Origin of the sequence: Nannocystis sp. RBIL2 (assembly GCF_026626745.1) — a bacterium.
Taxonomy (GTDB): domain Bacteria; phylum Myxococcota_A; class Polyangia; order Nannocystales; family Nannocystaceae; genus Nannocystis.
This window is the reverse complement of record NZ_JAPNJW010000001.1, coordinates 4,400,627-4,456,935: the sequence shown is the minus strand read 5'-3', so window position 1 is coordinate 4,456,935 and position 56,309 is coordinate 4,400,627. Positions and strand designations below refer to the sequence as shown.

At 71.2% G+C, this 56,309-nt stretch carries 51 protein-coding genes and 1 tRNA gene (1 of these 52 cut by a window edge); 27 read left to right on the top strand and 25 right to left on the bottom strand.

Features of this window, described 5'->3' with window-relative positions; genetic code table 11:
- From OV090_RS17500 to OV090_RS50725, 4 genes are all read right to left on the bottom strand, one after another.
- Positions 1-793 carry the 5' portion of a cyanophycinase gene (locus tag OV090_RS17500; RefSeq protein ID WP_276600643.1) on the bottom strand. It extends 80 nt beyond the left edge of the window, so only the first 793 of its 873 coding nucleotides appear in the window; the start codon lies at positions 791-793; its stop codon lies beyond the left edge, outside the window.
- Complete coding sequence (gene iadA / locus OV090_RS17495; protein WP_267704836.1) at positions 763-1,983, bottom strand: beta-aspartyl-peptidase; 1,221 nt, start codon at positions 1,981-1,983, stop codon at positions 763-765. Before iadA ends, OV090_RS17500 begins: the two co-directional genes overlap by 31 nt.
- A 158-nt stretch (positions 1,984-2,141) precedes the next feature.
- Positions 2,142-2,936 (bottom strand): hypothetical protein, encoded by a 795-nt coding sequence (locus tag OV090_RS17490; protein ID WP_267704835.1) that lies wholly within the window; start codon positions 2,934-2,936, stop codon positions 2,142-2,144.
- 15 nt (positions 2,937-2,951) lie between these two features.
- Positions 2,952-4,562: a HAMP domain-containing sensor histidine kinase gene (locus tag OV090_RS50725; RefSeq protein ID WP_267704834.1), complete on the bottom strand. Its 1,611-nt coding sequence runs from the start codon at positions 4,560-4,562 to the stop codon at positions 2,952-2,954.
- Between the two features lie 171 nt (positions 4,563-4,733).
- Between OV090_RS50725 and OV090_RS17480 the strand changes: the two genes are divergently transcribed.
- Both OV090_RS17480 and OV090_RS17475 read left to right on the top strand, forming a co-directional pair.
- Positions 4,734-5,789 carry a hypothetical protein gene (locus OV090_RS17480; protein ID WP_267704833.1) on the top strand — a complete coding sequence of 352 codons (1,056 nt, stop codon included), beginning with the start codon at positions 4,734-4,736 and terminating at the stop codon, positions 5,787-5,789.
- 468 nt (positions 5,790-6,257) lie between these two features.
- Positions 6,258-7,406 carry an elongation factor Tu gene (locus OV090_RS17475; RefSeq protein WP_267704832.1) on the top strand — a complete coding sequence of 383 codons (1,149 nt, stop codon included), beginning with the start codon at positions 6,258-6,260 and terminating at the stop codon, positions 7,404-7,406.
- Positions 7,407-7,487: 81 nt separating this feature from the next.
- On the opposite strand, the gene OV090_RS17470 is transcribed toward OV090_RS17475, so the two are convergent.
- The 3 genes from OV090_RS17470 to rtcR form a co-directional block, all read right to left on the bottom strand.
- Positions 7,488-8,054 (bottom strand): hypothetical protein, encoded by a 567-nt coding sequence (locus tag OV090_RS17470; protein WP_267704831.1) that lies wholly within the window; start codon positions 8,052-8,054, stop codon positions 7,488-7,490.
- Positions 8,055-8,176: 122 nt separating this feature from the next.
- Complete coding sequence (locus OV090_RS17465; protein WP_267704830.1) at positions 8,177-9,049, bottom strand: hypothetical protein; 873 nt, start codon at positions 9,047-9,049, stop codon at positions 8,177-8,179.
- 432 nt (positions 9,050-9,481) lie between these two features.
- Positions 9,482-11,083, bottom strand: a complete 1,602-nt coding sequence (rtcR, locus tag OV090_RS17460) for an RNA repair transcriptional activator RtcR (protein WP_267704829.1) — start codon at positions 11,081-11,083, stop codon at positions 9,482-9,484.
- A gap of 156 nt (positions 11,084-11,239) precedes the next feature.
- Here rtcR and OV090_RS17455 point away from each other — a divergent pair, with 156 nt between their 5' ends.
- The 4 genes from OV090_RS17455 (at position 11,240) to OV090_RS17440 (ending at position 15,143) form a co-directional block, all read left to right on the top strand.
- The gene (locus OV090_RS17455; protein ID WP_267704828.1) at positions 11,240-12,475 is read left to right on the top strand and encodes an RtcB family protein; all 1,236 of its coding nucleotides are present in this window, start codon (positions 11,240-11,242) and stop codon (positions 12,473-12,475) included.
- Position 12,476: 1 nt separating this feature from the next.
- Positions 12,477-13,514 carry an RNA 3'-terminal phosphate cyclase gene (gene rtcA / locus OV090_RS17450; protein ID WP_267704827.1) on the top strand — a complete coding sequence of 346 codons (1,038 nt, stop codon included), beginning with the start codon at positions 12,477-12,479 and terminating at the stop codon, positions 13,512-13,514.
- A gap of 307 nt (positions 13,515-13,821) precedes the next feature.
- The gene (locus OV090_RS17445; RefSeq protein ID WP_267704826.1) at positions 13,822-14,433 is read left to right on the top strand and encodes a TetR/AcrR family transcriptional regulator; all 612 of its coding nucleotides are present in this window, start codon (positions 13,822-13,824) and stop codon (positions 14,431-14,433) included.
- 113 nt (positions 14,434-14,546) lie between these two features.
- On the top strand, positions 14,547-15,143 hold the full coding sequence (locus OV090_RS17440) for an ADP-ribosylation factor-like protein (protein ID WP_267704825.1): 597 nt from the start codon (positions 14,547-14,549) through the stop codon (positions 15,141-15,143).
- Between the two features lie 27 nt (positions 15,144-15,170).
- Here the strand turns inward: OV090_RS17440 and OV090_RS17435 are convergent, their stop codons facing one another.
- The 4 genes from OV090_RS17435 to OV090_RS50720 all read right to left on the bottom strand — a co-directional run bounded on the left by OV090_RS17435 (position 15,171) and on the right by OV090_RS50720 (position 19,729).
- On the bottom strand, positions 15,171-16,382 hold the full coding sequence (locus OV090_RS17435; protein ID WP_267704824.1) for a hypothetical protein: 1,212 nt from the start codon (positions 16,380-16,382) through the stop codon (positions 15,171-15,173).
- 302 nt (positions 16,383-16,684) lie between these two features.
- On the bottom strand, positions 16,685-17,848 hold the full coding sequence (locus OV090_RS17430; protein ID WP_267704823.1) for a hypothetical protein: 1,164 nt from the start codon (positions 17,846-17,848) through the stop codon (positions 16,685-16,687).
- A 52-nt stretch (positions 17,849-17,900) separates the two neighbouring features.
- Positions 17,901-18,824, bottom strand: a complete 924-nt coding sequence (locus OV090_RS17425; RefSeq protein WP_267704822.1) for an ABC transporter ATP-binding protein — start codon at positions 18,822-18,824, stop codon at positions 17,901-17,903.
- A complete protein-coding gene (locus tag OV090_RS50720; protein WP_267704821.1) occupies positions 18,821-19,729 on the bottom strand; it encodes an ABC transporter permease subunit in 909 nt (302 codons plus the stop codon). The genes OV090_RS17425 and OV090_RS50720 overlap by 4 nt, the downstream gene beginning before the upstream one ends.
- Positions 19,730-20,285: 556 nt before the next feature.
- Between OV090_RS50720 and OV090_RS17415 the strand changes: the two genes are divergently transcribed.
- On the top strand, positions 20,286-23,264 hold the full coding sequence (locus OV090_RS17415) for a carboxypeptidase regulatory-like domain-containing protein (RefSeq protein WP_267704820.1): 2,979 nt from the start codon (positions 20,286-20,288) through the stop codon (positions 23,262-23,264).
- Here the strand turns inward: OV090_RS17415 and OV090_RS17410 are convergent.
- On the bottom strand, positions 23,162-25,699 hold the full coding sequence (locus OV090_RS17410; RefSeq protein WP_267704819.1) for an IgGFc-binding protein: 2,538 nt from the start codon (positions 25,697-25,699) through the stop codon (positions 23,162-23,164). The two genes, OV090_RS17415 and OV090_RS17410, sit on opposite strands and share 103 nt — an antisense overlap.
- Positions 25,700-25,998: 299 nt before the next feature.
- Between OV090_RS17410 and OV090_RS17405 the strand changes: the two genes are divergently transcribed.
- From OV090_RS17405 to OV090_RS17385, 5 genes are all read left to right on the top strand, one after another.
- Positions 25,999-26,898 carry an aldo/keto reductase gene (locus OV090_RS17405; protein WP_267704818.1) on the top strand — a complete coding sequence of 300 codons (900 nt, stop codon included), beginning with the start codon at positions 25,999-26,001 and terminating at the stop codon, positions 26,896-26,898.
- 43 nt (positions 26,899-26,941) lie between these two features.
- The gene (locus tag OV090_RS17400) at positions 26,942-27,745 is read left to right on the top strand and encodes a PAS domain-containing protein (RefSeq protein ID WP_267704817.1); all 804 of its coding nucleotides are present in this window, start codon (positions 26,942-26,944) and stop codon (positions 27,743-27,745) included.
- 70 nt (positions 27,746-27,815) lie between these two features.
- The gene (locus OV090_RS17395; RefSeq protein ID WP_267704816.1) at positions 27,816-29,888 is read left to right on the top strand and encodes a carbon starvation protein A; all 2,073 of its coding nucleotides are present in this window, start codon (positions 27,816-27,818) and stop codon (positions 29,886-29,888) included.
- 37 nt (positions 29,889-29,925) lie between these two features.
- Positions 29,926-30,975: a hypothetical protein gene (locus OV090_RS17390; protein ID WP_267704815.1), complete on the top strand. Its 1,050-nt coding sequence runs from the start codon at positions 29,926-29,928 to the stop codon at positions 30,973-30,975.
- A gap of 222 nt (positions 30,976-31,197) precedes the next feature.
- The gene (locus OV090_RS17385) at positions 31,198-31,569 is read left to right on the top strand and encodes a hypothetical protein (protein WP_267704814.1); all 372 of its coding nucleotides are present in this window, start codon (positions 31,198-31,200) and stop codon (positions 31,567-31,569) included.
- A gap of 45 nt (positions 31,570-31,614) precedes the next feature.
- Here the strand turns inward: OV090_RS17385 and OV090_RS17380 are convergent, their stop codons facing one another.
- The 6 genes from OV090_RS17380 to OV090_RS17355 all read right to left on the bottom strand — a co-directional run bounded on the left by OV090_RS17380 (position 31,615) and on the right by OV090_RS17355 (position 37,782).
- Positions 31,615-31,836: a DUF3820 family protein gene (locus OV090_RS17380; protein ID WP_267704813.1), complete on the bottom strand. Its 222-nt coding sequence runs from the start codon at positions 31,834-31,836 to the stop codon at positions 31,615-31,617.
- Positions 31,837-31,961: 125 nt separating this feature from the next.
- Positions 31,962-33,410, bottom strand: coding sequence for a glycogen synthase GlgA (gene glgA, locus OV090_RS17375; protein WP_267704812.1), 1,449 nt, complete (start codon positions 33,408-33,410; stop codon positions 31,962-31,964).
- A gap of 9 nt (positions 33,411-33,419) precedes the next feature.
- Positions 33,420-34,682 (bottom strand): glucose-1-phosphate adenylyltransferase, encoded by a 1,263-nt coding sequence (glgC, locus tag OV090_RS17370; RefSeq protein WP_267704811.1) that lies wholly within the window; start codon positions 34,680-34,682, stop codon positions 33,420-33,422.
- Between the two features lie 103 nt (positions 34,683-34,785).
- A complete protein-coding gene (gene corA, locus OV090_RS17365) occupies positions 34,786-35,766 on the bottom strand; it encodes a magnesium/cobalt transporter CorA (RefSeq protein ID WP_267704810.1) in 981 nt (326 codons plus the stop codon).
- Positions 35,767-35,796: 30 nt separating this feature from the next.
- Positions 35,797-36,972, bottom strand: coding sequence for an RNA methyltransferase (locus OV090_RS17360; RefSeq protein ID WP_267704809.1), 1,176 nt, complete (start codon positions 36,970-36,972; stop codon positions 35,797-35,799).
- An 87-nt stretch (positions 36,973-37,059) separates the two neighbouring features.
- Entirely contained in the window at positions 37,060-37,782 is a 723-nt protein-coding gene (locus OV090_RS17355; protein ID WP_267704808.1) for a CAP domain-containing protein, read from the bottom strand.
- A gap of 167 nt (positions 37,783-37,949) precedes the next feature.
- Between OV090_RS17355 and OV090_RS17350 the strand changes: the two genes are divergently transcribed.
- From OV090_RS17350 to OV090_RS17325, 6 genes are all read left to right on the top strand, one after another.
- Complete coding sequence (locus OV090_RS17350) at positions 37,950-38,363, top strand: DUF3592 domain-containing protein (RefSeq protein ID WP_267704807.1); 414 nt, start codon at positions 37,950-37,952, stop codon at positions 38,361-38,363.
- Between the two features lie 211 nt (positions 38,364-38,574).
- A complete protein-coding gene (pyk, locus tag OV090_RS17345; RefSeq protein WP_267704806.1) occupies positions 38,575-40,026 on the top strand; it encodes a pyruvate kinase in 1,452 nt (483 codons plus the stop codon).
- 49 nt (positions 40,027-40,075) lie between these two features.
- Positions 40,076-40,160: transfer RNA gene (locus tag OV090_RS17340), tRNA-Leu, on the top strand.
- Between the two features lie 201 nt (positions 40,161-40,361).
- Complete coding sequence (locus OV090_RS17335; RefSeq protein ID WP_267704805.1) at positions 40,362-41,225, top strand: 3-hydroxyacyl-CoA dehydrogenase family protein; 864 nt, start codon at positions 40,362-40,364, stop codon at positions 41,223-41,225.
- A gap of 189 nt (positions 41,226-41,414) precedes the next feature.
- Positions 41,415-42,092, top strand: a complete 678-nt coding sequence (locus OV090_RS17330; protein WP_267704804.1) for a hypothetical protein — start codon at positions 41,415-41,417, stop codon at positions 42,090-42,092.
- The gene (locus tag OV090_RS17325) at positions 42,089-42,487 is read left to right on the top strand and encodes a RidA family protein (RefSeq protein WP_267704803.1); all 399 of its coding nucleotides are present in this window, start codon (positions 42,089-42,091) and stop codon (positions 42,485-42,487) included. Before OV090_RS17330 ends, OV090_RS17325 begins: the two co-directional genes overlap by 4 nt.
- 50 nt (positions 42,488-42,537) lie before the next feature.
- On the opposite strand, the gene OV090_RS17320 is transcribed toward OV090_RS17325, so the two are convergent.
- Entirely contained in the window at positions 42,538-42,690 is a 153-nt protein-coding gene (locus OV090_RS17320; RefSeq protein ID WP_267704802.1) for a hypothetical protein, read from the bottom strand.
- A 271-nt stretch (positions 42,691-42,961) separates the two neighbouring features.
- On the opposite strand from OV090_RS17320, the gene OV090_RS17315 reads away from it, so the two are divergent.
- Together OV090_RS17315 and OV090_RS17310 are read left to right on the top strand one after the other, a co-directional pair.
- Positions 42,962-44,728, top strand: coding sequence for a VCBS repeat-containing protein (locus OV090_RS17315; protein WP_267704801.1), 1,767 nt, complete (start codon positions 42,962-42,964; stop codon positions 44,726-44,728).
- Positions 44,729-44,875: 147 nt separating this feature from the next.
- Entirely contained in the window at positions 44,876-45,292 is a 417-nt protein-coding gene (locus tag OV090_RS17310) for a hypothetical protein (protein ID WP_267704800.1), read from the top strand.
- Between the two features lie 63 nt (positions 45,293-45,355).
- Here OV090_RS17310 and OV090_RS17305 read toward each other — a convergent pair whose 3' ends face one another.
- On the bottom strand, positions 45,356-45,811 hold the full coding sequence (locus tag OV090_RS17305; protein ID WP_267704799.1) for a hypothetical protein: 456 nt from the start codon (positions 45,809-45,811) through the stop codon (positions 45,356-45,358).
- A 423-nt stretch (positions 45,812-46,234) separates the two neighbouring features.
- Here OV090_RS17305 and OV090_RS17300 point away from each other — a divergent pair, with 423 nt between their 5' ends.
- The 7 genes from OV090_RS17300 (at position 46,235) to OV090_RS17270 (ending at position 52,275) form a co-directional block, all read left to right on the top strand.
- On the top strand, positions 46,235-46,591 hold the full coding sequence (locus OV090_RS17300) for a hypothetical protein (protein WP_267704798.1): 357 nt from the start codon (positions 46,235-46,237) through the stop codon (positions 46,589-46,591).
- Between the two features lie 9 nt (positions 46,592-46,600).
- Complete coding sequence (locus OV090_RS17295) at positions 46,601-46,915, top strand: hypothetical protein (RefSeq protein WP_267704797.1); 315 nt, start codon at positions 46,601-46,603, stop codon at positions 46,913-46,915.
- A gap of 275 nt (positions 46,916-47,190) precedes the next feature.
- Positions 47,191-48,651, top strand: a complete 1,461-nt coding sequence (locus OV090_RS17290) for a caspase family protein (protein WP_267704795.1) — start codon at positions 47,191-47,193, stop codon at positions 48,649-48,651.
- Positions 48,652-48,824: 173 nt separating this feature from the next.
- Complete coding sequence (locus OV090_RS17285) at positions 48,825-49,202, top strand: hypothetical protein (protein WP_267704794.1); 378 nt, start codon at positions 48,825-48,827, stop codon at positions 49,200-49,202.
- A gap of 86 nt (positions 49,203-49,288) precedes the next feature.
- Complete coding sequence (locus OV090_RS17280; RefSeq protein ID WP_267704793.1) at positions 49,289-50,215, top strand: LysR family transcriptional regulator; 927 nt, start codon at positions 49,289-49,291, stop codon at positions 50,213-50,215.
- A 161-nt stretch (positions 50,216-50,376) separates the two neighbouring features.
- Complete coding sequence (locus tag OV090_RS17275) at positions 50,377-51,300, top strand: pirin family protein (RefSeq protein WP_267704792.1); 924 nt, start codon at positions 50,377-50,379, stop codon at positions 51,298-51,300.
- 117 nt (positions 51,301-51,417) lie between these two features.
- Positions 51,418-52,275 carry a hypothetical protein gene (locus tag OV090_RS17270; protein WP_267704791.1) on the top strand — a complete coding sequence of 286 codons (858 nt, stop codon included), beginning with the start codon at positions 51,418-51,420 and terminating at the stop codon, positions 52,273-52,275.
- A gap of 25 nt (positions 52,276-52,300) precedes the next feature.
- Here the strand turns inward: OV090_RS17270 and OV090_RS17265 are convergent, their stop codons facing one another.
- The 5 genes from OV090_RS17265 to OV090_RS17245 form a co-directional block, all read right to left on the bottom strand.
- Positions 52,301-53,023, bottom strand: coding sequence for a LytTR family DNA-binding domain-containing protein (locus tag OV090_RS17265; RefSeq protein WP_267704790.1), 723 nt, complete (start codon positions 53,021-53,023; stop codon positions 52,301-52,303).
- Positions 53,024-53,198: 175 nt separating this feature from the next.
- Positions 53,199-54,215: a histidine kinase gene (locus OV090_RS17260; protein WP_267704789.1), complete on the bottom strand. Its 1,017-nt coding sequence runs from the start codon at positions 54,213-54,215 to the stop codon at positions 53,199-53,201.
- Entirely contained in the window at positions 54,206-54,808 is a 603-nt protein-coding gene (locus OV090_RS17255) for a sugar transferase (protein WP_267704788.1), read from the bottom strand. The genes OV090_RS17260 and OV090_RS17255 overlap by 10 nt, the downstream gene beginning before the upstream one ends.
- Positions 54,805-54,930 (bottom strand): hypothetical protein, encoded by a 126-nt coding sequence (locus tag OV090_RS17250; protein WP_267704787.1) that lies wholly within the window; start codon positions 54,928-54,930, stop codon positions 54,805-54,807. The genes OV090_RS17255 and OV090_RS17250 overlap by 4 nt, the downstream gene beginning before the upstream one ends.
- Before the next feature lie 308 nt (positions 54,931-55,238).
- Positions 55,239-56,177 carry a MopE-related protein gene (locus OV090_RS17245; RefSeq protein ID WP_267704786.1) on the bottom strand — a complete coding sequence of 313 codons (939 nt, stop codon included), beginning with the start codon at positions 56,175-56,177 and terminating at the stop codon, positions 55,239-55,241.
- Between the last annotated feature and the right edge of the window lie 132 nt (positions 56,178-56,309).

The following is a 56,309-nucleotide window of genomic DNA, read 5'->3' as shown; positions in this document are numbered from 1 at the left end:
TATGCAGCTTGATGCCGGTCAGACAGATGGGTTGACCGGGTTTCGCGAAGGCCATCGACGAATGCTCGAGGTTGGCGACGTCCACCAGGGTGATGGCGCCGGCGCCGTCGACGTGCATGACGTCGTCCGGGCCGAGGAAGGCGGCGGTGTCTTCGTCGAGGCCGATGCCGACGGCGAAGGGGTTGAAGGCGAGGACCGACAGCAGTCTGCCCAGCCGGTCGCGCTGGCGGAAGTGCTGGTCGATGACGACGCGGTTGGTCAGGCCGAAGCCCGGCGCCAGAGATGCGAGCCCAGCCTTGGGGGTCGCGCCCCCCTGGCCGAAGGCGATCATGTGCTCCGAGAGAATCGCGGCGCCGGCGGACGTGCCGCCGACGGTGACGCCGCGAGCGTTGAGCTTGCGGATCGATTTGGCGACGGGGGTGCCGCCGAGGATCGTGCTGAGCTGGAGCTGGTTGCCGCCGGTGAAGAAGACGCCGGTGGCATGCTCGAGGATGCCGAGCCAGTCCTCGCGCTCGGCGTCGGCGCGGGTCTCGAACGGCAAGGCGCGAGCGCTGTGGGCGCCCAGCTGGCGGAAGATCTTCTCGTAGCGCGCGCCCGTGTCGGGCAGGCGAGAGGCGGTGGGAATGACGGCGATCCGGGCGCCCGCTCCGCCGCTGACCTCGACGAAGCGGCGGAGGATGACCGGGTCCTGCTCCTTCTCTTCAGCGCCGCCGACGGGGACGATCCACCCGCGGCTGTGGTGCTCTTCGATGCGTGCTGGGCTCACGAGGCAGACCTCTCGAAGGGCCCGCATACCACTGTTTGGCCGCCCTGGATCAGCCAACGTCCGCGGGCGATCACGCCGGCGATGTGACCGTGGTCGTCGAGGGCGACGAGGTCCGCGTCGGCCCCCGCGGCGAGCCTGCCCTTGTGCCCGAGGCGCAGGAGGTCGGCGACGTTGGTGGTGAAGATCGGCAGGACGGTCGCCAGCTCCTGCCCGCGCGCCAAAAGCTCGGTCAGGGTGTCGCTGAGGGTGGTCGGCCGCCCGACGTCCATCGCGCAGATGTGCCCGTGAGCGTCGAACACCGGCATGCAGCCGGCCCCGTCAGAAGAGCATGTGAGCCGGCTTACCGGCAGGCCCTGCGCGATCCAGCGGTCGATGGCGTCGGCGGCGTAGAGGCTGTCCCCGGGGTCATCTTCGGGTGGGAAGGCGGTGACGTCGACGCTGCAGCCGCGCGCCACCAGCTCGCCGGCCTCGACGAACAGCCGGCGGTTGCGGTTGACGTGGGTCGGGTGGAACACCCGCGGCGGCAGCTCGCTCACGTCGAGGGCCCGGCGCACCAGATCGAGGCCGCGCAGGCCGTCGCCCATGTGCAGGTGCACGATGCCGGCCTTGCCCGCCATCATGCCGCCGACGTGGGCGTCGGCGGCCACGCGCAGCAGCTCGTCGAGGGTCGGCTGCGAGGAGCGGTGGTCGGACAGGGCGAGCTCGCCGACGCCGATGATCGGGTCGACGAACACGAGGTCGCGACGCACGCTGCCGGTCAGCGTCGGCACCGGGAGCTCGTAGCTGCCGGTGTAGCACCAGGCCGACAGACCCTCGTCGCGCAGGCCGAGGGTGCGCGCCACGAGGTCGGCGACGGTGCGGGTGGTGCCGTCGGTGCCGAGGACGCCGACGACTGTGGTGATGCCGGCGCGCGCGAGCTGGCTGAGGCCGATCGGCGGGACGCGGGTGCTCGGGCCGGCCTCGCCGCCGCCGCCGATCAGGTGGACGTGGGCGTCGAGGAGGCCGGGGATCAGGCGGTGGCCGCCGAGGTCGTGGACGCGGCACAGCTCGGGCGGGAGGGCCGGCAGGTCGCGCCCGATCGCGGCGATCTTGCCGGCCGCGAGCAGGACGTCGCACACGCCGAGCGGCGCCGGGGCGAACACCTCGGCGCCGCGCAGGAGCTGCAGCAACGGGCTGGCTGAAGGGACATGTCCGGAAGCGCCAGGGGGGCCAGCCATCGACCCGCGAGTCTAGCCGAGCTCGGCAGGGCCGGGAAGCGGCGGGCGCGGATGAAATGTCCGGAGGGACATGTCCGAAAGGGCATGCCTCGACCCTGACCGCGGATAGCGCCCGCGGATGCGGGCGCGAGGCTCGGCGCTCGGCCGGAGCTCCGGGGCTACGGGTTCAGGACCGGGGCGGGGACGACGGGGCCGAACTCGGTCTTGTCGGCCGAGGCCACGTCGTCGCAGGCGTCGCCGCCGAGGTCGTCGGTGTAGACCGTCGAGGGGGCGCCCTGCAGGTACATGGTGCCGCAGCCGCCGTTGCCGTAGGCCTTGTCGGGGTCGCAGCGGACGCAGCGCCAGCCGCTGCTGGAGCCGTTGCCGCGGTTGCACACGAACGCGTCGTCGCAGAAGTACGAGCGGCAGTGCTGGTCGAGCACGTCGAAGCCGCGCACCGCGCTGTTGCCGGCGACCGCGGCGACGCCCTTCGGCGCGCACACGCGGACCTCGGTCGCCTCGGGGTTGTCGGCGTCGCCGCTCAGGGTCTCGTAGGTGCGGACCTCGAGGCCCTCGTTGCAGGCGCTGCCGTTGGGCGGGCAGCCGGCGCTGCCGTACAGCTCCTGAGCGCACGAGTAAGCGCCGGTCTCGTCGAGCGCGTCGTTGTAGGCCTTGGCCACCGGGACGCTGTCGTCGTTGGCGTAGGGCGCCGGGTTGCAGCTCACGTCCTCCTTGTCGAGGACGCTGCAGACCTTGTTGTCCTGGCTCTGGGTGAAGCCGCCGCCGCCGCCGCCGGCCGCCGCACAGCGCGACTGCCCGCGCCTGTCGGCCAGCGCGTCCTGCAGCGGGACGTCGCAGTCGTCCGGGTTGTCGCAGCGGAACACGCCGTCGCCGTCGGGGTTCATGATGAAGTTGCAGCCGAGCGAGGCGACCACGGCGAACAGGGCGGAGGCGACGAGCGAGCGGATGGGCATGAGCGGTGTGCGGCCTTAGACGGGTACGCCCGCCGAGGATACGGAGGGGGGCGGAGGAGCGCAAGCCGGGATCTGGACCTCGAAGGCGGTGCCCGTGGGCCCGGTCGAAGCCACGCGGACGCTGCCTTCGTGGTCCTGGACCAACTGCTGGACGATCGACAGCCCGAGGCCGGTGCCCTGCGGCTTGGCCGTGAAGAAGGCCTCGAACACCTTGTCGACGTCGGCGACCGGCAGGCCGGGGCCGTTGTCCTCGACGCTGACGCGCACCACGCCCGCGCCCTGGCGCAGGCGCACGGCGATCTTCGGGGTCCGCGCGAGGTCCGAGGAGAGATCGCCGAGGTCGCTCACGTCGTCGGCGGCCCCGCCGCGATTGCCGACCAGCGCCTCCCGGGCGTTGCGCAGCAGGTTCATGAACAGCTGCCGCAGCTGGCCCGCGTCGCCCAGCACCCACGCGGGCCCGGGAGCGTCGACCTCGACCTCGACGCCGGCGCTGCCCAGCTCCTCGGCCATGAAGTCGAGCAAGCTGTGGAGCTCGGCCGCGAGGTCGGTCGGCACGCGCTCCGGCGGCTTGCGTCGGGCCAGGCCCAGGTAGTCCTCCGTGATCGCGGTGAGGCGATCGATCTCCGCGGTGATCTTGCGCAGGAGTTGTTGCGCCTCGGGGCTGGCCGAGGCGATCTCGTCGTCGAGCAGCTCGACGTTGAGGGCCACGCTCGACAGCGGGTTGCGGATCTCGTGCGTCACCTGGGCCGCCAGCTGGCCCACGGCCGCCAGGCGCTCGCCGCGGATCAGCCGGCGCTCGCGCTCCTGCAGCGCTTCGGCCATGTGGTTGAACTCGAGCGCGAGGCGGCCGACCTCGTCGCCGCGCAGGGCCCCGGGGGCGGCCACCCGCTGGGCCCAGTCACCCTCGCCGAGCTGGCGCACGCTGGCCGCCAGCCGCCGCAGCGGCCGCAGGGTCCAGATCACGCCGAGCGCGGCCAGGAGGGCCATGACTGCGGTGGCGGCGGCCAGCAGGGCGATGGTCCGCTCGGTTTCGCGCTCGCGCTCGCTGACCTGGATCTGGAGGTCGATGATCGCGCGCGAGACCTGCTCGTCGAGGCGGCGGAACAGCTCGGTGATCTCGTTCTCGCTGCGCACGTCGGCCAGCGCCTCGGCCGGCTTCAGATTGGCGGCCGCGGCGGCCAGGTCCTCGAGGCGGCTCAGGACCTCGCGGAACTCGCGGAGCGTGCGGACGGCCTCCTCGCCGCCGAGCCGCTCGGGGTGGGCGATCGCGCTGTCGAGCACCGAGCGGGCCTGCTGGACCTGTTCGGCGCGCGTCTCGAAGGCCTCGGCCAGGGTGGCCTCGAGGCCGCCGCTGAGGCGCTGGGCTTCGCTGCCGCGGCGCTCCCGAGCGTGCGTGGTGATGCGGACCGACTGGCGATAGGCGGTGGTGAGATCCTGGTTGAACTTGACGTAGATGATGGTCAGGAGGTCGAAGCTGACCTTGAGGGCGCGCAGCTCGCGGATGATGAGCAGCGAGGTGACGCCGCTGGTGATGACCACGAGGACCACGAGCGCGGTGATCCGCACGGCGAGGCTGTGGCGCAGGCGCAGAGGCGGAGCTGGCGGTGGGGGGAGCCCGGGCGGCACGCGCGGCGATGATGCCGTGTCGGCGCGGCCGGCAAAACCGGCAAGGTCGCGGTACGGCCCGGGTCGGTGAGAAAAACCGTGCGCGCGCTCCGGCGGTCGCGGCCGTCCGCAGGGGCCTGATGACGCGGGCCTCTTCCCTGGCGGCGCATCCCGTGCGACGTTTGGGCCCCGATGTCGCCCCGCCCGCGCCGACTGTCCCCGCCTGCGACCGCCCTGTCGCTGGCGCTCGCCCTGTCGCTCAGCCTGCCCACGACCGCGGCCGCCGCGCCGGTGGCGGGCAAGGGCTCGGTCCTCACGCTCGAGGGCGACGATCCCGCCAAGGCGGTGGCGCTGACGAAGGCGCTGCAGTCGGAGTTCGCGGCCCGCGGGGTCGGCGGCGGGCGCGACATGTCGCTGTCGGAGCTGAAGCTGACGATGGGCTGCGACGAGCCGCCGTCGCCGAAGTGTCTGGCCGAGGGCGGGCGCACGCTCGGCGTCGACAACATGGTTTACGGGTCGCTGGCGAAGAGCGGCGGGGGGTACGTGGTGCAGCTGCACCTGCTCGACGTCGGCGGGGCGAGCGTGAAGGAGTCGGTGACCGCGGAGTACCCGGCGTCGGCGCTCGAGGCGGGGCAGGTGCAGGCGACCGCGAAGGACCTGGTCGGCCGGGTGCTCGGGGCCGAGAAGACCGCGGAGCCGGTGCCGGCGGAGACGGAGCCGGAGCCGGAGCCGCAGCCGGAGGCGGGCAAGTCGAAGCTGGTGTGGGGCCGCTACAAGGACCAGCCGAAGTGGAAGAAGGCCGGCCTGGCGGCGTCGGCGACCGTCGCGGTGCTGGCGTTCGGCGCGGGCATCGGCCTGTTCATGGCGTGGCGCAAGCCGAACGGGCCGGTCTTCAAGAAGATGCTGCAGCTCGCCGAGGACTCGTACGACAACAAGAGCACCGACGACGACGTGCGCTACGGCGAGGGCGAAGACATCTGTCGCAACGCCCGCGCGCCGCTCGGCGACGGCGTGACCAACGCCGCGGTCGCCAACCAGTGCACCCGCGGCGAGAACATGGCCAAGGCGACCACCGGCATGCTCGTGCTCGGCGGCATCGCCCTCGCCTCGACGATCGCCTTCACCACGTTGATGTTCGTCCACCGCGAGACGCCGGGGATGGCCAAGATGCGCAAGCACGGCGTCAACTTCGGCGCCGCGCCCACGTTCGGCGGCGGAGTGATGTTCGGCGGCGGCATGCGCTTCTGACCGGCGCCGGCCCGCGCGCCGGTGTCGACAATCGCGCTCGGACGACCGCGTGATGCGGTCGTCGAATCGTGAAATGATGATAGTTGACGAGGCGGCGGGGTCGTGTTATTCCCAGCCCGTCATGCTTCGCGCCACCAACATGCTCCAGTCGCAGCTCGCGCTCTCGCAGCCGCAGCTCCTGGATTTGTTGTGCGCCTGAGGCGGCGGCTCCGGGCGAGCTGCAGGACGTGCTTTGACCGGGTGGTAGACCCGGTCTGCGAGGCTTTCGGCGCCTGAGCGCCGAGGCCCGGCGTAGGCCGCGATCGCGCTGACGATCGGCGGTGCTGCGCCGGGACCTCGCATTGTTGCCATTGCTGCGTATGTCCGAAGGGACATGCGGCGCATTGGCCTGACGAGACCATCGGGTGCAACTCCCGAGGGATCTCATTGCGTAGTGCCTGGGAGACCAGGAGAAGATGTGAGTATGTCATGAGCATCAAGCCCCACCTGAATTGCGGGACGATCGGCCACGTCGATCACGGCAAGACCACCCTCACGGCGGCGCTGACCCGCGTCTGCGCCGCGCACTTCGGCTCGAAGGCGCGGGCCTTCGAGGACATCGACAACGCGCCCGAGGAGCGGGAGCGCGGGATCACGATCAACGCCGCACACGTCGAGTACGAGACGGAGGGCCGCCACTACGCGCACATCGACTGCCCCGGGCACGCCGACTACGTCAAGAACATGATCACGGGGGCCTCGCAGATGGACGCGGCGATCCTGCTGGTGGACGCCAGCCAGGGGCCGCAGCCGCAGACCCGTGAGCACATCCTCCTGGCCCGCCAGGTGGGGGTGAAGCAGATGGTCGTGTTCCTCAACAAGGTCGACGTCGCCGACCCCGAGATGCTCGAGCTGGTCGAGCTCGAGGTCAACGAGATGCTCGAGCGCCAGGGGTACCACGGCATCCCGTTCGTGCGCGGGTCGGCCCTGCAGGCGCTGCGGGGCGAGGACGAGCGATCGATCCTCGCGCTGCTCGCCGAGCTCGACCGCATGACCCTGCCCGAGCGCGATGTCGCGGGGCCGTTCCTCATGCCGATCGAAGGGGTCTGCACGATCGCCGGCCGCGGTACGGTGGTGACCGGCCGCGTCGAGCGCGGGACGCTGAGCACCGGGGCGACGATCCAGGTGGTCGGCCGCGTCGACGGGCGCCCGCTCGAGGCGGTGGTGACGGGGATCCAGATGTTCCACAAGAACATCCCGGAGGCCCGCGCGGGGCTGAACGTCGGGATGCTGCTGCGCGGGGTGGACCGCGACCAGGTCGAGCGCGGGCAAGTGGTGATCGCGCCCGACTCGATGCGGCCCCACTCGGCCGGGACGGCGGAGATCTTCACGCTCACCGAAAAGGAGGGCGGCCGCCACACGGGCTTCGGCACCGGCTACGCGCCGCAGTTCTTCTTCGGCGCGTGCGACTCGACGGCGATCCTCGACGTCGGGGCGCTCGGCTCGGTGACCCCGGGCGACCGCGCGACGGTGCGCTTCAAGCTCGGCAAGCCGGTAGCGTTCGAGCCGGGCATGAAGTTCGCCATCCGCGAGGGCGGCAAGACGGTGGGCGCAGGCGTGGTCCTGGCTGCCGAGTGAGCCGATCCTGAAAAGAAAAGAGCGTCGGCCGGTTCGTGGAACCGGCCGGCGCTCTTTTTTTACGAGGAGGCGTTCGCGGGATCAGAGGGCGTCCTCGGCCTCGCTGTCGCCCTCGTCCTCGGGGTGCGGTGCCTCGTCCTCGTTCCCTTCTTCGGGGTGCGGGGGCTCGTCCTCGTCCTCGTCCTCGGGGTGCGGGGGCTCGTCCTCGGGGTGCGGGGGCTCGTCCTCGCCCTCGTCCTCGTCCTCGGGAGTGCCGTCATCGTCGCCGTCGTCGGCGTCGTCGTCGGCGTCGGTGTCGTCGGCGTCTTCGGCGTCGTCGGCGTCGCCGTCGTCGGCGTCGTCGTCGGCGTCGTCGTCCTGGTCGTCCGGGGTGCCGTCGTTGTCGTCGTCGTCATCCTCGTTGTCGTCGATGCCGTCGTCGTCGACGTCGTCCTTGTCGTCGTCGTCATCCTGGTCGTCGATGCCGTCGTCGTCGTCGTCGTCGTCCTGGTCGTCGTCGACGCCGTCGTTGTCGTCGTCCTTGTCTTCGGGATCGTTGATGCCGTCGCCGTCGCGATCGAACACAGAGCCGTTCAGATCGATGTCACAGCCGGCGGAGCCGAGCGAGAGGGCAGTGAGCAGTACGAGGGGCAGGGAGCGGATCAGCATGAAGCGTGCGTCCTTCGCTGCTGAAGTCCCCGGCCCGGCGTCGCTGTTACACGCGACGAGAATCTTTTTTTAAACTTTAAAAAGGGGACGCGCGCCTCGCGGTCGCGCGTCGAGGTCGCACGTCAGTAGCCGCGGTGAGCCGGCGGCGGCGGCGCGTAGCGGTTGGGGAACGGGTCGGCGGTGTCGCGGCGGAGCAGGTCGTCGTGGCCGGCCTCGCGGAAGAAGGCGACGCCGATGACGCCGATGTTGCGCGGCTTGCCCATCTGCGCGGCGTAGCCGCTGTCGGTGTCGCTGAAGCGGAAGGCGGCGACGGTGTCGTCGGAGGTCCGCCAGCCCTCGATGGCGAAGCTGGTGTACGGAGCGACGACGTAGCCGCGCTTGTGGAAGTCGGCCTCGCCGCCGTCGAGGACGTCGAGGCCGTCGACCGAGGCGACGACCTCGACGCGCTGGGCGGTGTGATTCTCGACGCCGATGGTGTAGCGCGTGCCGATCTCTCCGACCGCGTAGACATCACCGCCGACCTGCGCGGCCGACAGCGGCGCGCCGTACTCGTCGCGCAGCGTGACGCTCACTGCGTCGCTCTGCTGGATCGCCGGGAACAGGTGGGGCGAGCCTGTCTTGTGCTGGGCGATCTGCTGCACCCCCGCGGCGTCGTTGTAGCGCAGGCTGAGCACCAGATCGGGGTTGTAGGCGTCGGCGCGCTCGAACCGGGTGCCACGCACCGAGCTCGAGCGCTGCTCGCCGTAAGCAGTGCCGAGGCCGCGCGAGCGCTCGCGCTCGGCGAGCTTGCCGCTCACGCTCGCTTCGCCGCCGCCCGGGGCCATCGGCGCGGCCTCGTCGGCAGTGTCGGAGAGCCGGAACTGGGGATCGCTAGCGGGCGTGTAGCCGGCCGACTCGGGGGCGTTCAGGTGAGCCACGCCGGGGTGTTTGGTGCAAGCGGCGAGGGCGGCGACGGAGGCGAGGAGGAGCGAGGCGACGACGGTGGAGCGGGGCATGGCGTTCGTCCGGTTGCGCGACCAGAACGCGGCCGGACGGCGGGGCTTACACCGGCGGGACGGGGGCGAGTTTGCGCGGGGAGGATGGTCTGGGGGAGCCGACAGCGTCGCGGTCGGCGGGAATCGGCCTCGGGGACGGCGATGACCTGCTCCAAAGGCAAGGTGGCTGCGAGCGGTTGCGCGAGGGCTGACGTGTCCGAAGGTCGGCCTCGGAGCAGACTCTGCTCCAAAGGCAGGGTGACCGCGAGCGGCCGCGCGAGGGCTGACGTGTCCGAAGCTCGGCTTCGGGGGCCGAGGTTGACCTGTTCCAAAGGCAAGGTGGCTGCGAGCGGCCGCGTGATTGACATGTCCCGAGGGGCAGTCGAAAGAAGTGGCGCTCGCTGTGGCGAAGCACGACGACGTGGAGCGACCCTCGGCGGGCGCGAAGGCTAGCTACGCGTCCTCGGGATGGATGTCGGCCCACTCGAGGTCGAAGCGCTGCAGGTATTTTCTCAGGCGGTCGGCGTCGTTGCTCGAGCGCTTGCGCAGGCGCGAGGCGGCGAACAGGGTCCGGCCGGCGTCGGACAGGCTGCGGGCGGCCGCGCAGACGCGCACGACCTCGGCCAGCTGGACGCGGTCGAAGGGGTCGACCTCGGCGAGGCGTTCGCGGCCGAGCAGGCGCGTGAGCAGATCGTCACCGGTGTTGACCGGCGTGCTCGACCACGCGGCGCGCAGGCGGGCGATCTCCGCCTCGACCTCGCGCACGGCGATCCGGCCGCCCGGCGCGAGCGTGGCCATGCGCTCGATCGCGGCGGCGAGGTCGCGGAAGTTGCCCGACCATACGGCGTCGGCGGTGGTGGCGAATTTTATGAACGCGGTCCGCGCCTGGCCGTAGAAGCTGGCCTTTCGGCCATGTCGTTGCGACCAGCGCTCGAGCTCGTAGTCGAGGTTGGGCTCGATGTCCTCGCGACGCTCGCGCAGGCCGGGCAGGCGGAACGACCACAGGTCGATGCGGGCCAGCAGGTCCTCGCGGAAGCGGCCGGCGACCACGTCGGCCCGCAGGTCGCGGTTGGTGCCCGCGACCAGCTGGAACTCGCTGCGGACTTCGCGGTCGCTGCCGACCGGGAGGAACACGCGGTCCTCGATCGCGCGCAGCAGCATGGCCTGCTCGTCGAGGCCGAGCTCGCCGATCTCGTCGAGGAAGAGGAGGCCGCCGTCGGCCATCTTCAGCACGCCGGCGCGGTCGCGGACGGCGCCGGTGAAGGCGCCGCGGACGTGGCCGAACAGCGCCGACATCGCCGCGTCGCCGCGCAGGGTGGCGCAGTTGAGCTCGACGAACGTGCCGCGGATCTGGTGGCGGTTCTGCTTGAGCTCGAAGATCTTGCGGGCCAGGCGGGTCTTGCCGGCGCCGGTCGGGCCCGTCAGGAGGATCGGCGCGCGCGTCACCCCGGCGACTTGCTCGATCTGGGTGATGAGCTCGTTGAAGGCCGCGTTGCGGGTGGCGATCCCGGCCTTCAGGAAGGACTCGCCGGCGCGGGCGTCCTCGGCGAAGCGCTCGGCGATCGGGGCGTAGCGGGCGAGGTCGAGGTCGATGATCGCGTGGCCGCCCGGGTCGCCCTGGTCGCGGCGGGCCGGGGGGATCGTCTGCAGCAAGCGGCCGGGCAGGTAGCGCGACTCGGTCAGCAGGAACAGGCAGATCTGCTGCACGTGCGTACCGGTGGTGATGTGCACCAGGTAGTCCTCGTCGTCCGGGCGGAACGGGTAGGCCCGCACGAAGTCGAGGAGGCCGGCGTACACCTCCTCGAAGGCCCACGGATCGGCGAAATCGAGGGTGTGCAGGCGCACCCGCGTCTCCGGTGAGACCTGGGCGATGTCGGCGGTGACCGCCTCGGCCAGCTCGGCGTGGGCGTTGCCATGGATGAGCTCGAGTCGGTCGACGATGAGGTCGTCGTGCCGGCAGAGGTCGACGGTGGGCCGCCAGCGGTCCCAGCGGTTGCGGCCGCCGATATCCATCTGGGAGCCGAGGATCCCCAGGACGACGGTGGGCCTCCGCATAAGGCGCCCAATCTATCAAAAGTTATAGATTCGGATAGAAAATTGTGCTGGCCAACCCTCGGGGGGCTTCGGTAAGATCTTGAAAATATCTCGTTAATCCCTGAGTCACGGCCGCCAGGCACGTTCTCTGCGATACCGGGCTTCAGGAGAACGCCGATGTCCAACCGTGACGCGCAAAACTACGAGGTCCATCAACCCAAGGGCGGGGTCCCGATCAAGCGCTGGACTCGCGGGGTGCAGGTCGAAGAGGACGCGATCGCGCAGCTCGAGCGGATCGCGCAGATGCCGTTCATCCACCGCTGGGTGGCGGCGATGCCCGATGTCCACCTCGGCATCGGCGCGACGGTCGGCAGCGTGGTCCCGACCGTCGGCGCGGTGATCCCGGCGGCCGTGGGCGTCGACATCGGCTGCGGGATGATGGCGGTCGAGACGAGCCTCAAGGCGTCGGACCTGCCGGACAACTTGAGCGAGGTGCGTTCGGCGATCGAGAAGGCCGTGCCGCACGGCCGCACCACCAACCACGGTCGCGACAAGGGCGCGTGGCATTCGCCGCCGGCGCCGGTGGCGACGGTGTGGAAGCAGCTGGAGTCGCGCTTCGAGGCGATCGTCGACAAGCACAAGGCGATCGAGAAGAGCAACACTGCGGTCCACCTCGGTACGCTCGGGACCGGCAACCACTTCATCGAGGTCTGCCTCGACGAGCGCGACCAGGTGTGGTTCATGCTCCACTCGGGCTCGCGCGGGGTCGGGAACCGCATCGGCTCGCACTTCATCGCCCTCGCCAAGGAGGAGATGAAGCGGTGGTTCGTGAACCTGCCCGACCACAACCTGGCGTACCTGTCCGAAGGTACCAAGTACTTCGACGACTACGTCGAGGCGGTCGAGTGGGCCCAGGACTTCGCGCGGCACAACCGCGAGCTGATGATGCAGGCGACGATCAAGGCGGTCGCCGGCTGCAAGGGCATTCCTCCGTTCACCTTCGGGGCGACGGCGGTCAACTGCCACCACAACTACGTCGCGCGCGAGCACCACTACGGCAAGGACGTGCTCGTGACCCGCAAGGGGGCGGTGCGGGCCCGCACGGGCGACCTGGGGATCATCCCGGGCAGCATGGGGACCCGCTCGTACATCGTCCGCGGCAAGGGCAACGCCGAGAGCTTCCACTCGTGCAGCCACGGGGCGGGGCGGGCGATGTCGCGGACCGAGGCGCGCAAGCGGTTCACGGTGGCCGACCACCGCAAGGCGACCGCCGGCGTCGAGTGCCGCAAGGACGAGGACGTGATCGACGAGACGCCGATGGCGTACAAGGACATCGACGCGGTGATGGAGGCGCAGCGCGACCTGGTCGAGGTCGTCCACACCCTGCGCCAGGTCGTCTGCGTGAAGGGATAGGATGCAGGCGCCGAAGGACGCGATCGTGATCGACGGCTCGGAGGGCGAGGGCGGCGGCCAGATCCTCCGCACCTCGCTGGCCCTGTCGCTCATCACGGGGCGGCCCTTCCACCTGATCAAGCTGCGGGCGCGCCGGCACAAGCCGGGGCTGCTCCGCCAGCACCTCACGGCCGTGCGCGCGGCCACCAGCGTCGGCGCGGCCAAGGTCCAGGGCGACGCGCTCGGCTCGCAAGAGCTGGTCTTTCAGCCAGGTCCGGTCAAGCACGGCGAGTACGCGTTCTCGGTCGGCAGCGCCGGCAGCGTGACGCTGGTGCTGCAGACGGTGATCTGGCCGCTGCTGCACGCGCCGGGCACGTCGACGCTGAGCTTCGAGGGCGGGACGCACAACCCGATGGCGCCGCCGTTCGAGTTCATCGCCGAGGTGTTCCTGCCGCTGCTGCGCCGCATGGGCGCGCAGGTGCAGGCGAACCTCGAGCGCGTCGGCTTCTATCCGGCCGGCGGCGGCCGCTTCACCGCCAAGGTCACCGGCGGCGAGCCGCTGCAGCCGCTGCAGTGGCACGAGCGCGGCCAGGTCGTGCGCCGCCAGGCGCGGGCGATCTACGCCAACCTGCCGAAGTCGATCGCCGACCGCGAGCTGCGGGCGGTGCAGAACCTGCTCGGATGGGAGCGCTCCGAGCTGCGCGCGATCGAGGTCGAGAGCGCCGGGCCCGGCAACGCGCTGCTGCTGTCCGTCGAGTTCGAACACGGCAGCGAGCTGTTCTCCGCGTTCGGCGAGAAGCGGATCTCCGCCGAGCAGGTCGCCGCGCGCGTGGTCAAGGAGCTCGGCGAACACCTCGGCTCCGACGCGCCCGTCGGCCCGCACCTCGCCGACCAACTGCTCATCCCGCTGGCCCTCGCCGGCGGCGGCAGCTTCCGCTCGCACGCGTTGACGCAGCACACGCTGACGAACATGGAGGTCGTCGGGCGCTTCCTGCCGGTCAAGTTCGAGGTGATCGACGCGCCCGGCGACACCCGCCGCGTGACGGTCGGCGCCCGCTGAGGCGTGGCGCGCCGCTTCGTGCTCGGCAGCGTCGAGCGCGAAGAGATGCACGCGGCAGTGACGCACCATCTGTCCGATCGGCCAGGGCGTAAAGAGCATGTCGAAGAGGCCATGTCCATGCGGACATGGCTCCGCCGAGCCCCACGAGATCGGCCTTCGGCCACCTCGTGAGCGCGGGCGCAGGGCCTGCTGCGCCGCAATTTTTCTTGACCGACTGGTCTGGTACCACTATCTTGACTGGGTGGTCCAGAATTTCTACGCTCAAGAACGGCCCCGCCCGCGGGCCTACTACCAGCACTTACACGAGATGCCTCGCATCAAGGAGTTCGAACCCGAAGCGGCGCTCGATCGCGCGCTCGATCTGTTCTGGCGCCGCGGCTACGAGGGTACCTCGCTGCGAGACCTGCTCGATCACATGGATATCTCGCGGCAGAGCCTCTACGACACCTTCGGCGACAAGCGTTCGCTCTTCTTGAAGGTGCTGGCCCGCTACGAGGCGCTCGCGGTCGAGGGCATGCTCGACACGCTGACGCGGACCGGGTGGAGCCGGCCGATCGAGCGGCCGCTGACGGCGCTGGTGGCGATCCGCGGGTTCTTCGAGCTGTTCCTGGCCGAGGTCGTGCTCGACCGCGACCGCGGCTCGTGCTTGATGGCGAACACTGCGATCGAGGTCGGCCACACGGACCCGGAGATCCAGGCGGTCGTGCGGGCCTACTTCGGGCGCGTCGAGGACGCCCTGCACGCCGCGCTGGCGCGCGCTCACGAGGCCGGAGAGCTGCGGGCCGGCAGCGAGCCGCGGGCGCTGGCCCGTCACCTGGTCAACACGCTCTACGGGCTCGGCGTCATGAGCCGCGCGGGAGCGGGGCGCGCGGCGCTGCGGCAGATGGTGGACGTCGGCCTGTCCGTGCTGGTCGCTTGAGCGAAGGCCGCTAGGCGGTCGAAGCTTTCGGGTCGATATGGCCCGAGAGACATGTAGTCGTCGTCGCGTTGAAAACTGAAGTTCGTCCGGGGAAGGCCCGGAGGAGGGTGATCATGCCGTTTGTGAATTACGCGGCCAAGGAGATCAACCTGAAGCTCGTGTATTACGGGCCAGGTCTGTCGGGCAAGACCGAGAACGCGAAGTGGATCCACCTCAGGACCGATCCGTCGCGGCGCGGGGCGCTGCTGCAGCTCAACACTGACAGCGAGCGGACCCTGTTCTTCGACTTCATGCCGCTGACGCTCGGGACCATCGGCGGGTTTCGCCTGCGTGTCCACGTGTACACGGTGCCGGGGCAGATCCACTACGCGGCCACGCGCAAGCTGGTGATGCGCTCGGCCGACGGGGTGGTGTTCGTCGCCGACTCGCAGGCGGACCGCATGGACGCCAACTGCGAGAGCCTCGACAACCTGCGCCGCGACGTCGCCGAGAACCGGCTCGAGCTCGGCGACGCGTACGTCATGCAGTACAACAAGCGCGACACGCCGGCCGCGCTCCCGCTGGCGGAGCTGCGGTCGGCGCTCAACCCGGCGGGGTGGCCGGAGTTCGAGACCGTGGCCATCCGCGGGGACGGGGTGTTCGACACGCTGCGCGCGGTGACGCGGCGGGCGATCGAGCCGCTGCAGGCGCCGCGGGCCGCCGGGCAGTGACGGCGGCCCGCATCGAGGCTGAGGGCTTCAGCCGGGGGTGAAGGCGTTGCAGGCCTGGTCGACGAGGGCGATGCCGTTGCTGAAGAACGGCGCGTAGTCGGCGGCGCAGATGCTGCCGATCGCGCCGTGGGAGAACTTGCTGACGAACTCCTGCAGGCGCGGCGCCGGGCCGCCGGCGAGGGCCTCCATGTCGGGGCTCATGTTGGGGGCGCAGCCGCCACCGGTCATGTTGCCGTCGCCGACCAGGCCGAGCACCACGACCGACTCGGCGCTGCCGCCCTTGGCCGCGACCAGCGCGTCGTACCACTCCTGCGGGCCGCCGGGCGAGCCGGTGCCGCCGTTCTCGTTGCTGTCGTCCTTGTCGGACACGAACACCACGACCAGCAGGGCGTCGCTGCGCAGGAAGCCCTCGTCACAGCCGCCGGCGCCGTTCATCGCGGCGCTGACCGCCTCGGTCGCGGCGAACATCGGCCGCTTGTCGGTCTGCGCCTCGTACTGGCCGACCGCGGCGGTGCAGCCGAACGTGGCGTGGATGTCCGGCTGGCTGTCGAGCATGTAGCGGCGGCCGTCGGCGATCTCGCAGAACTTGCCCGCGTTGCTGTAGTCGCGACCGGCGCCGTACTGCGAGGCGCACTCGCTGATCTGCAGGCCCGCGCAGGCGACACCGTTGCAGGTCTCGGCGTTGCCGCCCTCGCACGTGTTGGCGCAGCACACCGGGGCCGGACCGCAGAAGCACTTGCCGCCGCCCAGGCACTGGCTGGTGTTGGACAGCCCCTTGCCGTCGTCGGCGCCGACGGCCATGACATGCGTGTCCTGCATGCCGAGCGTCGACTTGATGCCGTCGTAGAAGGCCGGGAACGCGGCGATGAGCCCCTCCTGCTCGGACTTCATGGTGAGGTCGTTGTCGATGACGAACAGCAGGTCGACCTTCTGGCAGCCCGTCGCGGCCAGGCCGGTGGTGCCGTCGAGCCCGGTCGTCTCGGGCGGCGTCGAGGTGTCCGAGCCGCCGGCGCTCGCAGCCCCGGTGCCGCCCCCCGAGTCGTCGGGCTGGTCCGACGAGGTGTCGGCCGGCGCGTCGTCGGTGTCGACGGCCCCGGTCGCCGGTGGCGTGGCCGTGACGGCGCTCGCCGTGGTGTCGGTGTCGGAGTCCACCCCTGGCGTATCCTTGTCGACGCAGGCGGTGAGGGCCGAAGCGACCATCAGCCACCCGCCAAGAACGGTCTTCGTAGTGCGAGTCATGTCCAACTATTTAGCCCCGCCCGTGCGAACAGATGACCGGCGCGTGGGTGCCGTCACCGGCGGCGGCAATCGTCATACAGGGTGTTACCCTCAATAACATCGTTCTGTGGCTTGATTCGGGCGGGTGGGCGGATCTTTGCGAATGTCATGAGGCGTGACGACCATCATCGTCGAAGCGGCGCGCGGTATGATCATAAGGGCCGCCGCGCGCGCCCGCGGCGCGGCGGTCGCGGGACGTCGTCCGCCCTCGAGCCGGCGGGGCGCGCGGCGCGAGGGCGGGGCGAGGATCGCGGCGGCGCGGCTCAGCCGACCGGGACGAAGGTGTCGCAGGCGGTGTCGATGACGCTGACGGCCTCGAGGAAGAACGGGGTGTAGTCGGTGGAGCAGACGCTGCCGATCACGCCGCCGGAGAACATCTGGACGAACGACTGCAGGCGCGGGGCCGCCTCGCCGCCGTCCTCGTCGGGGTCCCAGACGGGCGGGCACAGGCCGCCAGGGAGGTTGCTGTCGCCGACCAGGCCGAGGACCACCGCGGCGTCCGGGACGCCGCGCTTGGCGGCCACCACCGCCTCGTACCACGCGGCCGGCTCGCCCGGCGAGCCCTCGCCCACGTCGATGTTGTCGTCCTCCTCGTCGGTGATGAGGACGAGCACGAGGATCGCGTCGTCGCGCAGAAAGCCCTCGTTGCAGCCGCCAGGGCCGTTCTGCACGTCCCCGAGGGCGGCCAGCGCGGCCTGGATCGGCCGCTCGTCGCCGCTGCCGAACGCGCCGATGCCGGCGGTGCAGGCGAAGGTCGAGACGATGTCGGGCTGCGACTGCAGCATGTAGCGGCGATCGTCGGCGATCGAGCAGCGGGTGCCGTACTGATCGAACTGACGGCCGCTGCCGTACTGGAACTCGCAGGCGTCGATGCTGACCTGGTCGCACGGGGTGCCGTTGCAGGTCGTGCCCTTGAAGATCGTGTCGCACACGTCCTGGCAGCAGGTCGGCGCGGGGGCGCAGATGCACTGCTGAAAGTCGCAGTCCTCGTCGCCGTTGCCGGGGTCACCGTCGTCGGTCGAGATCGCCATGATATGGTAGTCGTCGGCCTCGAGGGTATTCTCGATCGCGGCGATGAAGCCGGGGAACGAGGCGATCAAACTGCTCTGCTCGTCGGCCATCGAGTTGGAGTTGTCGATGACGAACAGGAAGTCGACCTTGTCGCAGCCGCGCGGGCCGAGGCCGTCGTCGCCGCTGCTGCTGTCGTCGCCGGCGGGCAGGTCGAGCTTGTCGTCCACGCCCGCGCTGGTGCCCCCGGCCTCTCCGTCGGTGAGGAAGATGCCCGGCGGCAGGCTCGCCGCGGTCGGGCCCTCGAGCGGTGGTCCACCGTCCGTGAGCTCCCCACGCTGTCCGTCATTGTCGGTACACGCGACCACGAGCGCCCACGCGAACCACAGGTGGACACGATGCGACATCGAGCGAGCCATGCCGATTCCTTAGCGCCGTCTCGGCGCCGAGGACCGTGGATGGCGTCACAGCTCAGCGCGTGGCTTCGAGGTAGCGCTGCTCGAGCGAGCGCCCCTTGCCGACGCCGGAGATGCGCGCGCCCTGGGCCAGCAGCTCGCGCAGCACTGCGGCGATGACGTCCTCGGCGGCCCGGTTCGGACCTGGCTGAAAGGACACGCGGAGCACCCGGCGCTGCGTGTCCCACTCGACCGCGACGTCGCCGAGGTGCGCGCGCAGCTGATCGATCGGCTCCGGGCCCGGCGCGAGCACCACGAACACCTCGGCGTCCTGCGCAGTGAGGGCCGACACCGCCCCCGCCTCGAGCGTCTGGCCCTTCTCGATGAAGGCCGCCTCGTCGCAGATCGCCTCGAGCTCCTGCAGGTTGTGCGACGAGATCACGATCGTGCGCTGGCCGCGGTGGCCGCGGAGCGCCTCGCGCAGGTCGTGGGCGTGACGCGGGTCGAGCCCCGCGGTCGGCTCGTCGAGGAGGATCAGCTCGGGGTCGCCGAGGAAGGCCTGCGCGACCCCGACCCGCTTGACCTGCCCGTGCGACAGGGTGCCGGCGCGCCGCCCGGCCAGCTCGCCGAGGTCGACGATCGCCAGCACGCGCTCGGCCTCGCGACGAGCTGTCTCTGGGGACATGCCCTGAAGGCGGGCTAAAAAGGTTAAATGCTCGCGCACGGTCAGCTCGCGCCCGAGCACCGCGTCCTGCGGCAGGGCCGCCAGCCGGCCCTTGAAGCGCATGACGTCCGGCGGGCCGCCGAGCACGTCGATGCTGCCCTGGTCGGCGCGGAGGAAGCCGCATACGACCGAGAAGAGGGTGGTCTTGCCGGCGCCGTTGGGGCCGATGAGGGCGAAGATCGAGCCGCGAGGGACGCGGAGATCGACGCCGCGGAGGGCGTGCACGGCGCCGAAGCGCTTGTGGACGGCGGCGAGCGCGAGCGCGGGGGCGTTCACAGGTCCCTCCGACGGAAGACCTGGAAGCCGAGCCAGGTGTAACCGGCGCACAGGGCGGCGCAGCCGGCCGCGTTCATCAACCTGTACAAAAGGTCAGGGTGGAAGAAATACGTCTTGTAGGCGAACGGGGTCAGCCAGCGCAGCGCCGACAGGCCCGGGGCGAACGCGGCCCAGATCCCGAGGATCCACAGCACGAACAGGAAGAAGGTCGCCAGGGCGCGCGCGGCTCCGGGTCCGCGCACCAGCTGCGAGGCGCAGGCGACCGGGCCGAGCACCGCGAAGGCGAACAGGGCCAGGATCGGCCAGGCGCGCAGCAAGGCGAGCACGGTGTCGACGACGTCGAAGCGCGGCAGGTAGACGCCGCCGATCAGGAGCACGGGCAGCATGCCGAGGCCGGCGATCAGCGCGACCAGCAGCACCTGCGACAGCAGCTTGCCGAGGACGAACGCGCCGCGGCTGGTCCGCAGGGCGACGAACCGGACGGTGCGCAGGTGGAGGTCGCCGGCGACGAGGTCGTAGCTGGTGAGCGCGATCAGCCACGGCAAGGCGCCGAGCGAGAACCACGCGAACACGAGCACCATCGGCGGGTAAGTCGCCAAGTGGTTTGCGATCGCCTGGTCGCCGCCCGCGATCACGTAGAGGAGGCCGCTGTAGCCGGCGGCCTCCGCGGCCCCGGCGGCGGAGGCCGCGGCGATCTTGTCTCCGGCGTCGCTCATGCCGGCGATGACCTCCGAGGTCGCCTCCTGGGCGAAGCGGACGACCTCGACGTAGATGTAGCTCGTGATCGAGGCGACGAGCAGATAGAGGAGCGCGAGGACGAGGGCGCGGCGGGTCCGGATCGATTCGCGGAGATCGAAGCCGGCGATCAGCCACGCGTCGCGCAAGAAAGTGGATGAGGTGGCCACGCCGACGCCGAGCTTATCCGAGGTCGCGGGACGCGAGAAGAGTGACAGCGCCGGCAGACCGCGGGGCGAGGCGCGTCGTTGACCCGAAGCATGACGCGCCCTCGCTATCGTCCTCGCGGTCCCGGTGCCCTCTATTTGCTCGGTGTCCTGCTCGTCGGCGGTTCGCTCGCCGCCCTGTCCACCCTGGTCCTCCCCGACGCGGCCGCGGCCAGCCAGGCGAGATGAAGGATTGGTCGGTGCGGGATCTCGACCACCCCTCGTCCCGGGTCGCGGCGGTCGTCCGCGCGCACTGACGGCCGGCGAGGCCCGGGCGAGGCGTGGTCGAGAACCCCGCCGACTCTCGACCTGTCCTTGGAGGCAGGTCCAAGGCCGCGGCGGAGCGGCCGGTGAAGCGACGATGGGCCAGAGCGTCGCCGGCGAGCGCTGGCTCGTCGCCGGGTGGTGACCCGATCGGCGCGACGAAGGTCCTCCGGGCCACGACCCCGGCCACGCTGCGGCCGGGGCGGCCGCCTGGCTGCCTTGACGGTCGCCGGCCCGAGGGCCTAGACAGGAGCGCATGACGCAGCGGAACGGCGGACGCGAGGGTCGGTCGCGGATCTTGTGGTTTCTGCCGATCGGCCTGGGGGTCGCCGGGGTGGCCTGGGCGACATGTCTGAAGGGACAGGAAGAAAAGGCGCGGGCCGAGGGCGCGAAGGAAGCCCCGGCGGTCCAGCCGGTGGTCGCCGGGCCGCCCGCGCCGGCGGTGCAGGTCGACCCGCGCAAGCTGGCGAAGGCTGCGATCGCCGGGACCGTGCGCGACGACAAGGGCCAGCCGATCGCGGGGGCGCAGGTGTGCGCGATCGCGGCGTCCGGGCTGCTCGACGCGCGCGACACCTTCACGCCGCCGTGCGCCGCCAGCGAGCGCGACGGGCACTACCGGATCGAAGGGCTGTGGGCGGTGCGGCACTCGGTGAGCGCGTCGGCGCCGGGGCACGTGCCGGCCTTCTACACGCGTGGCGATCAGCCGACCAACCTCGACATGGTCGACCTCGTGGCCGGGGGCGAGGCGCTCGGCATCGACATCACGCTGCGCGGCGGGGGCGTGGAGATCCACGGGGTCGTCAAGGATTTGAGCGGCGGGGCGGTCGAGGGCGCGATCGTCAGCGCGGGCGGGGTGTTCGCGGGCTCGGGCATGGCGTTCACCACGTCGGCCGCGGAGGGGACGTTCTCGCTGTGGCTGGCGCCGGGGCAGCCGCAGGTGTTCGCGCGCGCCGACGGCTACGCGCCGGGCAGCGACCGCGGGGCCGCGCCGGGGCACCGGTTCGAGCTGTACCTGACGCCGGAGTCGGTGCTGGTCGGCAAGGTGGTGCGCGCGGGTGACGGCTCGCCGGTGGAGGGCGCGAAGGTCACTGCGGAGCGCGGCGATACGTTCTTCGGCGGCGGCGGCGGCCTGTCGATCACCGACGCCGGCGGTAACTTCCGCATCGCCCAGCTCTCGCCCGGCGCGTACAAGCCGAGCGTGACCGCCGACGACGCGTTCGGCATGGCGGCGGAGCAGGTGGTGCTCGGGCTCGGCGAGACGTCGGAGGCGATCGTGATCGAGGCCCACCCGGCGACGACGATCGCCGGCTCCGTGGTGGTGACGCCGGGCGGAGCGTCCTGTCCGAAGGGCCAGGTGAGTCTTCATGGCGGGAACGAGCGCGAATTCGGGGCGGAGATCGAGGCCGACGGGCGGGTGCGCGTCCCGGGCCTCCTGCCGGGCAGCTACGACGTGACGGTGCGCTGCGAGGGGTTCGTGTCGGCCGAGAAGTACGCGCCGGTGACGGTCGCGGACCAGCCGATCGAGGGCCTGCGGTGGGACGTCGCGCCGGGTCAGGCGATCCGCGGCACCGTGACGACGGCGAAGGGCGAGCCGGCGGCGGGGATCAGCGTGATGGCGCGGATCAAGGCCGACGCCGGGCAGGCGCCGCCGCGCGCGTCCGGGCCGGCGTTCGTCGACTCGGACGGGCAAGGCCGCTTCGCGCTGGCGGGGCTTCAGCCCGGCAAGTACGAGGTGCGCGCGTTCTCGAAGGGCGCCAATCGGCCGACCCCGGACAAGCCGATCGAAGTGATCTTGCCCGAAGGACAGGACCTCGAGGACATCCGCGTCGAGCTGCCGGCGTCGGGGCAGGTCCGCGGCAAGGTCCGCGACGTCCACGGCAACCCGGTCGGGCGGGCGCAGGTGTCGCTGCAGGGGCCGGGGCGGCGCACGTCGGCGATGACGGGCGACGACGGGTCGTTCCACGTGCCCGAAGCGGCGGCCGGCGAGTACCGGGTGTCGGCCACGCGCGGCGGGGTCAAGCTGCGCGCGCCCGGGACCGGCGACGACGACGTGCAGGGGGCGAAAGTGACGGTCGAGGCCGACGCGGTGGCGACCGTCGAGCTGGTGGTCGAGACCGGCAACGGGAAGATCGTCGGGGTGGTGCGCGACGAGGGCGGCGCGGTGGTGAGCGACGCGTTCGTCGAGGCGACGCGCGAGTCGGAGAGCGCGCGGGGGCCCGGCGGAGCGCTGTCCCGGTTCTTCGCCCTGACCGACCGGCCGCACCTGACCGACGCCGAGGGCCGCTTCGCGGTCGAGGAGTTGTTCCCCGGCAAGTACACGGTCCGCGCGTTCCGCCGCGGCGGCGGCGAGACGACCGTCGAGCACGTGGCGCTCGGCGCCGAGGTGACGCTGACGATCGCGCCGACCGGACGGCTGGCGGGGACGGTCGCGGTGAAGGGCGGCGGGTCGCCGCAGGAGTTCTCGGCGACGCTGAGCGACGCGAAGACCGGCTACCAGCGCACCGACCGGTTCTTTCGGACAGGTGGGGCGTGGAGCTTCGCCGAGCTGCCGGCCGGCGACTACAAGCTGTCGGTCAGCGCCCCCGAGGGCACGCAGGACACCGAGGTGTCTCTCGGGTCAGGTGAGGAGCGGGCCGGGGTGCGGGTCGAGCTGGCGGCGAAGGTCAAGCTGCGCGGCACTGTGGTCGATCTCGAGGGCGCGCCGGTGGTCGGCGCGGCGGTGCGGGTCAACCAGGGCGCCGGCTTCGTGGTCGACGACCGCGACGTGCCGCGCACCGACGCCCAGGGCCGCTTCGAGGTCGAAGGGGCGCCGGTCGGCCTGGTGACGCTGCTGGTGGCGGCGCCGCGCGGCGCCGCGGTGGAGTACAGCCAGACGGTGCTGACGACCACCATCACCGGCGGGCCCGAGGTCGAGCTGCCGCCGATCCGGGTCGCCAAGCAGCGGCTCAAGCCGGGCGACGCGAGCGGAGACCTCGGCTACGCGATCAAGCTCGGCGCGCCGGCGGCCGACCCCACGCAGCGCAAGTTCGAGGTCGCGCTGGTACGGCCTGGTTCGCCGGCGGCGGCGGCCGGGCTGCGCGGCGGCGACGTGATCGTCAGCGTCGACGGCGAGGACGTGACCGGCGAGCGGCGCTACCTGTACGAGCAGCTGACGCGCGTGCCGGTCGGCACGACGCTGCGCCTCGGCTTGGCCCGCGGGGCGACTGTGGAGCTGACCACCGCGGCGCCTCCGTGAACGCGCCGCCGCGGCGACACGCGGCGGGCGATAATGTCCGCCCGGCGTTTGCGCACTTCCCACCGCCAGGGGTTTCGGGCACACCTGCGGAGGTGGCCTTCGCCTGGAACGACGCAGACGCGGACGTCTATCAGGTGGACGGCACCGAGGTGCTGCTGTGGCGTCCGGCGGAGCGGTTCCTCATCACCAGGCTCAAGGGCCAGGCGACGCTCGGGGCCCTGCAATTCTACACGGGCCGGGCCGAGCGCGAGATGAGCCTCGGCCGTCTGACCGTGTTCCACGAGTGGGCCGAGATGGCCGGCTACTCGCCCTCCGCCCGCGACGAGCTCAAGCGGTGGGGCAAGCAGCACAACGACGCGTTCGACCACGTCGAGTACCTGGTGCGCTCGAAGGTGGTGGCGATGCTGATCTCCGTGGCCGCGCTGACGCTCGGCCGCGACCTGCACGCGACCACCGACGAGGTGCAGTTCACGGACGACCTGTTCAGCGCGCTCGAGCGGCGCGGCGTGTGAGACCCGAAGGACATGTCGTAAGAAACATGTCCCGAGGGACATGGTCGGATCACTGCGGGATGACGTCGAGGTCGAGGCCGCCCGGGTACCAGTAGCTGCCGTAGTTGAGCACGCCGTAGACGCTGATGCCGACCTTCTGATCGGCGCTGACGCTGTGGCTGCCGCGGTGCCGTTGTTGAGCGGGACGTGGGCGAGGCTGAAGCCGGTGGCGCCGATGGCGGAGAAGTTGCCGACGGCGGCGCCGTCGACCTGGACGGTGGCGCCGGTCGGCGCGAGGATGTCGACGAAGTTGGCGCTCCAGCCGGGCTGGGCGTACATCAGGTAGTTCGAGCGGAACTGGGCCGTCGGCACCGCGAGGAGCATGGCCGGATCGGAGGTGCCGTAGCCGGCGTCCTGGCCGACCATGTACTCGGCGACGAGGATCTTCTTGTCGGCGGTGACGACGAACTTGGCGACCGTGGTCGGGATCTCGACGAAGTCGCCGGCGTTGGCGAGGACCTTGCCCACCGGCTGGTCGGGATCGAAGGTGAGGGTGGTGTTGGCCTCGGAGGCGACGATGCGGACGATCACGGCCTTCTCGGCGTTGCCGTTGTCCTGCGACGGCGGGACGACGATGTACTCCTTGGCCAGGGCCTCGATCGGGAACATCGACTCCTCGAGGTGATCGCAGGCGGTGACGCCGATCGGGACCTGGGTGCACTCGTGGCCGCCGAACACCTGCACGGGCTTGTCGGCGGTGACGATGGCGCCGGTCTCGTCGCCGTTGGTGGCCGAGAGGACCTGAATGACGTCGCCCTCGTTGAGCACGACGACGCCGTTGCCCTGGCCGTCGACGCCGCCGCCGGCCTGGGTCGGGGTGCCGCCCTTGGGCGCCTTGAGGGTGACCGTGGTGTTGTCGTGGCGCGCGGTGACGGCGTAGAAGCCGGCGTAGCCGAAGCCGTTCCAGAACGGCCACGAGGCGACCAGGTAGTTGCCGGTCCAGGTGTTGACCGGCAGCAGCAGCGAGGCGTCGTTGGTGACGTCGGCGTTGAGCGGGTTGAACTGGTAGACGGTGACCGGCTGGGTCGAGCGCAGGCGGTAGGCGCCGTCGGTCACGAGGACGGAGGGGCCGGTGCCGGAGTACAGCTCGGCGACCCACGGCAGCTCCATCACCTGGACGCTGTTGGCGGGGACGGTGGCCATGGCCACCGGGTTGCCGCCGCGCGTGACCGTGACGTTGGCCGGGCTCGCGCTGGTGTTGGCGACGGCGACCGCGTACGGGTTGGCCTGGAAGCCGTCGAGCTGCTGCAGCACGGTGGGGTAGTAGTCGCAGCCGATGTACGACAGGCCGAGGTCGGCGCACGCGCCCAGGCACTGGCCGGTGCCCGGGTCGCACGCGAGGCCCTGCACCGGATCGCAGTCGTTCTGGTCCTCCCAGCCGCTGCCGTCCTGCTTGCACACCTGCGAGACCTGACCGACGCACTGGGTCGAGCCGGGCACGCAGGTGACGCAGCCGAGCGGCTCGGCGCAGGCCATCGCGCACGGGGTCTCTGACTTGAAGCCGCCCATGCCGTCGCACACCTTGGCGGTGGTGCCGTCGCACTCGATCTGGTCTTCGGGACAGGGACCTTCGCTGGTGGTGGTGGTGTCCGGACCGTCGGTGGTCGGGCCGACGGTGGTCGAGGTCGTCGAGGTCGGCAGGGTGGTGATCGAGTCGACGCCGTCGGTGGTGCTGGTGCCGTCGCTGTCGCTGGCAGTGCCGCCGTCGGTCGAGGTGCCGGTGCCCGTGGGCGTGTCGGTCGACACGGTGGTCGACGGGTTCACCGTCGAGTTGGTGGTCGGCAGGGTGGCCGAGGCCGAGTCGAGGCGCCCGCCGTCGTCGCTGCACGCGGCGAGTGGGAGGGCGACACCAAGAGTAAGCAAGCTGCGAGCTGTCCAGACCATGACGTCCGCCATACCACGAGGACGCGCGATCGGGGGCGGCGTCGCGGCGATGCGACACACGGCGCACGGTCGCGCGCCGTCCGGATGACGCGACTGCAACACGCGCTCGTCCTTCGATCGACGACCGCGAAACCCCCGGTGAGATGAAGTTGGCTTCACGGGTTTCACCGGCGGTGGACACGCGGCAGCGCGGCGTCGTGCGAGAACGCGCAGTGGCCACGGATGCGGGCAGAAGTGCCCGTGTCCGATGTTCTAGGTTCTGTGCTAAGTGGTCGGTTCGCACCGCGAGGACCACCACGATGAACCTTCGACCGCTCGGCTCCACCGGTCTCCAAGTGTCCTGCATCGGCCTCGGCGGCATGCCGCTCTCGCTGGAAGGCAGGCCGGCGAAGTCGGAGGCGATCAAGGTGGTGCACGCGTCGCTGCGCGCCGGCGTGACGCTGATCGACACCGCCGACGTGTACTGCCTCGACCAGGCGGAGATCGGGCACAACGAGAAGCTGATCGAGGCGGCGCTCGAGCAGTGGCCCGCGCCCGAGTCGGTGGTCGTCGCGACCAAGGGCGGGCTCACCCGACCCGGCGGCGCATGGGTCACCGATGCTCACCCCCGTCGACTCAAGGCGGCCTGCGAGGCCAGCCTCAAGGCGCTGAAGGTCCCCGCGATCACGCTCTACCAGCTCCACGCGGTCGACGACGTGGTGCAGCTCGAAGACAGCGTCGGCGCGCTCGCCGAGCTGCGCCGCGCCGGCAAGATCATGCACATCGGTCTGTCCAATGTGACAGCGGCGCAGATCCGCCGCGCCCAGCAGGTGGCGCCGATCGTCAGTGTGCAGAATCGCTGCGGCGTGTTCGACCGCCGCGACTTCAGCAATGGGGTGATCTCCTTGTGCGAGGCGGAGAAGATCGCCTACCTCGCCTACAGCCCCGTCAACGGCTCGCGCGGCAAGCACCGCGTCGCGGACGATCCGACGCTCCGCCGCGTCGCCGCCGACCACGGGGTGTCCCCGTTCCAGATCGCCCTCGCGTGGCTCCTGGCCCGTTCGCCGGTGATCATCCCGATCCCGGGGGCGAGCAAGATCACCAGCGCCATCGACAGCGCGGCGGCTGGGGCGCTGACCCTGTCGAGCGACGACCTCGCCGCGCTGGAGCATGCGTTCCCGGTGGCGCAGGCGTCTCCGTCGGCAGCGCGCGCCGTCTGAGGACCCCTTTACGGCGTTTTGCGGCGTGATACGGTCGCCGCGCATGACTGAAGGTCCCGATCTCGCAGGGCGACTGGCGCTGTTCCAGGCGGTGGCCGACTCGATGCCGTGGGCGATGTTCTGGAAGGACCGCGACTCGCGGTACCTGGGCGGCAATCGGGCGATGGCGAAGCTCTGCGGCCTGGCCTCGCCGCAGGACCTGGTGGGGCTGGCGGACACGGACCTGTGGTGGCGAGACAACGCCGCGGAGTACCGCGCGGACGACGTCGACGTGATCGAGTCGGGCGAGCAGCGGCTGTATGTGCGCCTGGCCTTCCCCGACGAGAAAGGCGGCACGATCTGGGTCGACCGCCACCGCATCCCGCTGCGCGACGCGAGCGGGGCGATCGTCGGCGTGATCGGGTGGTTCGAGGACGTGACCGCCAAGAAGCTGGCCGAGGACGCCGAGGCGCAGGCCCAGCTCGAGGCGACGCTCGAGATGGCGACGCCGCTCCTGCCGGTGGCCGAGGGCGTGCTGGTGATGCCGCTGATCGGCAAGCTCGACGCCCAGCGGGCGACGCAGATGACCGACACGCTGCTGTCCGGGGTGACGCAGCACCGCGCCCACACTGCGATCCTCGATGTCACCGGCGTGCGCCGCATGGACACTGTGGCGATCGAGGCGCTCGCCAGGGCGGCCGCGGGCGTCCGCCTGCTCGGTGCGGCGGCGGTGGTGACCGGCGTCGGGCCGACCGTGGCGCAGGCGATCGTGCGGCTCGGCGTCGACTTCGGCCAGGTCACAGTGCTAGGCGACCTCAAGGCGGGGGTGGCCCACGCCCTCGCGTCGGCGCCGGGGCGCCGCGCCTGAGCGCGCCAGCCGGGCGCCCGAGCCCGCTGGCGCCGACAAACCGCGGGCGTGGTAGCCTGCCCGTCCGTCCATGCACGCCCTGTGGTTCATGATCCTGGCTCTGGCGGTGCTGGCGATCGCCTACCGCTACTACTCGGCGTTCCTGGCGGCCAGGGTGCTGGTGCTCGACGACGCCCGTCGCACGCCGGCGCACGAGCGCAACGACGGCCAGAACTACCACCCGACGTCGCGCTGGGTGCTGTTCGGCCACCACTTCGCGGCCATCACCGGCGCGGGTCCGCTGGTGGGCCCGGTGCTGGCGGCCCAGTTCGGCTTTTTGCCCGGGTACTCGTGGATCTTGATCGGGGTGGTCCTCGGCGGGGCGGTCCACGATCTGGTGATGCTGACTGCGTCGGTGCGCCGCGGCGGCCGCTCGCTGGCGGAGATCGCCCGCGACGAGCTCGGCCCCGGCGTCGGTGCGGTCGCGGGCGTGGCGATCCTGTTCATCGTCGTCATCGCCCTCGCGGGCCTCGGCCGCGTGGTCGTCGGCGCATTGGCCGAGAGCGCGTGGGGCGTGTTCACCATCGGCGCGTCGATCCCCATCGCGCTGGCGATGGGCCTTTTCATCTACAAGGTGCGCGGCGGCAGCTCGCAGGGGGTGCGCGAGGCGACCGCCGTCGGGGTGCTGCTGTTGTTGGTGTGCGTGGTGTTCGGCAAGCAGGTCCAGGACTCGAGCCTGGGCCAGATGCTGCAATTGTCGGAGACGACGATCACCCTGCTGATCGCGGCCTACGGGTTCGTCGCCAGCGTGCTGCCGGTGTGGATGCTGCTGTGCCCGCGCGATTATCTGTCGTCGTACATGAAGATCGGGACGATCGCGCTCCTGGTGCTGGGGATCGTGCTGGTCAACCCGGTGATCGAGATGCCGCTCGTCAACGCGGTCGGGGCCGGGACGATCGCGGTCGACGGCGAGGTGTTCCCGGCGGTGGTCCGCGGCTCGCTGTTCCCGTTCGTGTTCATCACCATCGCCTGCGGGGCGATCTCGGGCTTCCACGCGCTGATCGCCTCGGGCACCACGCCGAAGATGATCGACAAGGAGTCCGACATCCGCCCGATCGGCTACGGGGCGATGCTGATGGAAGGGCTGGTCGGCATCACGGCGCTGCTGGCCGCCACCGCGCTGCCGCCCGCCGATTACTTCGCCATCAACACCGACCCGAAGATCGCGGTGGTGGCCGACGCGAAGGGCGGGTTGGCGCCGTCGCAGGCGGCCCTGGCGGCGCTCGACCCGGTGATGACTGCGGAGGATCGGCGACGGCTCGGCCTGACGGAGGGCCAGTCGGCGACTGCCGCCGCCGAAAAGACGCTCAAGCTGTCGGAGGTGCTGCGCCTGTCCAATGGGTCACTCGCAGCATTGGGCTTCCACGCAGACCCGGGCTCGGTCCACGCGTCGGAGCTCAGCGTCGCCGACTTCAAGCGCCTCGGCGTCAAGGTCGAGGACCTGCCGACCTTGGCCGAGGCGACCGACGAGGTGATCGCGGCGCGCACGGGCGGGGCGGTGTCGCTGGCGGTCGGGATGGCGCGGGTGTTCTCCGGCCTGCCCGGCATGCGCACGCTGCTCGACTATTGGTACCACTTCGCCATCATGTTCGAGGCGTTGTTCATCCTGACGACGATCGACACAGGGACGCGGGTGGGCCGATTCCTGCTGCAGGAGTTCTTGGGAAGATTCCACCGCAAGCTCGGCGACCCGTCGTGGCTGCCGGGGGCGGTGCTGTCGTCGCTGGTGATCGTGGCCGGGTGGAGTTACTTCATCCTCACCGGATCGATCGCCACGATCTGGCCGATGTTCGGCATCGCCAATCAGCTGCTGGCCTCGGTGGCGCTGGCGGTCGGGACGACGATCGTGCTCAAGGAGGGCCGCCGCCCGGCCTACGCGTGGGTGACGCTCGGACCGCTGCTGTTCGTCGGCACGACGACGCTGACGGCCGGCTTCCGCTCGCTGGTCGAGGTCTACGTGCCGATGACCCGCGACCCGGCGACCGCGACGATGGGGGTGGTCAATACGGTGGTGACGGCGACGCTGCTGACGTGCGTGCTGGCGATCGTGGTGATGAGCGCCCGCAAGTGGCGCGAGCTCCTGCGCGCGCGCGCGGCCGCATGAGCGTCGGCGCGCGTAAAGGCGTGGCAAGCTCGACCGCATGAGCAGCGACGCCATGTACGCGATCCGCCGGGCCGGGCGCGACAGCTTCTATGCCGGTCGCTGGTCGGCGCCGCAGATCGCCCACACGCTGCTGCGCGGGTCGGAGCACATCGACGAGTACGTCGGCAGCCTCGATCCGAAGCGCGCGCCGGACATGGACATCTGCCTGTGCGGCGCAGTGTTCGTCGACTTCGACCGCCGCGCGCTGCTCTACTGGGCAGGCGACCTGTTCGGGTCCGGGCCGCTGCGCGGCGATTTTGTGCGGCTGTTGACGACGCGGTGGCCGCAGTGGCGCCTGCGTCAGGCCGCGCTGCCGCTCCAGGAGTTCGCGGCGGCGCTCGGGCGGACACCGCCGGAGCTCGAGCAGGCGCGCGCAGACGCGACCCTCGTCGACGCCGGCGACGACCTGTTCACTGCCGCGTGGCTCGAACACCAGGCCGACTTCGCGTGCGTGGCCGACGACCAGGCGGCGTGGATCGCCGCCGAGGGCGTCGAGGCGGTGCGCGCCTTCGCCGAGCGAGGCCTTGAGGCGTGGGTCACGGTGCGCGCGGCCGACGGCACGCTGTACGACCAGCGCTGCTTCTCCGGGGCGCTCGGCAGCTTGCTTCGCCTCGGCCCGCGGCTCGCCGCGCTCGCGCAGCTCGGCGGACCACGGCCCGGGATGCTGCGGCCGGGGCTCGAACGCGACGTCCGCGAGACGCTCTTCGTCGACGAGGCGCGACGCAGCGTCCACTGGTGGCAGGCCGATCCGCCGTGGGCGCACCCGGGGCCGGGGTGCGCTGCGCTGTGGCCGGGGTGGACGCTCGAGCTCGACGAGGGCGGCCTGCGCAGCCACGTCGAGCGATCGGGCCGCATGTTCGCGGCGATCCGGATGACCCGCGAGGAGCGGCTCGCGGCCCTGATCGGTCAGGTCCCGCGGACGCTGCGCGGAGACTTCACCGCGCTGCCGCGCCTGGTCGGGGCGTCGGTCCCCGCCGCGGCGCCTCCGGGGCTCCCTGCGGACGTGTTGAGCACGCTCGTGGCGCTGGCCGATCGCGCCGACGAGTGAGAGCGCCGCCCGCGAGCTCGGTCTCAGAGAACCGCGTCGAGTGATGACAGGTCTGTTTGGACATGACTTTTAAAGCATGTCCTTTAAAACATGTGATCGCGGTGGTGGCGCTCCGCGGGCGCCGCGCGGCGCGGACGCGGTCGGGTATGCGCGCGAGGACCCGGGCGATCGGCGACCGTTGACACCCTCGCGGCGCGGTCCCTAAGTTTTAAAAACTCCTGCATGCCGCTCCGCTTCGAAGAGGCCCGGACTCCCAGGGGCGCGCCGCTGCTGATCATCCGCTCCAGCGGCCTCGTCGCGCTGGCCGACGCAGAGGCGTTCGGCGCCCGCGTCGAGCCCGGGGGGCCGAATCACATGTGGCGGGTGCTGCTGCTGACGGAGAAGGGGATCGAGTACGAGCCCGAGGCGCGCAGGTACTTCCCGACGACGCAGGGCAAGTACCTCGGGATCGCCGCGGTGGTGACGAACGGGATCGTGCGCGCGGCGATCAACGTGATGATCCGGTTCGCCGGCGGGGCCCGCGACTTCCGCTCGTTCTCCGCCGAGGCCGAGGCGCTGGCCTGGCTCGACAGCCTCCCGGACGCCGCAGGTTGAGCGGGCCGATCGGTGTCAAGAGACGTGGTCCGAAGGACATGTCCTTCAGCGCAGCGGACGCAGCAGCTTCTCGAGGCCGTTGGTCTTGATCTCGAGCGTCAGCGCGAGCTGCCGGCCGAGCTTGCCCGGCGGGAAGCCCTGGCGCGAGAACCACACCAGGTACGGCTCGGGCAGGTCGAGCAGCGCGACGCCCTGGTACTTGCCGAACGGCATGCGCGCGTCGATGAGGGCCTGCAGCGCCTCGGGGTCGAGCTGGAGTTCCGCCACGCGCGCAGGGTAGCGCAGGAGCGCCGTGCGTGCAGCAGCGCTCACCGCGCCGCGGCGACGGGACGGACATGCTTGAACGGGCAGGTCCGAACGGACATGCCCCGAGGGACAGGCCGTAAGAGGTCTCAGTAGCCCAGCGCGCGGCGGTAGAGGTCGAGGTAGCGGGCGGCGCTGCGGCGCCAGCTGAAGTCTTCCTGCATGCCGTGGCGGACGATCTGCTGCCACACCGGGCGGTTGTGGTAGAGGGCGATCGTGCGGCCCAGGGCCCACGCGAGCGCGGAGGCGTCGATGTCGTTGAAGAGGACGCCGGTGGCGAGGCCGGCGCTCAGGGTGTCGGGGGTGGTGTCGATGACGCTGTCGGCCAGGCCGCCGGTGCGGCGCACGACCGGGACGGTGCCGTAGCGCAGGCCGTACATCTGGGTGAGGCCGCACGGCTCGGTGCGCGAGGGGATGATGATGGCGTCGCCGCCCGCCTGCATGCGGTGGGCGAGCGGCTCGTCGTAGCCGCCGCGGTAGGCGACGCGGCCGGGGTTGAGGCGCGCGGCCTGCTGGAAGCCGTCGACCAGGCGCTCCTCGCCCGAGCCGAGCACGGCGAGCTGACCGCCGCGCTCGAGGATCGAGCGGCCGGCGCTGAGCAGCAGGTCGAGGCCCTTCATGGTCACGAGCCGGCTGACGACCACGAACAAGGGCGCGTCGGAATCGGGGTGAAGTCCCAATTCCAGCTGCAGCGCGCGCTTGCCGATCCGCTTGCCCGTGAGGTCGTCGGCGCTGTACGGCGCCGGCAGGTGCGGGTCGGTGGCCGGGTTCCACACGTCGGTGTCGATGCCGTTGAGGATGCCGTAGAGGTCGGCGTCGCGCCGCTGCAGCAGGCCGTGCAGGCCGTGGCCGTAGGTGTCGGTCTGGATCTGCCGGGCGTAGGTCGGGCTGACGGTGGTGATCTTGTCGCAGTACCAGAGGCCGGCCTTGAGGAAGCCGAGGTGGCCGTGGAACTCGACGCCGTGGATGTCGAGCATCGAGCCGGGCAGCCGCAGCGCGCCCATGGCGTCGGCCCGGAACACGCCCTGGTAGGCGAGGTTGTGGATGGTGGTGATGGTGGCGACGCGCTGCTGCGGCGGCATCAGGGCGACGTAGGCCGGGACCAGGCCCGACTGCCAGTCGTGGCCGTGGATCAGCTCGGGCCGCCAGCGGTCGCCGCCCTCGGGCCCGGCGAGCCAGGCCGCGGCGTGGCACAGGGCGCCGAAGCGCAGGTGGTTGTCGCCGAAGTCGCGCCCGTGCTGGTCGACGTAGGGGTTACCTGGCCGATTGTACAGGTGCGGCGCGTCGAGCACGAGCAGCTCGAGCCGACCGACGCGGCCGTACATCAGCTTGGCCGGGCCGCCGCCGACGAGGCCGTGCAGCTCGACCTCGCGGCCGCGCGCGTGCAAGCCGGCGAGCACCTTGGGGTAGCCGGGCACGAGGACGCGGACGTCGACGCCGAGCTCGGCGAGCGCGATCGGCAAGGCGCCGACGACGTCGGCCAGGCCGCCCGTCTTGACCAGGGGATAGACTTCGGAGGCGACGAACAGGACGCGCATGCGGGTACTCTACAGGCGGTCGATCATCTCGCGGGTGATCAGGGTGACGCCGCCGGCGGTGCGGAGGAACCGGCGCGCGTCCTCTTCCGGGTCCTCGCCGACGACCAGGCCCTCGGGGATCTCGACGCCGCGGTCGACGACGACCTTGGTCAGCCGCGCGCTGCGGTTGACGATCACGTCGGGCAAGAGCACCGCGCCCTCGAGCTTCGAGTAGGAGTTGCAGCGGACGTTCGAGAACAGCAGGCTGCGCCGCACCAGCGAGCCGGAGATGATGCAGCCGCCCGAGACCATGCTGCCGAGGCACATGCCGCGCCGGTTGTCCTCGTCGTGGACGAACTTGGCCGGCGGGAGCTGCTCCTGGTAGGTCCAGATCCGCCACTGCGGGTCGTAGAGGTCGAACGGCGGGATGATGTTGGTGAGGTCGATGTTGGCCTCCCAGTAGGCGTCGACGGTGCCGACGTCGCGCCAATACGGCGTGCCGCCGGACTCGCTGACGACGCAGCTCTCCTGGAAGCGGTGGGCGAACACGCTGGCCCGCCCCTGCACGAGGTACGGGATGATGTCCTTGCCGAAGTCGTGGTTCGAGTTGGGATCTTCGGCGTCGCGGCGCAGCTGGTCGAACAGGAAGTTGCCGTTGAACACGTAGATGCCCATGCTCGCCAGCGACATCTCCGGGTTGCCCAAGATGTGCGGCGGGTCGGCCGGCTTCTCGACGAACTTGACCACGCGCCCGCCAGGATCGACGGCCATGACCCCGAAGGCGGTGGCCTCCTTGCGCGGGACCTCGAAGCAAGCGACCGTCACGTCGGCGCCGCGGGTCACGTGCTGCCACAGCATCTTGCCGTAGTCCATCTTGTAGATGTGATCGCCGGCGAGGACGATGACGTGCGACGGCTGCAGGCTCTGGAAGATGTCGAGGTTCTGCCACACGGCGTCGGCCGTGCCGCGGTACCAGTTCTCCTCGTTGAGCCGCTGCTGCGCCGGCAAGAGGTCGACGAACTCGTCCATCTCGCCGCGGAGGAAGCTCCAGCCGCGCTGCAGGTGACGCAGGAGGCTGTGCGACTTGTACTGCGTCAGCACGGAGATCTTGCGGAACCCCGAGTTGATGGCGTTCGACAGCGCGAAGTCGATGATGCGGAACTTGCCGCCGAAATAGACGGCCGGCTTGGCTCGGCGATCGGTGAGGGCGGCGAGGCGGCTGCCGCGGCCCCCGGCCAACACGAGAGTCAGCGCCGTTCGGGTGAGTTCACGGAGACGCGGTTCGAAGACCATAGCCAGGCCCTCCTTTACGTCATGTACCACCGGCCGGCCCGCGAGATCAACATCGCGGCAGGACGGCCGCCCGCTGCCCGAGCGAGCGCAACCGGGGCCCTCGTCACAGCCAGTGCCGCCGGCGAAACCAGATGATGAGGCCGGCGGCGGTGAGGGCCATCAAGGCCAGGGCGAACGGGTATCCGAAGGTCCACCGCAGCTCGGGCATGATGTCGAAGTTCATGCCGTAAATGCCGGCGATGAAGGTCAGGGGCAGCATGACGGTCGAGATCTGCGTCAGGACCTTCATGATTTCGTTGGTCTTGTTGGCCGAGACCGACAGATAGGCCTCGACCGCCGCCTGCACGCCCTCGCGGTTGGCCTCGGAGATGTCGGCGACGCGCACGAAGTGGTCGTAGATGTCGCGGAAGAAGGCGATGCTGTCGCGCGGGATGAGGTCGATGTGGCCGCGCGCGAGCGACTCCAAGATCAGTCGCTGGTGACCGGTGATCCGGCGCAGGCGGTTGATCGTCTTCTTGGCGTCGAGCACGAGCTCGAGGTGCTCCGGCTCGGGCCGGTGGATGATGAGGTCCTCGAGCGCGTCGAGCCGGGCGCCGATCCGGTCCATGACCGGCAAGAAATTGTCGACCAGGCGATCGAGCAGGCGGTGCAGCACGCGCACGGAGATCCACGGGCGATGACACGGGTCGCACACGTCACGGTGGAGCTCGCTGACCGACCGCAAGGTGTTGTCCGAGTGGTGGGTGACGACGTAGCGCGGGCCGGCGAAGATGTCGAGCTCGAGGGTGTTGACGACGAAGTTGTTGTCGAGGTCGAGGCTGTGGAAGTCGACGCCGTGGACGATGAGGAACACGTAGTCGTCGTAGACGTCGAGCTTGGGGTGGCCGTAGTCGTGGAGCATGTCCTCGATGGCCAGCGGGTGGAAGTGGAACACCTCCGAGAGCACGCGCGCCTCCTCGTCGGTCGGGTCCTGGAGGTCGAGCCAGATCGTGACGTCGGGCTCCGCGAGCAGCCGCGGGACGGCCCCGAGGTCGGTCTCGTGCCAGTGCCCGCGCGTCGGGTGGAAGGCGTGCAGCGTGAACACCGGCCGAGGGTACCACGCGCGCCGCGGGCCTCACCCGCGCGGGCGGACGTCGGCGCGTGGCTGCTCCGCCAGCGCGAGCTCGACCGCGAGCCCGCCGGTCCGCGTGCTCAGCACCGGCTGCAGCGCGACGCCGACGGTGACCCGCAGGTCGGGCGGACACAGCAGCGCGGCGCGCCACGCGGGGAACCTGTCCCGAAGGACGTGTCCGATGTGCGCGTAGAGGTCGCGCAAGGTCCGGGCGCGGCCGACCCGCACGCCGTAGGGCGGGTTGGTCAGCAGCAGGCCGCGCGCGCTGAACGGCTCGCAGGCGGCGAACGGCCGCACGGAGAAGGCGATGGCGCCGTCGACCCCGGCCCGCTGGGCGTTGGCGCGCGCCGCCGCGACCGCGCCCTCGTCGCGGTCGGACGCGACGATCGGCGCGTAGAGACATGGCTCTTGGGACAGGCGCGTGGCGGCCTTGCGCAGGGCCGGGTAGGCGGCGGCGAGCACGGGCCAGCGCGCGCACGAGAAGTCGCGCAGGGCCCCGGCCGGCTTGCCGTGGGCCATGAGGGCGGCCTCGATGGCGATCGTGCCGGAGCCGCAGAAGGGGTCGAGCAGCGGCTCGCCGGGGCGCCAGCCGGCCGCAGCGAGCAGGGCGGCGGCGAGGGTCGGCCGCAGGGGGGCCTTGGCGGTGGCGAGCCGGTAGCCGCGGCGGTGCAGCGGGTCGCCGGAGCTGTCGACGCTGACGGTGCAGCGGTCGCGCTCGAGGCGGACCACCAGCAGGACGGTCGAATGCGAGGAGCTGGCCTCGGGGCCATCTTCGCCGTCGTCGTGCGGGTGCGCGAGCTCGACGTGGCTGCCGAGGCGCGCGGCGACGGCGAGGTGGACGCGCTCGGCGATCGCGCCGGTGTGGTAGAGGCGCGACTTGTGGGCGGTGGCGCGCACGGCCAGGCGGACCGGGGCGTGCGGCGGAAACAGGTCCTCCCACGCGATGTCGACCAGCCGCTTCGACAGCACCGGGAAGCCCACGGCCGGGAACTCGGCCAGGCGCACGAGCACGCGCGTGGCTGTCCGTAAGTGCAGGTTGGCCGCGACGAGCGCGGCCCAGTCGCCGCGGAAGCCGACGCCGCCCGGCACGACTCGCCCGGGGCCGAGGCCGAGCCCGTCGAGCTCGGCGGCGACCAGCGGCTCCAGCCCAGGCAGGGCCACTGCGAACAGCTCGCGCATCAGGTCCAGTCTAGCGCGACTGCGACGTCGATCACAATGCGGCGCAGACGAAGTCGCAGGTCGCTGCCCCCGCCGCGCCGCCGATCGTCACTTGAAATTCTGCACCATCCACATGTTGCCGCCGCCGGCGTCGGCGAAGCCGCAGGCGACCATGGTGTACTGCTCGCTCGACATGTTGATGTAGTGCCCGTGCATCTGGAAGTCCTCGCCCGGACCCTCGGCCCACATCTGCTCGAGGCAGCCAGGCAGCGACTGTTCGGCCGGGCTCGGCCACCCGGGGCACTCGTTCTGGGCGAACTCGCCGCACATGCCGAAGGCGCCGTGCGGGGTGCCGCTCTGGCCGTCGGCCGCGGCCTCGCCGTCGGAGCAGCTCTCGGCGTCGGTCCACCGCTGGTACGGCGGCAGGCCCAGCGTGGCCCGGTACATGTTGATGGTGTCGACGCAGAGCTGTCGGGCCTGCTCGTACGGGTCGCCGGGGTCGCCGGTGGTGGTCGAGCTCGGATCGCTCGTGGGCCCGGCGGAGGGATCGCTGGTCGGGCCGGCCGACGGATCGGCGCCGGTGGTGGTGGCGCTGGTGCCGGTCGGGTCGGGCGGGTCGCCCGTCGCGGTGGTGTCGGGGTCGCCGGGGCCGACCTCCGTCGCGGTGCCGGCGTCGTCGCTGGTGGTAGCGACGCCGACGGTGCCGTCGGTGCCGTCGGTGCCGCCGTCGGTGCTCGGCACCGCGGTGAGGCCGTCGAGCGGATCCTTGTCGTCGGAGCAGGCGGCGAGACACAGCGGGGCGAGCAGGACCAGCGAGACGTGAATGCGCATGAGGCCTCCGTAAAGCGAGCGCGAACATACCAGGCGCGGGCCGTGGCCGGGTGGGGGTGCGCGTGTCCGGGTCGGACGCCTCGCGGCCCCGCTCGCGGCTGCGCGCGCGAGCGTGCCCGAGCGCGACGTGCGGGCATGTCGCGTCCGCGAACGACTACACTCGGCGCATGTTCGAGATGGTCGCGGTGTTCGTCGGGTTCGGGCTGTTCCTCTGGCTGCTGATCGCCCTCCTCACGCAGGGAAAAATCGCCGAGGCCGAGCACGACCAGCTGCGCGCGAGCGGGACGAAGGCGACGGGGACGATCCTGGCGGTCGGCGCCGGCAGGGTCTCGTCGCGTCAGGGGTCGCTGCAGATCTACTCGCGGCCGGTGACTCTGAAGGTCGCGCTGCCGACCGGCGAGGCGCAGATCGAGGCCAACATCGTGGTGCCGGAGATGCTGCAGTCGCTGCTGATCGCCGGGGCCCCGTGCGAGGTCATCGTCGATCCGGCGAAGCCGGGGCACGTGTGCATCACGGCGATCGGCAACGCCTTCGGCGTCAACACCCCGGTCGACCTCGGGACGCACTACTCGCGCTGGTGAGCGGACTGTCGGCGCGTCGCAGAACGGCGCACTCCGGGACAAGTCGTGAAGGCGCATTCACAGGCACCACGGCGGGAGGATTGCGAGGCTGGCGAGCTCTGGCGTGCGAGCGGGCGGACGCGCGCGGCGCGCGGCGGAAGTGTGCGCCGTGGCAAATGCGTCACCGAAGCGGGATATGGCGGGGCGGGGGCATCGTGGCATGATGCGCGCCATGTCGCTTCCGCCTCTTCGCCGCGCCAAGATCGTCTGCACGATCGGTCCCTCGAGCCAGGACCAAGTCGGCGCGCTCATCTCGGCGGGCATGAACGTCGCCCGCCTCAATTTCTCGCACGGGTCGCACGAGGACCACACGCGCGTGTTCCAGGCGATCCGCAGCGAGTCGTCGGCGCGCGACCTCGCGGTGGCGGTGCTCGCCGACCTGCAGGGCCCGAAGATCCGCGTCGGCAAGATCCCCGCGCCGGGCCTCGAGCTCAAGGTCAACGACGAGTTCATCCTCAGCGTCGACCCCGAGGCCAAGGTCGAGTCGGGCCGCGTGCCGATCGACTACCCGCACCTGGCCGGCGAGGTGAAGCCGGGCGACCGCATCCTGATGGACGACGGGGCGCTCGAGGTGCGCGTGACCGGCGTCGAGGGCTCGGACATCAAGACGTCGGTGGTGACCGGCGGGCTGTTGACGTCGCGCAAGGGCGTCAACCTGCCGGGGGTCCACCTGTCGCTGCCGTCGATGACGGAGAAGGACAAGGAGGACCTGCGGTTCGCGCTCGAGCTCGGCGTCGACCTGGTGGCGATCTCGTTCGTGCGCCAGCCGGAGGACGTGCTGGCGGTGCGGACGATGATGGAGGAGTACGGCCGGGTGGTGCCGATCGTGGCCAAGATCGAGAAGCCCGAGGCGGTGACCAACCTGAAGTCGATCCTCGAGGTGTCGAACGGGATCATGATCGCCCGCGGCGACCTCGGGGTGGAGATCGGGCCCGAAGAGGTGCCGGTGATCCAGAAGCAGGGCATCGAGCTGGCCAATCGCGTCGGCAAGCTGGTGATCACCGCGACGCAGATGCTCGACTCGATGATCCGAAACCCGCGGCCGACCCGCGCCGAGGCGTCCGACGTCGCCAACGCGGTGCTCGACGGCTCCGACGCTGTGATGCTGTCCGGAGAGACAGCCTCGGGCGCGTACCCGCTGCAGGCCGTGCACACGATGGACAAGATCGTCCGCTCGATCGAACGCCAGGAGCGCTACTGGCGGGAGCCGTCCGACCTCGACCTCGGCCACTCGACCAACGCGATCGCCCGCGCCGCCGTGGTCTGCTGCAAGTCGCTGCCCGACACCAAGGCGATCGTGACGTACACGGTGTCCGGCGGGATCGCCCGCCTCGTCAGCGACTACCGCCCGCGCGTGCCGATCTTCGCGTTCACGCCGAACCCGTCGACCTACCAGGCGCTCGCCGTCTACTGGGGCGTGGTCCCGGTGCTGTTCACGGTGTCGAGCCCCCACGGCAACAGCATCTTCGTCGACATCGACAGGCTCATCCTGAGCCGCGGAATGCTGGCGCGCGGAGACCGCATCGTGATCACCCTCGGCTACCCGGTGAAAGATCACAAGTCCGTGAACCTCCTCAAGCTCCACGTGGTCGGGGAGAGCTTGCCTCCCCCGCCAAACATGTGATACACAGCGCCTCCCCTTGGGCGAGCCCTGGGGGAGGCCAGACAGCCACGCGAAGGTGGCGGAATTGGTAGACGCGCTAGACTAAGGATCTAGTGGGGTAACCTGTGAGGGTTCGAGTCCCTCCCTTCGCACCACGCCGAGGACGCTCTCCTCGGCGTTTTTCTTTGGGTCCGACGCCGCGGCCCCGGAGCGGCCGTCCCGAGGGCAGATCCGCGGACCGGCCGGGGCTCGCGCCCCACGCTCGCGGGGCGACCGCGCCGAGGGGCTCGCGCCTCACGCCGGGCGGCGAGTTTGGCGGGCTCGCGCGCGGCGGGCTCGGGCTATAACCCGGCGGCATGACAGCGTCCGCCATCTCCACGGTCGCCGTGATCGGCGCCGGCACCATGGGCCACGGGATCGCCCAGGTCGCCGCCGCCGCCGGCTTCGAGACCCGCCTCTACGACGTCCGCGCCGACCTGGTCGAGGCCGGCCTGACGAAGGTCCGCGCCAACCTCGACGGCGGGGTGGCCAAGGGCAAGGTCACCGAGGCCCAGCGGGCGGCCACTCTGGCGGCGCTGCGCGGCGAGAGCGACCTGCAGGCGGCCGTCACCGGCGCCGACATCGTGGTCGAGGCGGTGCCGGAGAAGCTGGCGCTGAAGCAGGAGCTGTTCACGAAGGTGGCGGCGCACGTGGCGGCCACGGCGGTGCTGGCGACCAACACGAGCTCGCTCAGCGTGACCGCGATCGCGGCCGAGCTGCCGCACCCGGAGCGGGTGATCGGGACGCACTTCTTCAACCCCGTCCACGTGATGAAGCTGCTCGAGATCGTGGTCGGGCAGCAGACCGCGCCCGAGGTGCTGGCGGCGGTGCAGGCCTGGGGCGCGAAGCTCGGCAAGGACTGCATCGTGGTCCGCGACTCGCCTGGCTTTGCGACCAGCCGCCTCGGCCTCGTGATCGGCCTCGAGGCGATCCGCATGGTCGAGGAGAAGGTGGCGTCGGCGGAGGACATCGACAAGGCGATGTGCCTCGGCTACGGCTTCCCGATGGGCCCGCTCAAGCTGACCGACCTGGTCGGCCTCGACGTGCGCCTGAACATCGCCGAGTACCTGGCCGCGAACCTGCAACAGGGCGACCACTTCCGCCCGCCGGCGCTGCTCCGCGAGATGGTCGCGGCGGGCAAGCTCGGCAAGAAGTCGGGCGAAGGCTTTTACAAGTGGTGAGCGGCGAGCGTCGGTGAGCGCGACCCGGCGTGGCCGTTCGCTGCGCCGCGACCGTTCGCCCCGCGCTTGCGACCGTTCGCCGGGATGACCGGCATGGACGGTCCGGGCGCGGGCGTATGAGCGAGCGCAGGAGGCGCTCGCATGTGGAGCTCGTGGCGACGACACTTTGAGGACAATGCGCGCCGGCCGTTGCCGGCGATCGACGTCGAGGGGGTGCCGGAGGCCTGGCGCGCGCCGCTCGTGCGATCGCTGGCGATCTTCCAGGTCGGAGAGAGCGGCGAGGGGCGGATCGTGCGAGAGATCGAGCGCTCGCGCCTGGCGGGGATCGACGCCGACTACCGCGCTGCGCTGCAGCTGTTCGTCAAGGAGGAGGGCCGGCACGCGCGGATCCTCGCGGCCATGGTGCGCGGGCTCGGCGGCTCGCTGCGCCGCAACGCCTGGACCGACCGCCTGTTCGTGCAGGGGCGCCGACTGCTCGGGCTGCGCTTGAAGTTGCTGGTCCTGCTGGCCGCGGAGGTCATCGGCATCGGCTTCTACGGCCTGCTCGCAGAGCGTCTGGAAGATTGTTCGATCGGCCGGGCGCTGCGGCAGATCTGCGGGGACGAGGAGGCCCACCTCGAGTTCCATGCGGCGTTCTTCCGCGGCCAGACGGCGTCGCAGTGGCGGCGGGCGCTGTTCAGCGTGGCGTGGTTCGCTGTCGCGGCGGCCGCCTGCGCCGTGGTGCTCGTCGACCACCGGCCGACGCTGCGGGCGCTGGCGATCGAGGGCGCGCCGCGGCGGCTGTGGGGGCTCGTGCGGGCGGTGCACCGGCGCGTGTGCACGGGCGAGGACGTCGCGTCTGCGGGCCGTGTTAGCGTGACCGCGTGAGCCAGACAGAATTCGAGCGGGTCTACTCGCGGGCGCCGTGGGAGCAGCAGGTCGGCTACTGCCGGGCGCTGCGAGCGGGCGACCTGGTGTTCGTGACGGGCACCGCGCCGATCGACGAGGACGGCCGGGCGTTCGCGCCGGGCGACGCGTACGCGCAGGCGCGGCGGTGCCTCGAGCTGATCGAGCGGGCGCTGCGGCAGTTCGGGACCGATCGCACGCGGATCGCCCGGACGCGGATGTTCGTGACCGACATCGAGCGCTGGGCCGAGTTCGGGCGCGCCCAGGCCGAGTTCTTCGGCGAGCACCGGCCGACGACGACGATGGTCGAGGTGCGGCGGCTGATCGACCCGGCGATGCTGATCGAGATCGAGGCCGACGCGGTCGCGCCGGTGTGAGAGGCTGTCGTTCAGGGCATGTCCGCGAGGGCATGACCTTATGGGCATGTTCATCGGGGCATGTCCGCTGGGGCAGGCTCGGGGCGGACGCGGGGCAGGGCCTCGACGAGCTCCCAGGGGACGATGCGCACGTCGCGGTGGAACTGGCACCACAGGGCGAAGCGCGCGGCGAGTGGTATCCTGGTCACACGGGTGGTCGGCATGATGGTGCCGCCGGAGCGCGCTCGCTGGCAACGTGCGCGCGAGGGCGAGCGCGAGCGGGCGAGCGGAGCTGCGACGCGAACGCGAGGTCGCGGGGACACCCGTCGCATCCGCAGCCGGTGGCCAGCGAGCGACGCGAACGTGAGAGGCGCGAGGCCGCCAATCGCAGGTGCGCCCGTGGCTCGCGCGCGCGGGCGATTTTGCGACGATGGCTCTTGGGACAGGTGAATCCCATCTGGCCGTGGCCGGCGGGCCGGCGTATCGTCGCCGCCCATGCGTACTTCGACTCGCTTGCTCCCGGTGACGATGTTCCTTCTGCTCGCGGCCTGTGGCGACGACGGCGGCACGACTGCCACACAGGGGGGCGCCAGCCAGACGGGCGCGACGATGACGGGCGCGTCGATGACGGGGCCGACGACCGGCAGCAGCGACACCGCGACCGGGACCGACACCGAGCAGGGCACGGGCACCGACAGCGAGACCGGCGCGCCGACGACGTCGACGACGACGACCAGCACGACCGACACGACCGACACGACCGGGACGTCGATGCCGAGCAGCGAGAGCGACGGGACCTCCGGGGCCAAGTTCGACGTCGGCGGGGACACCGAGACGACGGGCACCACCGGCGCCCCGGTCGACGTGTGCAAGGCGACCGACGACGACATGGGCGGGGTGGGCGACTGCACGATGGAGGCGCCGCCGGACGCGTTCGAGCCCGACGTCCAGTGGAGCTGGACCGGCCCGGGGCTGGAGAAGGAGTCGCTGGTGACGCCGCTGGTGGCCAACCTGACCGACGACAACGGCGACGGCGAGATCGACCTGTGCGACACGCCGGACGTGATCGTGATGGTGACCCAGTTCCCGAACGACGGGCACATCTACGTGCTCGACGGGGCGACCGGCACGCAGCACTTCATGATCCCGGTCGCGTTGACGTGGTCGATCAACCCGGCGATCGGCGACATCGACAACGACGGCCTGCCCGAGATCGTCGCGGCCACCGGCCCGGGCTTCGGCGGGCCGTCGGCCGCGATCGCGTTCGAGCACGACGGCACGGTCAAGTGGCAGAGCAACACCGGCATCTCGCACAGCCAGGGCGGGGCGATCACCCTGGCCGACCTCGACAACGACGGCGACGTCGAGATCAGCATGGACAAGCTGATCATCGACCACAACGGTCAGACCGTTGTCACCTTGCCCGAGAACGGGTTCGCCGAGAACTTCACCACGGTCGCGGCAGATCTAGACGGCGATGGCGACCTCGAGATCGTGATCGGCGCCAACGCGTACCACCACGACGGCTCGGTCTACTACCAGAACCTGGGCCTCGAGCGGGGCTTCGCCCAGGTCGCCAACCTCGACGGCGATCCCGAGCCGGAGATCATGATCAACAGCGGCAGCGGCCTGACGCTGCTCGAGCACACCGGCGCGATCAAGTATCAGAACCAGAAGCCCGGCGGCGGGTCGTCATGGTTCCGACCCGGCACGGTGCACGACTTCGACGGCGACAAGGTGTCGGAGGTGGCGACCAGCGCGTCGAACTCGTACGTGATGTTCGAGGGCGATCTGACGGTCAACTGGCTGGCGCCGGTGCAGGATGCCAGCGGCTGGGCGGCGGGCACTGCGTTCGACTTCGACGGCAACGGCGTGGCCGAGGCGATGTACGCCGACGAGACCAACCTGTACGTGTTCGACGGCGACGGCCAGCCGTTGCTCAACGTGCCGCGCAGCGCCCGGACTCTGGCCGAGTACCCGGTGGTCGCCGACGTCGACAACGACGGCTCGGCCGAGATCGTGGTGGTCTCCGACGCGGGATTCGGCGGCAACCAGACTGCGCCGACGGTGCAGGTGATCCGCGACATCGAGGACCGGTGGATCCAGCCGCGGCGGATCTGGAATCAGCACACCTATCACGTGACGAACGTGCGCGAGGACGGCAAGATCCCGCAGTTCGAGGAGCCGTGGTGGCAGTCGCTCAACACGTTCCGCACCAACTCGCAGATCGAGGGCGGCGAGATCTGCATCCCGCCGCAGTGATCGCTCCAGCGCTCGCGGGCCGCGTCCTGTCGCTCGACGGGGCGCGATCGCAGGGATCACGAGGGCGGAACAAGCATCGACCGCGGAGAGGCGCCGATCGGCGTCCTCCGGTTTGACGGCGGCCCGCGAGCCGTTCATCTTGAGGCGATGAACTTGCTCTCTTTGACGGTCCTGTGTTCCCTGGCGGCTCCAGCCCCGCCGCCTCAGGTCGAGGGGCCGCCGCTCGACGCGTGGGAGCTGAAGCAGCGCGACAAGACGATCAAGCTGGCGTGGGAGCAGCGCGAGCGCCGTCTCAAGCTCGGGACGGGCATCTTCGGCGCATTGACGGGAGCGTCTCTGATCTCGGCCGCCGCGCTCATACCCCTGTCGGGCAGCAGCGATCCCACTATCAAATGCTTTGGTAACAATTGTCCCCCCGATCCGATGATGACCGCCGGGATCGTGATGGCGGTCGTCTGCGCCGGCTCGATCGTGGGCACGGCCGTCCTGGGCGTGAAGCTGACCCGGCACCGGCGCAGCCGCCCGATTCAGGTCGGCTCGTGGGGCATTCGCGTGGCGTTCTGAGCCGCGAGCGACGCTGCGTCCCGCCGAAGTGACGCCTCGATCGGACGACGATAGGTGTGAGGGTCACCGACGGGGAGGAGTTCTCGCCGGGACGTGAGCGCTGATCCTGACGCTCCCCTCCCGGAGCGTGCGGCCGTCACGGCTGACGATCCACAAGAACTCCTCGTTCTCGGGGTCCCAGACCAACTCCATCTCGTCGGCGTCCGGCGTGGTCCCGGCGATCCGGAGCGCCTCGACCCGATCGACCGCGAAGGCGCAGCGGTGCGGCTTGCGGAAGCAACCCTCGAGGCGCATTCCAGTGAAGACTCGTTCGCCGCAGCGCGCGACGTACATGGTGAAGGGGAGGTAGCCCTGCCACGTCTGCGATGCGCCGTAGTCGATGCCGCATTGCCAGGAGGGGCAGACGTCGTTCGCCTCGGCATTGTCGCCCCTCTTCAGACAATGCGACGCGCACGGCTCGCGCAGCGTGAAGCCCGGGGGCGGGGCCTCGGCTCCCGCGAGCGTCGCCAGGCCGGCCATCGCTCGCTCGCCCGCTTGCTCGCGGGTGAGCGAGCAGTCCGGCGCGAGCGGGGGAGCATCCTCCGCACGAGGTTCATGCGCTGGCTCCTCGACTCTCGGATGCACTGCGACGGGGGCCTCCGGACAGGGTCTGGAGGTGCAGCCGAGGACCATGAGAGGCAGGGACGACGCTCGGGCGCGCACGGTCGACCTCGAGGAGAGGCCGAGGCTAGCATGACCGAACCGGTCGGAGGTCTGTCCGGCCTGCCTGACTCGAGATAGCCTCGTGCGGCGGTGTGGGGGGAGATCGATCAGCACATCCTCGCGGCGTCGTCGCGTGCATGGTGTGTCGCTACGACACTCGCGTGCACCGCCGGATGCACGCACCGGTGCCCCGAGCCGGTGCCCCCGTCCAGCCTCGCGGTCCCCGAGGCTCCGGTGCCCGTGGAGGTCCCGGCCTGCGATCTCGAGGGCGAGAAGGGCACGGCCTGTCGACTCGTGGGGATCTACGCGCTGGAGCTCTTCACCACACCGGGAGGGCGAGTGACGAACGTGTGGCCCGTGCTGCTGCTGCCCGACGGAGGCTTCGTGTTGCTCGAGAACCCATGGCATCCCGAGACTCGGCCCGAGCCCGCAGTGATCGCGCGCCATGAGGGTGAGCGGGTCGAGGTGATCGGCGTGCTGCGGGCTCAACCTCCTCTGCCCGACGAGCTCCGCAAGATGAACCTGGAGATCGCGTGCATGACACCGATTCAAGCCATGACAGTGCTGGGCGACGACTCCGCCGCGGACAAGGAATGAGGTGAGCCCGTGCAGGATCTCCTCGATGCCCTCGACCGTCCGCTGCGCGCGCTCGCCTGCGCGGCCGCAGAAGCCCACGTCTCGGCGCACCCGCGCGGGTTCCCGCTCTACGCGGTGCCGCTGCCGGAGGCCGAGCTGCGCGCGCTCGTCCGCGACTGGGATGTCGAGGACTGGGGCTGGCTGTGCGACGAGGTCCGCGGCCTGGCGGTGGCGCACCTGCGCACGCTGCAGGCGGCGGGGAAGATCGACGCGTTGACCATGGCAGCGAGCACGCCGGCGTGCGAGCGGCGGCCCGCCGCGCGGCGCATCCGCTGGTGCGCCTGATGGCCGACGCGGAGTTCGGCGGGGCGCTGGCGGACGAAGTGACCGCTGCGCTGGCCGAGGCGGCGGGCTTGCCGGGGGCCGACCCCGAGCGGCCGGCGCTGGTGCGCATGAGCGTGTGAGATCGACATGGCCTTTGGGACATCTGAGGACGAGCCCGCGTGCGAGCGGTCGGGGCCGGGTCGATCTTCGGCTCGCGCCCAGCGCACCGCACGCCGCACGGGCCCCGGTCACCGCGGTTGCCCGGGTTTGGACGGCATGCTAGGCAGCCCGCTCGCATGACGGGCGGACTCGACCAGCGCCAGGGCGATGCGTTGACGCGACGGTTCGCGCTCGGCCGGGCCAGAGTGCTGGCCGTCGGCATCGACGACTACGACCGTGACTGTGGCTTCGAGCCGCTGACGACCTGCAAGAACGACGCGCTCGGGTTCGCCGACTGCTTTCGCGACCTCCCGCAGCTCGACGCCGAGCCGGGTACCGTCAAGGCGCTGGTCTCGCGGCGTGGGCCGACGCCGTCGCGCGGCGAGATCATCAAGGCGCTGCGGGAGCTCGCCAGGTCGAGCGTCGCGGGCGAGCGCCTGATTTTCTACTTCAGCGGCCGTGGCCACCGCATCGCCGGCGATCCGCACAGCTATCTGGTGCCGCAGGACGCGTTCGCGGACGACGAGCCGAGCTGCTTGATCTCCGTCGCCCTGGTCGCGGAGATCCTGAGCAGCGCGCGGGCCGAGCAGAAGCTGGTGATCCTCGACGTCTGTTCGACCGGCATCTCGCGTGAGGACCTCGCGGCGGCGCTGCGCGGCGCGGAGGGCCTGACGCTCGTGGCTTCGGTCGAGCGCGGCCCGGCGACCACGCGCTCGCCGAACCCGCAGCACAGCTCGTTCACCGCGTTCCTGCTGCCGGTGTTGCGCGGCGAGGAGCCGCAGGCGCTGGCCGAGCGGAGGTTGACGGTGCCGAGCCTTCACGGCTTCCTGTCGGCGCAGATCCAGCGGTGGGCCCGGCCTGCGCGATCGATGCCGCGGCCGCTCCTGCTCGAGTCGACCGGTGAGGCCATGGTGCTCGCGGACTTCAGCGGGCCGGTCCTGAGCGCGAGCGCGCTCGCGGTCGACGGCCGGTTGTTCGAGGCGGTCGAGCTGTCGGTCGGCGCGCGGCAGGTGGCGATCAAGGACATCTTGACCGAGCTGTCGCGCACCCACTATTCGCAGGCGTACCTCGAGGCGCGGGCGAACGCCGCGCTCGGTGATTATTTGGAGGAGGAGTTCGGGCGCACGGTCAGCCGATTGCGCGCGCGGTTCAAGTGGGCCTCGTCCGCGGTGTCGGTCGAGGGCTGCGGCCTGGCGTTCCCCGACGGCCACTACAGCGTCTCCTACGAGGCGACGGAGAAGACGCGCGGCGTCCTCGTCGAGCACCTGTCGCTGCGACCGGCGTGGCTGGACGTCCCGGGCCTGGTGTTCGACCTGCTCGACTGTCTGAACCTCCACCCCGATCGCATCACCTTCGCGCTCCGCGAGGGCTGCGCGCCGGCCCGCAGCGTCCCGCAGCTCGAGGCTCGCGGCTGGGCGATCACGTCGGAGCTGCCGCACCGGGTCGAGGCGGAGCACGGCGACTGCACGCTGATCTTGGAGAAGCAGGCGCTGACTCTGGTCGACCTGCCGCTGCGCGAGATGTTCGCGGAGACGCCGGACCGGGACGCGGTGCGCAAGGCCGCTGCGGCGCTGGCGGTGTTCCACGGCGGGTCGTGACGCGGTGCGAGATGTCCCGAGAGACAGCCTGTGCCGCGCGTCCGCCGCGGGGCGGCGCCGCTTGCGAGGTGAGCTGTGCCGTGTGCCCGCGTGGCTCGTCGCGTCGCCCTGTGGGGCCGCGAAGCCGCGAATCAGTCGTGGAATGCGGACGCGTTCGGCGGCATACAGGGCGCATGCTTCTCCGTCTTCCGAACGAATTTGCCGGGCGAGCCCGCGGGCGCCTCGGCGCCGCGCTGCTCGGCCTGCTCGTGTCCGCTTGCGCGCCGAAGCCGGCGCCGGCCGAGCAGGTGCCCGACGCGCCGCCGGTCAGCGAGCCGCCGAAGCCGGCGCCGGCCACCGCGGGCGGCGAGGGCGGCGAGGGCCAGTGCAAGGTCGACGCCGACTGCGTGCCGGCCTCGTGCTGCCACCCGGCCAGCTGCGTGCCGGCGGCGCAGAAGCCCGACTGCACCGACGTGATGTGTACGATGCAGTGCGCGCCCAACACCCTCGACTGCGGGGGCCACTGCGCGTGCGAGGCGGGCAGCTGCAAGGCGGTCTTCGCCAGCCCGTGAGGACATGTTCTTTCGGACATGTGATGCGAGCCCGGGCCGCGTGAGCGGGCGTGCAAATCGCGGCGGGTCGTGGTGAACTGCGGCCCGTGCTCGAGGCGATCAGCATCGACCAGCTCCGCACCCTCCGCGCGGTCGCCGAGGCCGGCAGCTTCACCGCGGCGGCGCGCAAGCTCGGAAGGGTGCAGGCGGCGGTCAGTCAGTCGATCCAGCGGCTCGAGAGCCAGCTCGAATTGAAACTGTTCGACAGGACAGGTCGGGTGCCGACGCTGACCGAGCACGGCGCAGCGCTGGTCGCCGCGGCCGAGAAGATCCACGAGGACGTCGAGCTCGTCGAGGCCCTGGTCGCGCGGCTCAAGCGCGGCGAGGAGACGCGGCTGTCGCTGGTGGTCGACGCGATGTTCCCGAACGCGGCGCTGGTCGGCTTCGCGCGCGAGTTCGCGGCGGCGCATCCTGCGGTGGAACTGACGATCGCCACCGAGATGCTCGAGGCTGTGACGGCGATGGTGCGCGACCGGCGGGCGACGCTCGGGATCGCCGGCACCGACGCCGACCTCGCAGGGCTCGAGCAGCGTCACCTCGCCGAGCTGCGGATGATCGCAGTCGCGGCGCCGTCGCACCCGCTGGCCGCGATCGCGGGGCCGATCGAGGACGCGGCGCTGGCCTCGGCGGTGCAGATCGTGCTCAGCGAGCGCGCGGCCGACGGACACGGCTCGGCCGATCGCGGGGTGCTGTCGACGCGGACGTGGCGGGTGGCCGACCTGTCGACGAAGCACGCGCTGATCGTCGGCGGGCTCGGCTGGGGCTACGAGCCGGAGCACCTGGTGCGCGACGACCTGGCGCGCGGGCGGCTGATGGCGCTGAAGTTGGTGGCGTGGGGGACTGCCGCGCCGCTGCGGCAGCTGGCGCTGGTGCGACGCAAGCGCTCGGCGCTCGGGCCGGTCGCTACGTGGGCGGTGGAGCGCTTGACCGACCTGTGCCGCCTGGCGCTGACCGAGACGACTGCGACGGGCTGAGCAAGTCGCTAGATGCCTTCGTGGCATCACGGCGATGGATGGGATGACGGCGGGCATGGCGGCCCGCGGAGGCGCGAGCTCGGGGCATCACACGGGGTGATGGCGGCCATCATGTGCGCGGCAGTTTCGCCGAAAGTCGTGCGGTTCCATCCTGTCCTGCGATGGATACGACGATCACCACTCCCACCCTTCATGCCTTCGAGTCCACGGGGCGAGCGCGCCGCGTGGAAGGCGTCCACCGCGGCGGCCCGATGCACTGGGTCGGCGACGGCTTTCACGTGCGCGGGGTGTTCCCCAGCCGCAGCCTGCCGATGGAGCGGACCAGCCCGTTCTTGCTGCTCGACCATCACCCGCGCGAGCACTACCCGGCGCTGTCGCAGGGGCGACGCGGGGTGGGCTGGCATCCGCACCGCGGGTTCGAGACGGTGAGCCTGGCGTGGGAAGGCACGATCGCGCACCGCGACACTGCGGGGCACTCGGGGATCATCGGGCCGGGCGATGTGCAGTGGATGACAGCCGCGTCGGGGATCTTGCACGAAGAGTATCAAGAACAGGAGTTCACCCGCCGCGGCGGAGCGGTGCGTCTGGTGCAGCTATGGGTCAACCTGCCGGCGCGGCTGAAGATGAGCGCACCGGGCTATCAGCCGATCACTGCGAGCGAGATCCCGGTTGTCGCTCTGGCCGAGGACGCGGGCCAGCTGCGGGTCGTCGCCGGCGAGTTCGACGGCGCCCGCGGACCGGCGCGCACGCACACGCCGATCACCCTGCTCGACGTCGAGTTGCGGGCGAAGCACCGCGTGCGGGTGCCGCTGCCGGAGCACCACAACGCGCTGGTGCTGGTCGAGTCGGGCCACGCGAAGTCGGGCAGCGAGCACGCCCGCGACGGCGAGCTGTTCGTGTTCGAGAACCGCGGTACGTTCGTCGAGCTGGTCGCCAAGGAGGACTCGCACCTGCTGGTCATGGCCGGCGAGCCGATCGACGAGCCGATCGCGTCGTACGGGCCGTTCGTGATGAACACCCGCAGCGAGCTGGCGGCCGCGGTCCGCGACTTCGAGCTCGGCAAGTTCGGCCCGGTGCCGGCGTGAATGAATCGGCGGCGGCGCTCCCGTCCGCCCGCTTGATGGGGTGAACGGCGGCGCGGCAGTTGCCGCGCCGCCGCAGCCTGTCTATTAGTGGAGCCACTAACGATAGGTGGTGGCCGCGTGCAAAGACATTATCCATTCGCGCTCGTCGCTTGCTTGACCCTGGGCCTGTGGGCGCGACCGGAGCCGGCAGCGGCGCGCAGCTGCGCGGGCTGGTCGTGGATCGCCGACTACGACAGCGCGATGTTCTTCGATGGCGTCGAGGTGCCGGTCGATGTGTTGCCGTGGATGGTGATGCGGTGCGAGGACATCGAGGCGGAGGTGCCCGACGATTGCGCGCTGGTGAGCGGTGATACGCGGATCGACGTGACCGTGGAGCTGAGCGGGGGGAACTTCTGCACCGAGACCTTCGGCGTCGTCGCGCAGTTCGTGCCGGCCGAGCCGCTGATGCCCGGGGCGGTCTACAAGCTCGATTGCGGGGCGTTCGCCGCGTTCCCCGAAGACTCGCGGAGCCCGGGGACGCTCCACGTCCGCGAGGACGCCACGCCGGCCGCTCCGCCCGAGGCGCTCGGCGAGCTGGACGCGCACGAGGCGGATCCCGAGACCAACAGCTGCGGACCGACCGGCCTGGCGCCGTGCAAAGTGCCCGGTTACATCGCCCTCTCGATCGACTTCTCGGCGCAGTACTTCGCGGAGGGCGGGTACGTGGAGGCGGCCTACGCCGACGGCCAGCTCATGGCGGTGTCGGGACCCTTCCGCGGCGACGAGGCGAAGATCCCGCCAGGGCCGGCTCCCATCGCGCTCACGCCGGTCGCCGCTGACGGAACCCGCGGCGCGACACTGACGCTCACCGAGGCCGACATCGCGTCCGACCCCGACGCGGGCAGCGGCTGCAGGATGGGCGGGGGCGGGGTCGCCCCGGCCTTGTGGCTGCTCGGGCCGCTGGCGTGGACGTTCACCCGCCGACGCCGGCGGTGAGCTCTTCAAAAACTGAATATGTCCTTCAGGACAGGCCGAGGCGGCGGCGCAGGCGGCGGGCGGCCTGGCGGGAGATCGGGACGATGTCGCCGCCGGGCATGCGGGCGTTGTAGCCGCCGGTCTCGAGCGGCTCCAGGCGCTCGATCTTCTCGAGGTTGACGAGCGCGCGCCGGTGGACCCGCTCGAACGCGACGGCGGACAGCCGGTCTTCGAGATCTTGCAGGCTCTGGTCGGTGAGCAGGGTGCGGCCGTCGAGGTGGAGGGTGACGAGCGCGCCGTCGAACACCGCGTGCGTGAGGACCTGCGGGTCGACGAGGATGATGCCCTCGCGGGTGGTGACGGGCAGGCGCACGAGCTCGCGCGAGCCGCCGCGCTGGCCGCCCAGGCGCTGGCGCGCCCGCTCGAGCGCGCGGTGCAGCCGCACGGCCTCGATTGGTTTCAGAAGATAGTCGACGACGCCGAGGTCGAAGGCGTCGACGGCGTGGTCGTCGTGGGCGGTGGTGAAGACGACGTAGGGGCCGTCGTCGCCGAGCAGGGCCGCCGTCTCGAGGCCGGTGAGCCCGGGCATGCGGATGTCGAGCAGGACGACGTCGACGTCGGCGTCGGGCTCGCGCAGGCGCGCCAGCGCGGCCTGGCCGCCGTCGCACTCGCCGGCCAGCTCGACGCCCGGCAAGTCGGCGAGCAGCCGGACCAGCCGGCGGCGCGCCAGCTCCTCGTCGTCGACGATGAGGATCCGCAGGATGGTCATGAGGACATGTCCTTTAGGTCATACTGGTGAGGTGATCGTGGGCGGCGAGCGGGCAGGCCTTCGAGGACGAGGCGCGACGCGCGGAGGTTGTCCTGTGGGACATGTTTTCTGGGCGGCGCGCGACGACGGAGCGCCGGCGCTTTCTCATGACCCATGGGACATGTCCTTTCGGGCATCACGTGACGACGGTGGGCGCGGGGCCGGAGGGGATGGTGACGACGGCGCGGGTGCCGTGGTCGGCGGGGCCGATGACGAGGCCGGCGCGGCCGTCGTAGGCGAGGTCGAGGCGGCGGCGGGCCATGTGCAGGCCCTCGCCGCCGGGGCGCGGGCCGGTGAACGGGCCGGGGTTGTCGATCACGATCTCGAGGCCGGATGTCCCCGAGGACATGTGGATGCGGACCGGCCCGCGGTGGCCGGCGGCCGGGCCGTGCTTGATCGCGTTCTCGGCCAGCGGCAGCAGCAAGAGCGGCGGGACGAGGACGTCGCCGGGGTCGCCGTCGACGCCGCAGTCGAAGCGGCCGGGGTCGCGCACTGCGTGGAGGGCGAACAGGTCGCGGCAGAGGTCGAGCTCGCGGCGCAGCGGCCAGGCTGGCAGGCGGACGCCGTCGAGGATCGTGCGCAGCATGGCAGACAGGCGCAGGACGGCCCGCTCGGCGACCTCGCCGTCGGTGCGGCACCACTCGGCGATCGCGTTGAGGGTGTTGAAGAGGAAGTGCGGGTCGAGGTGGCTGCGGAGGGCGAGCAGCTGGGCGCGCTCGGCCTCGCGGGCGAGCGCCTCGGCGCGGGCGCGCTCGCGGTCGAGGCTGGCCTCGAGGTCGATGTCGCGGCCGAGACCCCAGCCGCCGACGAGGAACAGGGCGAGGGCGACCAGCAGGCTGGCGTCCTCGGTGAGGAAGGTGCGACCGACGCCGAACACCGCCGGCAGGACGAGGCCGAGGCCGGCGACCACTGCGACGCCGACGAAGCCGTAGACCGCGAGGCCGAGCCAGCCGCGCGCCGCGGTGACCCGCCACAGCCACGGGGCGATCAGCGCGAACACGAGGCACATCGCCAGGCCGACGACGACCGCGCCGGGGTCGCGCGCGGGCGAGTAGCGGTGCTGGGCGACGACCAGCGGGACGCTGACGAGGACGATCGGGACGAGCCGCCGGGGGGCGAGCAGGGCCTGCAGCGTGGAGACGATCAGGGCCATGAGAGGTGGCGAGGGCGGCCGATCGGGAGGGTGGTGCGGAGGGCGCCGCGGCGCTTGCCGACGAGGTTCATCCAGGCGGTGCGCAGCAGCAGCCGGAGGTCGAGGAGGGCGCTGCGACGCTCAGCGTAGGCGGCGTCGAGCGCGGCGGTCAAGGCTGACCCTTGGGCCAGGCAGACCTGGGCCAGGCCGGTGAGGCCGGGCGGGACGTCGAAGCGGCGGGCGAACGGCGGGTGCTCCGCGATCAGCCGCTCGGCGTCGGCGGGGGTGAGCGGGCGCGGACCGACGAGGCTCATGTCGCCGCGCAGGACGTTGACGAGCAGCTGCGGCAGCTCGTCGAGGCCGCGCTGGCGCAGGAACCGGCCGAAGCGGGTGGGCCTCCGCGCGGCCGGGTCGGCCTCGCAGGTCATGGTGCGCAGCTTGACGATGTGAAACAGGCGACGACCCTGGCCGATGCGCGGCTGGGTGAAGAAGATCGGGCGACCGTCGCACACCCACACGCCGCAGGCGAGGGCGCCGACGGCGAGGGCAAACAGCGGGACGAGGGGGAGCAGCAGCGCGAGGTCGAAGACGCGCTTGCGGGCGAGGGCGCTCATCGCGAGTCCTCCAGGGCCGCGAGGTCGAGCAGCGGCAAGAAGGCGCAGGCGGCCAGGGCCAGCGGCGCGAGCGCGAGGACGAGGTGCGCGGCGGTGAGAGTGGCGTCGAAGAGGTCGGTCATCGAGGGCTCGACGCGCAAGGTGGCACGCGGCCATCCCCCCGGGGACGGCCGCGCGGGCGAACGGTCGCGGGCGGCGGTCGAGCGGTCGCGGCGGGGCAGGGACGGGCCGGGGCGCGCGGTGCGTATGCGAACCTGCTCACGAGGACATGCTCTTTAGGACATGTCTTCTCCGCGGGGGAGACGGCGCGCGGGGCGGGGCGGGTCGACGGCCGGGCGATGTCCGCGGACGTGAACGGAAGGACATGCTCAAAAAAACATGTCGTTTCCGAGGTCGAGCCGAGGGCTGGGCGATCGCATCGCAGCTCGCCTCAGGGATCGAGGCGGGCCTGGCAGACCAGGCCGACGGCGTTGATGCTGCAGGCGCGGTCGTTGAAGGCGCCGGTGGGGCCGTCGCCGAGCTCGATGCAGTTCTCGCGCGGGCACTCGGGGTCGTCGAGGAGCTCGGTGGTGCACAGCGGGAGGCACTCGGAGTTGTTGGGCTCGCCGTCGCGCCAGGGCAGATAGTCGACGGGGGCGCCGTCGAGGGCGACCCAGTCGGCAGCGTCGGGGTTGGTCGTGCACTGGTCCCACAGCGCCTCGCGGCGGTGGAGCCCGGTCCAAAAGCCCAGGTCCGGCGGCTGCTCGCCGAGGTGGTCGAAGATCCGGTCGCGCACGAAGGCCAGCTCGGTGGCGTTGAGCGGGTGGATCAGGTGGACCGCGGGGCCGAATTGCTGGCAGAAGGCCTCGCCGGCGGTGAAGGCCACGGCCTCGCTGCACACCCAGAAGACGGCGCCGCCGAGCTCCGACAGGCTGCAGGCGCCGCACGCGAGGTTGACTGCCGAGTACTCGTCGACGAGGCCGTCGCAGTCGTCGTCGACGCCGCGATTGCACAGCTCGTCCGCGCCGGGGTTGACCTCGAACCAGGTGTCGTCGCAGTCGCCGGCGACGTCGACCGCGCCGGGCGGGACCTCGCAGGCGACAGTGACCGGCTCCCCGGCGCCGAAGCCGTCGCCGTCACCGTCGGGGTACCAGCTCTTCGGCGGCTGGCCCATGGGACAGCCGCCCGTGGTGATGGTCGGCTCGTCGGTGGTGGGGACCTCCGTCGAGGCGGCGGTCGTCGACGTGGTGCTCGCGTCGGTGGTGGACGAGGGGGTCGTCGTGGGCTCGCCCGTGGTCGTGAGGCCGCCGGTGGACAGCTGCGGGGGGCTGTCGGAGAAGCAGCCAGCGAGGGCGCAGAGGGCGAGAGAGACGCCGGCGGCGGGGCGCATGCGGCGAGGATAGCACGCGCGCGGGCGGCATCTCGGGGCGGGAAGCGCGGGGGAGGTGCAGGCGCCCGCGCCGCGGAGTCTGTCCTTGAGGACATCTATAGTTCAATGAAACAGACGACTGGCACAGCTCGC

Excerpts from the sequence above, each read along its gene's own strand:
- iadA (WP_267704836.1), bottom strand. The coding sequence starts at position 1,983 with ATGGCTGGCCCCCCTGGCGCTTCCGGACATGTCCCTTCAGCCAGCCCG.
- OV090_RS17490 (WP_267704835.1), bottom strand. The coding sequence starts at position 2,936 with ATGCCCATCCGCTCGCTCGTCGCCTCCGCCCTGTTCGCCGTGGTCGCC.
- OV090_RS17480 (WP_267704833.1), top strand. The coding sequence starts at position 4,734 with ATGTCGCCCCGCCCGCGCCGACTGTCCCCGCCTGCGACCGCCCTGTCG.
- OV090_RS17475 (WP_267704832.1), top strand. The coding sequence starts at position 6,258 with ATGAGCATCAAGCCCCACCTGAATTGCGGGACGATCGGCCACGTCGAT.
- OV090_RS17470 (WP_267704831.1), bottom strand. The coding sequence starts at position 8,054 with ATGCTGATCCGCTCCCTGCCCCTCGTACTGCTCACTGCCCTCTCGCTC.
- OV090_RS17465 (WP_267704830.1), bottom strand. The coding sequence starts at position 9,049 with ATGCCCCGCTCCACCGTCGTCGCCTCGCTCCTCCTCGCCTCCGTCGCC.
- rtcR (WP_267704829.1), bottom strand. The coding sequence starts at position 11,083 with ATGCGGAGGCCCACCGTCGTCCTGGGGATCCTCGGCTCCCAGATGGAT.
- OV090_RS17455 (WP_267704828.1), top strand. The coding sequence starts at position 11,240 with ATGTCCAACCGTGACGCGCAAAACTACGAGGTCCATCAACCCAAGGGC.
- rtcA (WP_267704827.1), top strand. The coding sequence starts at position 12,477 with ATGCAGGCGCCGAAGGACGCGATCGTGATCGACGGCTCGGAGGGCGAG.
- OV090_RS17445 (WP_267704826.1), top strand. The coding sequence starts at position 13,822 with ATGCCTCGCATCAAGGAGTTCGAACCCGAAGCGGCGCTCGATCGCGCG.
- OV090_RS17440 (WP_267704825.1), top strand. The coding sequence starts at position 14,547 with ATGCCGTTTGTGAATTACGCGGCCAAGGAGATCAACCTGAAGCTCGTG.
- OV090_RS17435 (WP_267704824.1), bottom strand. The coding sequence starts at position 16,382 with ATGACTCGCACTACGAAGACCGTTCTTGGCGGGTGGCTGATGGTCGCT.
- OV090_RS17430 (WP_267704823.1), bottom strand. The coding sequence starts at position 17,848 with ATGGCTCGCTCGATGTCGCATCGTGTCCACCTGTGGTTCGCGTGGGCG.
- OV090_RS17415 (WP_267704820.1), top strand. The coding sequence starts at position 20,286 with ATGACGCAGCGGAACGGCGGACGCGAGGGTCGGTCGCGGATCTTGTGG.
- OV090_RS17410 (WP_267704819.1), bottom strand. The coding sequence starts at position 25,699 with ATGGTCTGGACAGCTCGCAGCTTGCTTACTCTTGGTGTCGCCCTCCCA.
- OV090_RS17405 (WP_267704818.1), top strand. The coding sequence starts at position 25,999 with ATGAACCTTCGACCGCTCGGCTCCACCGGTCTCCAAGTGTCCTGCATC.
- OV090_RS17400 (WP_267704817.1), top strand. The coding sequence starts at position 26,942 with ATGACTGAAGGTCCCGATCTCGCAGGGCGACTGGCGCTGTTCCAGGCG.
- OV090_RS17395 (WP_267704816.1), top strand. The coding sequence starts at position 27,816 with ATGCACGCCCTGTGGTTCATGATCCTGGCTCTGGCGGTGCTGGCGATC.
- OV090_RS17390 (WP_267704815.1), top strand. The coding sequence starts at position 29,926 with ATGAGCAGCGACGCCATGTACGCGATCCGCCGGGCCGGGCGCGACAGC.
- OV090_RS17385 (WP_267704814.1), top strand. The coding sequence starts at position 31,198 with ATGCCGCTCCGCTTCGAAGAGGCCCGGACTCCCAGGGGCGCGCCGCTG.
- glgA (WP_267704812.1), bottom strand. The coding sequence starts at position 33,410 with ATGCGCGTCCTGTTCGTCGCCTCCGAAGTCTATCCCCTGGTCAAGACG.
- glgC (WP_267704811.1), bottom strand. The coding sequence starts at position 34,682 with ATGGTCTTCGAACCGCGTCTCCGTGAACTCACCCGAACGGCGCTGACT.
- OV090_RS17360 (WP_267704809.1), bottom strand. The coding sequence starts at position 36,972 with ATGCGCGAGCTGTTCGCAGTGGCCCTGCCTGGGCTGGAGCCGCTGGTC.
- OV090_RS17355 (WP_267704808.1), bottom strand. The coding sequence starts at position 37,782 with ATGCGCATTCACGTCTCGCTGGTCCTGCTCGCCCCGCTGTGTCTCGCC.
- OV090_RS17350 (WP_267704807.1), top strand. The coding sequence starts at position 37,950 with ATGTTCGAGATGGTCGCGGTGTTCGTCGGGTTCGGGCTGTTCCTCTGG.
- pyk (WP_267704806.1), top strand. The coding sequence starts at position 38,575 with ATGTCGCTTCCGCCTCTTCGCCGCGCCAAGATCGTCTGCACGATCGGT.
- OV090_RS17335 (WP_267704805.1), top strand. The coding sequence starts at position 40,362 with ATGACAGCGTCCGCCATCTCCACGGTCGCCGTGATCGGCGCCGGCACC.
- OV090_RS17320 (WP_267704802.1), bottom strand. The coding sequence starts at position 42,690 with ATGCCGACCACCCGTGTGACCAGGATACCACTCGCCGCGCGCTTCGCC.
- OV090_RS17315 (WP_267704801.1), top strand. The coding sequence starts at position 42,962 with ATGCGTACTTCGACTCGCTTGCTCCCGGTGACGATGTTCCTTCTGCTC.
- OV090_RS17310 (WP_267704800.1), top strand. The coding sequence starts at position 44,876 with ATGAACTTGCTCTCTTTGACGGTCCTGTGTTCCCTGGCGGCTCCAGCC.
- OV090_RS17305 (WP_267704799.1), bottom strand. The coding sequence starts at position 45,811 with ATGGCCGGCCTGGCGACGCTCGCGGGAGCCGAGGCCCCGCCCCCGGGC.
- OV090_RS17290 (WP_267704795.1), top strand. The coding sequence starts at position 47,191 with ATGACGGGCGGACTCGACCAGCGCCAGGGCGATGCGTTGACGCGACGG.
- OV090_RS17285 (WP_267704794.1), top strand. The coding sequence starts at position 48,825 with ATGCTTCTCCGTCTTCCGAACGAATTTGCCGGGCGAGCCCGCGGGCGC.
- OV090_RS17275 (WP_267704792.1), top strand. The coding sequence starts at position 50,377 with ATGGATACGACGATCACCACTCCCACCCTTCATGCCTTCGAGTCCACG.
- OV090_RS17265 (WP_267704790.1), bottom strand. The coding sequence starts at position 53,023 with ATGACCATCCTGCGGATCCTCATCGTCGACGACGAGGAGCTGGCGCGC.
- OV090_RS17260 (WP_267704789.1), bottom strand. The coding sequence starts at position 54,215 with ATGGCCCTGATCGTCTCCACGCTGCAGGCCCTGCTCGCCCCCCGGCGG.
- OV090_RS17255 (WP_267704788.1), bottom strand. The coding sequence starts at position 54,808 with ATGAGCGCCCTCGCCCGCAAGCGCGTCTTCGACCTCGCGCTGCTGCTC.
- OV090_RS17250 (WP_267704787.1), bottom strand. The coding sequence starts at position 54,930 with ATGACCGACCTCTTCGACGCCACTCTCACCGCCGCGCACCTCGTCCTC.
- OV090_RS17245 (WP_267704786.1), bottom strand. The coding sequence starts at position 56,177 with ATGCGCCCCGCCGCCGGCGTCTCTCTCGCCCTCTGCGCCCTCGCTGGC.